The organism is Rhizobacter sp. OV335, from assembly GCF_900142965.1.
Taxonomy (GTDB): Bacteria; Pseudomonadota; Gammaproteobacteria; order Burkholderiales; family Burkholderiaceae_C; genus Rhizobacter.
The window spans coordinates 114,169-168,633 of the sequence record NZ_FRCQ01000014.1 but is presented as its reverse complement, the minus strand read 5'-3'; the positions used below and the strand labels follow the sequence as shown (position 1 = coordinate 168,633).

The 54,465-nt window shown below is 68.3% G+C and carries 50 protein-coding genes (1 of these 50 only partly in view); 18 read left to right on the top strand and 32 right to left on the bottom strand.

Annotation, left to right across the window (positions count from 1 at the left end; all coding sequences use genetic code 11):
• The first annotated feature begins 130 nt into the window (after positions 1 to 130).
• Entirely contained in the window at positions 131 to 2,461 is a 2,331-nt protein-coding gene (locus BUE42_RS16580) for an RHS repeat domain-containing protein (RefSeq protein WP_159445432.1), read from the top strand.
• Between the two features lie 476 nt (positions 2,462 to 2,937).
• Here the strand turns inward: BUE42_RS16580 and BUE42_RS16575 are convergent, their stop codons facing one another.
• Positions 2,938 to 3,633, bottom strand: a complete 696-nt coding sequence (locus BUE42_RS16575; protein ID WP_073466205.1) for a TetR/AcrR family transcriptional regulator — start codon at positions 3,631 to 3,633, stop codon at positions 2,938 to 2,940.
• A 113-nt stretch (positions 3,634 to 3,746) separates the two neighbouring features.
• Between BUE42_RS16575 and BUE42_RS16570 the strand changes: the two genes are divergently transcribed.
• The 7 genes from BUE42_RS16570 to BUE42_RS16540 are packed head-to-tail and all read left to right on the top strand — an operon-like array spanning position 3,747 to position 10,763.
• Positions 3,747 to 4,178, top strand: a complete 432-nt coding sequence (locus BUE42_RS16570) for a DUF2147 domain-containing protein (protein WP_073466204.1) — start codon at positions 3,747 to 3,749, stop codon at positions 4,176 to 4,178.
• Between the two features lie 37 nt (positions 4,179 to 4,215).
• A complete protein-coding gene (locus BUE42_RS16565) occupies positions 4,216 to 5,106 on the top strand; it encodes a TorF family putative porin (protein ID WP_073466203.1) in 891 nt (296 codons plus the stop codon).
• Positions 5,107 to 5,119: 13 nt separating this feature from the next.
• Entirely contained in the window at positions 5,120 to 6,709 is a 1,590-nt protein-coding gene (locus tag BUE42_RS16560) for a xylulokinase (protein ID WP_073466202.1), read from the top strand.
• Entirely contained in the window at positions 6,706 to 7,398 is a 693-nt protein-coding gene (locus BUE42_RS16555; protein WP_073466201.1) for a class II aldolase/adducin family protein, read from the top strand. Before BUE42_RS16560 ends, BUE42_RS16555 begins: the two co-directional genes overlap by 4 nt.
• Positions 7,395 to 8,888, top strand: coding sequence for an aspartate aminotransferase family protein (locus BUE42_RS16550; protein WP_073466200.1), 1,494 nt, complete (start codon positions 7,395 to 7,397; stop codon positions 8,886 to 8,888). The genes BUE42_RS16555 and BUE42_RS16550 overlap by 4 nt, the downstream gene beginning before the upstream one ends.
• Positions 8,889 to 8,903: 15 nt before the next feature.
• The gene (locus BUE42_RS16545) at positions 8,904 to 9,542 is read left to right on the top strand and encodes a class II aldolase/adducin head domain-containing protein (protein ID WP_073466199.1); all 639 of its coding nucleotides are present in this window, start codon (positions 8,904 to 8,906) and stop codon (positions 9,540 to 9,542) included.
• A 39-nt stretch (positions 9,543 to 9,581) separates the two neighbouring features.
• Positions 9,582 to 10,763, top strand: coding sequence for an MFS transporter (locus BUE42_RS16540; protein WP_073466198.1), 1,182 nt, complete (start codon positions 9,582 to 9,584; stop codon positions 10,761 to 10,763).
• On the opposite strand, the gene BUE42_RS31635 is transcribed toward BUE42_RS16540, so the two are convergent.
• Positions 10,717 to 13,017, bottom strand: coding sequence for a carbohydrate-binding protein (locus BUE42_RS31635; RefSeq protein WP_083614196.1), 2,301 nt, complete (start codon positions 13,015 to 13,017; stop codon positions 10,717 to 10,719). The genes BUE42_RS16540 and BUE42_RS31635 overlap by 47 nt on opposite strands.
• A gap of 178 nt (positions 13,018 to 13,195) precedes the next feature.
• Positions 13,196 to 14,785, bottom strand: coding sequence for a beta propeller repeat protein (locus BUE42_RS16515; RefSeq protein ID WP_073466197.1), 1,590 nt, complete (start codon positions 14,783 to 14,785; stop codon positions 13,196 to 13,198).
• 258 nt (positions 14,786 to 15,043) lie between these two features.
• On the opposite strand from BUE42_RS16515, the gene BUE42_RS32250 reads away from it, so the two are divergent.
• Entirely contained in the window at positions 15,044 to 15,433 is a 390-nt protein-coding gene (locus BUE42_RS32250; RefSeq protein ID WP_143171539.1) for a hypothetical protein, read from the top strand.
• Between the two features lie 27 nt (positions 15,434 to 15,460).
• On the top strand, positions 15,461 to 16,243 hold the full coding sequence (locus BUE42_RS16510; RefSeq protein ID WP_143171538.1) for a hypothetical protein: 783 nt from the start codon (positions 15,461 to 15,463) through the stop codon (positions 16,241 to 16,243).
• Between the two features lie 36 nt (positions 16,244 to 16,279).
• On the opposite strand, the gene BUE42_RS16505 is transcribed toward BUE42_RS16510, so the two are convergent.
• Positions 16,280 to 18,196, bottom strand: coding sequence for a B12-binding domain-containing radical SAM protein (locus BUE42_RS16505; protein WP_073466195.1), 1,917 nt, complete (start codon positions 18,194 to 18,196; stop codon positions 16,280 to 16,282).
• Between the two features lie 236 nt (positions 18,197 to 18,432).
• Here BUE42_RS16505 and BUE42_RS16500 point away from each other — a divergent pair, with 236 nt between their 5' ends.
• The gene (locus BUE42_RS16500; RefSeq protein WP_235002394.1) at positions 18,433 to 19,314 is read left to right on the top strand and encodes an amino acid ABC transporter substrate-binding protein; all 882 of its coding nucleotides are present in this window, start codon (positions 18,433 to 18,435) and stop codon (positions 19,312 to 19,314) included.
• A 22-nt stretch (positions 19,315 to 19,336) separates the two neighbouring features.
• Here the strand turns inward: BUE42_RS16500 and BUE42_RS16495 are convergent, their stop codons facing one another.
• The 8 genes from BUE42_RS16495 to BUE42_RS16465 all read right to left on the bottom strand — a co-directional run bounded on the left by BUE42_RS16495 (position 19,337) and on the right by BUE42_RS16465 (position 26,158).
• Positions 19,337 to 20,116, bottom strand: a complete 780-nt coding sequence (locus tag BUE42_RS16495) for a DeoR/GlpR family DNA-binding transcription regulator (RefSeq protein WP_073466193.1) — start codon at positions 20,114 to 20,116, stop codon at positions 19,337 to 19,339.
• 44 nt (positions 20,117 to 20,160) lie between these two features.
• Positions 20,161 to 22,347 carry a phosphocholine-specific phospholipase C gene (locus BUE42_RS16490; RefSeq protein ID WP_073466192.1) on the bottom strand — a complete coding sequence of 729 codons (2,187 nt, stop codon included), beginning with the start codon at positions 22,345 to 22,347 and terminating at the stop codon, positions 20,161 to 20,163.
• A gap of 44 nt (positions 22,348 to 22,391) precedes the next feature.
• Positions 22,392 to 22,607 (bottom strand): hypothetical protein, encoded by a 216-nt coding sequence (locus BUE42_RS16485; RefSeq protein ID WP_073466191.1) that lies wholly within the window; start codon positions 22,605 to 22,607, stop codon positions 22,392 to 22,394.
• 167 nt (positions 22,608 to 22,774) lie between these two features.
• Entirely contained in the window at positions 22,775 to 22,927 is a 153-nt protein-coding gene (locus BUE42_RS32245; RefSeq protein WP_200798970.1) for a hypothetical protein, read from the bottom strand.
• A gap of 19 nt (positions 22,928 to 22,946) precedes the next feature.
• Positions 22,947 to 24,062, bottom strand: a complete 1,116-nt coding sequence (locus BUE42_RS16480) for an ABC transporter substrate-binding protein (protein WP_073466190.1) — start codon at positions 24,060 to 24,062, stop codon at positions 22,947 to 22,949.
• A 90-nt stretch (positions 24,063 to 24,152) separates the two neighbouring features.
• A complete protein-coding gene (locus BUE42_RS16475; RefSeq protein ID WP_073466189.1) occupies positions 24,153 to 24,542 on the bottom strand; it encodes a nuclear transport factor 2 family protein in 390 nt (129 codons plus the stop codon).
• A gap of 4 nt (positions 24,543 to 24,546) precedes the next feature.
• Complete coding sequence (locus BUE42_RS16470) at positions 24,547 to 25,446, bottom strand: MBL fold metallo-hydrolase (RefSeq protein ID WP_073466188.1); 900 nt, start codon at positions 25,444 to 25,446, stop codon at positions 24,547 to 24,549.
• A gap of 73 nt (positions 25,447 to 25,519) precedes the next feature.
• The gene (locus BUE42_RS16465; protein ID WP_073466187.1) at positions 25,520 to 26,158 is read right to left on the bottom strand and encodes a DsbA family protein; all 639 of its coding nucleotides are present in this window, start codon (positions 26,156 to 26,158) and stop codon (positions 25,520 to 25,522) included.
• Positions 26,159 to 26,235: 77 nt separating this feature from the next.
• Here BUE42_RS16465 and BUE42_RS16460 point away from each other — a divergent pair, with 77 nt between their 5' ends.
• Positions 26,236 to 27,204 carry a LysR family transcriptional regulator gene (locus BUE42_RS16460; RefSeq protein WP_073466186.1) on the top strand — a complete coding sequence of 323 codons (969 nt, stop codon included), beginning with the start codon at positions 26,236 to 26,238 and terminating at the stop codon, positions 27,202 to 27,204.
• A 130-nt stretch (positions 27,205 to 27,334) separates the two neighbouring features.
• Here BUE42_RS16460 and BUE42_RS33445 read toward each other — a convergent pair whose 3' ends face one another.
• From BUE42_RS33445 to BUE42_RS16425, 7 genes are read right to left on the bottom strand one after another with little or no spacing between them, the layout of a single operon-like run.
• Positions 27,335 to 27,601 (bottom strand): class I SAM-dependent methyltransferase, encoded by a 267-nt coding sequence (locus BUE42_RS33445; RefSeq protein WP_200798969.1) that lies wholly within the window; start codon positions 27,599 to 27,601, stop codon positions 27,335 to 27,337.
• Entirely contained in the window at positions 27,598 to 28,518 is a 921-nt protein-coding gene (locus BUE42_RS16450) for a TauD/TfdA dioxygenase family protein (protein ID WP_073466184.1), read from the bottom strand. The genes BUE42_RS33445 and BUE42_RS16450 overlap by 4 nt, the downstream gene beginning before the upstream one ends.
• Positions 28,519 to 28,559: 41 nt before the next feature.
• Positions 28,560 to 29,915 carry an LLM class flavin-dependent oxidoreductase gene (locus tag BUE42_RS16445; RefSeq protein ID WP_073466183.1) on the bottom strand — a complete coding sequence of 452 codons (1,356 nt, stop codon included), beginning with the start codon at positions 29,913 to 29,915 and terminating at the stop codon, positions 28,560 to 28,562.
• 14 nt (positions 29,916 to 29,929) lie between these two features.
• Complete coding sequence (locus tag BUE42_RS16440) at positions 29,930 to 30,787, bottom strand: ABC transporter ATP-binding protein (protein ID WP_073466182.1); 858 nt, start codon at positions 30,785 to 30,787, stop codon at positions 29,930 to 29,932.
• Positions 30,788 to 30,820: 33 nt separating this feature from the next.
• A complete protein-coding gene (locus tag BUE42_RS16435; RefSeq protein ID WP_073466181.1) occupies positions 30,821 to 31,612 on the bottom strand; it encodes an ABC transporter permease in 792 nt (263 codons plus the stop codon).
• The gene (locus BUE42_RS16430; protein WP_073466180.1) at positions 31,612 to 32,457 is read right to left on the bottom strand and encodes an ABC transporter permease; all 846 of its coding nucleotides are present in this window, start codon (positions 32,455 to 32,457) and stop codon (positions 31,612 to 31,614) included. Before BUE42_RS16430 ends, BUE42_RS16435 begins: the two co-directional genes overlap by 1 nt.
• A complete protein-coding gene (locus BUE42_RS16425; RefSeq protein WP_073466218.1) occupies positions 32,454 to 33,548 on the bottom strand; it encodes an ABC transporter substrate-binding protein in 1,095 nt (364 codons plus the stop codon). Before BUE42_RS16425 ends, BUE42_RS16430 begins: the two co-directional genes overlap by 4 nt.
• A 466-nt stretch (positions 33,549 to 34,014) precedes the next feature.
• Here BUE42_RS16425 and BUE42_RS16420 point away from each other — a divergent pair, with 466 nt between their 5' ends.
• From BUE42_RS16420 to BUE42_RS16410, 3 genes are read left to right on the top strand one after another with little or no spacing between them, the layout of a single operon-like run.
• A complete protein-coding gene (locus tag BUE42_RS16420; protein WP_073466179.1) occupies positions 34,015 to 36,729 on the top strand; it encodes a glycoside hydrolase family 48 protein in 2,715 nt (904 codons plus the stop codon).
• A gap of 15 nt (positions 36,730 to 36,744) precedes the next feature.
• Positions 36,745 to 37,311, top strand: coding sequence for a LemA family protein (locus BUE42_RS16415; protein WP_073466178.1), 567 nt, complete (start codon positions 36,745 to 36,747; stop codon positions 37,309 to 37,311).
• Between the two features lie 15 nt (positions 37,312 to 37,326).
• Entirely contained in the window at positions 37,327 to 39,981 is a 2,655-nt protein-coding gene (locus BUE42_RS16410; protein WP_073466177.1) for a glycoside hydrolase family 9 protein, read from the top strand.
• A 13-nt stretch (positions 39,982 to 39,994) separates the two neighbouring features.
• Here BUE42_RS16410 and BUE42_RS16405 read toward each other — a convergent pair whose 3' ends face one another.
• The 7 genes from BUE42_RS16405 to BUE42_RS16375 form a co-directional block, all read right to left on the bottom strand.
• Positions 39,995 to 42,148: a phosphocholine-specific phospholipase C gene (locus BUE42_RS16405; protein ID WP_073466176.1), complete on the bottom strand. Its 2,154-nt coding sequence runs from the start codon at positions 42,146 to 42,148 to the stop codon at positions 39,995 to 39,997.
• A gap of 78 nt (positions 42,149 to 42,226) precedes the next feature.
• Positions 42,227 to 43,057 (bottom strand): phosphodiesterase, encoded by an 831-nt coding sequence (locus BUE42_RS16400; RefSeq protein ID WP_073466175.1) that lies wholly within the window; start codon positions 43,055 to 43,057, stop codon positions 42,227 to 42,229.
• A 7-nt stretch (positions 43,058 to 43,064) separates the two neighbouring features.
• Positions 43,065 to 44,114: an ABC transporter ATP-binding protein gene (locus BUE42_RS16395; RefSeq protein WP_073466174.1), complete on the bottom strand. Its 1,050-nt coding sequence runs from the start codon at positions 44,112 to 44,114 to the stop codon at positions 43,065 to 43,067.
• Complete coding sequence (locus BUE42_RS16390; protein ID WP_073466173.1) at positions 44,107 to 44,895, bottom strand: ABC transporter permease; 789 nt, start codon at positions 44,893 to 44,895, stop codon at positions 44,107 to 44,109. The genes BUE42_RS16395 and BUE42_RS16390 overlap by 8 nt, the downstream gene beginning before the upstream one ends.
• The gene (locus BUE42_RS16385; RefSeq protein ID WP_073466172.1) at positions 44,892 to 45,704 is read right to left on the bottom strand and encodes an ABC transporter permease subunit; all 813 of its coding nucleotides are present in this window, start codon (positions 45,702 to 45,704) and stop codon (positions 44,892 to 44,894) included. Before BUE42_RS16385 ends, BUE42_RS16390 begins: the two co-directional genes overlap by 4 nt.
• The gene (locus BUE42_RS16380) at positions 45,701 to 46,708 is read right to left on the bottom strand and encodes an ABC transporter substrate-binding protein (protein WP_073466171.1); all 1,008 of its coding nucleotides are present in this window, start codon (positions 46,706 to 46,708) and stop codon (positions 45,701 to 45,703) included. Before BUE42_RS16380 ends, BUE42_RS16385 begins: the two co-directional genes overlap by 4 nt.
• Positions 46,705 to 47,724, bottom strand: a complete 1,020-nt coding sequence (locus BUE42_RS16375) for a LacI family DNA-binding transcriptional regulator (RefSeq protein WP_073466170.1) — start codon at positions 47,722 to 47,724, stop codon at positions 46,705 to 46,707. The genes BUE42_RS16380 and BUE42_RS16375 overlap by 4 nt, the downstream gene beginning before the upstream one ends.
• Positions 47,725 to 47,892: 168 nt before the next feature.
• Between BUE42_RS16375 and BUE42_RS16370 the strand changes: the two genes are divergently transcribed.
• A complete protein-coding gene (locus BUE42_RS16370) occupies positions 47,893 to 50,034 on the top strand; it encodes a hypothetical protein (protein WP_073466169.1) in 2,142 nt (713 codons plus the stop codon).
• 29 nt (positions 50,035 to 50,063) lie between these two features.
• Here BUE42_RS16370 and BUE42_RS16365 read toward each other — a convergent pair whose 3' ends face one another.
• On the bottom strand, positions 50,064 to 51,203 hold the full coding sequence (locus BUE42_RS16365) for an Ig-like domain-containing protein (RefSeq protein ID WP_073466168.1): 1,140 nt from the start codon (positions 51,201 to 51,203) through the stop codon (positions 50,064 to 50,066).
• A gap of 353 nt (positions 51,204 to 51,556) precedes the next feature.
• On the opposite strand from BUE42_RS16365, the gene BUE42_RS34100 reads away from it, so the two are divergent.
• The gene (locus BUE42_RS34100) at positions 51,557 to 51,685 is read left to right on the top strand and encodes a hypothetical protein (RefSeq protein WP_255376868.1); all 129 of its coding nucleotides are present in this window, start codon (positions 51,557 to 51,559) and stop codon (positions 51,683 to 51,685) included.
• A 72-nt stretch (positions 51,686 to 51,757) separates the two neighbouring features.
• On the top strand, positions 51,758 to 52,144 hold the full coding sequence (locus BUE42_RS16355; RefSeq protein ID WP_073466217.1) for a DUF3597 domain-containing protein: 387 nt from the start codon (positions 51,758 to 51,760) through the stop codon (positions 52,142 to 52,144).
• A gap of 47 nt (positions 52,145 to 52,191) precedes the next feature.
• On the opposite strand, the gene BUE42_RS16350 is transcribed toward BUE42_RS16355, so the two are convergent.
• From BUE42_RS16350 to BUE42_RS16330, 5 genes are all read right to left on the bottom strand, one after another.
• A complete protein-coding gene (locus BUE42_RS16350) occupies positions 52,192 to 52,554 on the bottom strand; it encodes a type II toxin-antitoxin system PemK/MazF family toxin (protein WP_073466167.1) in 363 nt (120 codons plus the stop codon).
• The gene (locus BUE42_RS16345) at positions 52,554 to 52,817 is read right to left on the bottom strand and encodes an AbrB/MazE/SpoVT family DNA-binding domain-containing protein (RefSeq protein ID WP_073466166.1); all 264 of its coding nucleotides are present in this window, start codon (positions 52,815 to 52,817) and stop codon (positions 52,554 to 52,556) included. The genes BUE42_RS16350 and BUE42_RS16345 overlap by 1 nt, the downstream gene beginning before the upstream one ends.
• Positions 52,818 to 52,907: 90 nt before the next feature.
• Positions 52,908 to 53,468 carry a hypothetical protein gene (locus tag BUE42_RS16340; RefSeq protein ID WP_143171537.1) on the bottom strand — a complete coding sequence of 187 codons (561 nt, stop codon included), beginning with the start codon at positions 53,466 to 53,468 and terminating at the stop codon, positions 52,908 to 52,910.
• A gap of 8 nt (positions 53,469 to 53,476) precedes the next feature.
• Positions 53,477 to 54,244, bottom strand: a complete 768-nt coding sequence (locus tag BUE42_RS16335; protein WP_073466164.1) for a hypothetical protein — start codon at positions 54,242 to 54,244, stop codon at positions 53,477 to 53,479.
• A gap of 1 nt (position 54,245) precedes the next feature.
• Positions 54,246 to 54,465, bottom strand: the 3' portion of a protein-coding gene (locus tag BUE42_RS16330; protein WP_073466163.1) for a hypothetical protein. The gene runs 488 nt beyond the window's last position; 220 of the gene's 708 nt are visible here — the last part of the coding sequence; its start codon lies off the right edge, out of view; it ends in the stop codon at positions 54,246 to 54,248.

Sequence of the window (54,465 nt, the reverse complement as noted above, 5' to 3'; positions counted from 1 at the left end):
GTGCTGGACAACGCCGGCAACCAGACCGATCAGCGCGTGAAGGATCCGTCCGGTGCGCTCAAGCGCGGCTTGGCCCGGGCGATGGATGCACTGGGCCGTGCGCAGCAGAGCACGGGCAGGGAGTGAGAACATGAAAAAGACGATGAAGCGCAACCTGATCGCCACGGCTGCGGCGGCGTTGCTGACCCATGCAGCGATGGCCCAAGTGCCGCCCCCGCCCGTGTCTCCGACGCCGGTGACCACCTATGAATACGACGCCGAGGGCAATCCCACCAAGGTGACCAAGGCTCCCGAGAGCCTGAACCTGCAGAACAAGGCGAGCTACGACGCGCAATACCGCGTGAAGGAGCTGACCGACCCGAAGAACGGCAAGACGGCGATCGAGTACGACGGGGGAGGACGCGCGACCAAGGTGACCGACCCGCGCAACCTGATCACGCAATACCCGCGCAACGGCTTCGGCGATGCGACGCAGCTGATCAGCCCGGACACCGGCATCACGAACGTCACCTACGACTCGGCGCGGAACCTGAAGACGCTGACCGACAGCCGGGGCGTGACGCAGACCTACACGTACGATGAGCTGAACCGGGTGACCAGCCTCGTCTACACGCAGAGCGGTCAGCCGAGCCAGACCGTGACGTGGACCTGGGACCTCACCGGCCCGGACTACACGTACAGCATCGGCCGACTCAGCCGCATCGACCATCCGAACGGCTTCGCCCGAGTGAAGTACGACCCGCGGGGCCGAGTCACGGAAGCAGTGCGGTCGGTGAACGCGAGGGCTGGCGCGAACGCTGTTCCGATCCAGACGACAGTGAAGTACGCCTACTCGCATGGCGACCTGATGACCATCACCTATCCATCGGGCCGGGTGCTGGTGATCACGCGCGACACCGGCGAGCTCATCGGCATGGGCTTGGCGAAGGACGCCGGCAGCACGCCCATCCCGCTGATCAGCAACGTGAAATGGGAACCCTTCGGACCGGTGAGCGGCTGGGACTGGCACATGGCCAGCGGCTTGGTGACCCACATGCGGCAGTTCGACCTGAGCGGTCGCATCGTTCGCTACCCGCTGGGCAACGCGCTGCGCGACTTGACCTATGACGCGGCCGACCGCATCAGCGGCTTCACGCACTTCTTGGCAAGCAACGGCACTGCGCAACCCGCACTCGACCAGAGCTTCGGGTACGACGAGAACAGCCGGCTCACCAGCATCACGACGGCCGCATCGAGCTGGTCGATTGCCTACGACTCCAACGGCAACCGCACAAGCGTGAGCTTGAACGGCAACCCGAGCATCTACACGACCGAGGCGACGAGCAACCGACTGACGAGCATCACGAACCCGGCAAGAAGCTTCGGCTACGACAGCGCCGGCAACACGACCAGCGACAGCGCGAACTACACCGCGGCCTATGGACTGAACGGCGCGATCGCGAGCATCACCAAAGCGGGCGTGACCGGCAGCTACGACTATGACGCACAGCGCCGGCGCATCCGCAAGGTGACGACCACCGGTGAGACGGTGATCTTCGTTTACGCCCTCGAAGGGCAACTGCTGGGCGAATACGACCAAACCGGCAAGGCGCTACGCGAATACGTGTGGTTGGACAGCGTTCCGGTGGCGATGTTCACCCCGGATCCGGCGAACACGAGCGGTCCGCCTCTCATCTTTTACATCCATGCCGACCATCTGAATGCACCGCGCGTCGTTGTGGACCAAGGCGGAGCCAAGCGTTGGCGCTGGCTGGCCGAGCCTTTCGGTGCGACGGCGCCGGAAACTGATCCCGACGGGCTAGGTGCCTTCACCCAGAACCTGCGTTTCCCGGGGCAGTATGCGGATGCGGAGTCGGGGCTTTGGTACAACTACTTCCGCAGCTATGACAACTCGAAGGGAGCGTACACGCAGCCGGATCCAATCGGGCTTGCGGGAGGGCTGAACACCTACGCTTATGTGAGTGGAGATCCTTTGAGTCGGACTGACCCGAATGGATTGATGGACACGGTAAATGCGCGCATACTGGCCATGGCTGCGCGCGGGGAATTTGAAGAGGCAATCCTTATTGCGCAGAATGCAGGGGCTGGCGCCGGTGTTCTAGCCCTCGCAACCAAATTGCAGCAACTTCAAGGGGCTGTCCAGACATTGACAACCCGATATCCGTTGGCGACCAATAAATGCGTAGATGTCGCGGATGGCATAGCTAGAGCAGCTAAATCCGTTAATTTGACGCCGGAGTTTATTAGGATAGCGCCTTCGAGAACAAACTTTGTTTATATCGGCGACAAGTACACCGCATTTCAGCATTTTGCCGTCAGATTTGGGGATAAGGTATTCGACTCTTACACTGGCGCTGAGGGGATGTTGTATAGTCAGTATGTAAATATGCTAAATAATTCAAACCTTGGCCCAAATAGTTATATTATTGAGACTCTAAAAAATATATCACAATACAAGTAATATGGAAAATTATCAGAAATGCATCGAGTTTATGAAATGGTTCGAGAATACGGTGAATATAAGGCCCGGAATGCTCGGTTCCGTCTCGGAGATATCCGCGATGTTTTATATTATTGATAATGTTAATAATATAATGCTATTTGGTGAGGTCCTGCCTCGCAAGCTGTCATGGATTGAGTTTTTAATCGATAGAAAACTGGTTCGAGGGTCAAAAATAATTCCGGCTGAAGACAACTGGGAACTTGAGAGATTCTCTGCGTTGAGGCGTGAATATCTGAAATGGGTCGAGGGCCGGCGGGCCGAGGATTTGGGGGCGCATCAAGTCTGACGCCTGACGCGTGAAACTTCCTCCATCCTTGATGGAGGATTGCGCAGAAAAAATCAGCGGTAAAGTGTCGAACAGTTGCTCGGCGTGGGATATTCAGCCGGAGTTCTCTTCACAATTGAAGCGGCCCAGTTTCTCTGCCGCGCCGAATTCAGGAAGCTCGGCGTCCCGCCTTTTTCCTCGCCGGCTTGGGCGCTTCCACCTCCACCGGCCGCACTCGCCCCAGATGACTCGCGATCATCCCCGCCACCGTGCGCGCCACAGCGGTCGCATCGAGCGGTTCATCGAACAGCATCTCCACCGTCGCGTAGACCAGCTCCACGACGATCCGGCTGACCAGCTGCAGCTCGGCCACATCCGCCCCCGGCAGCACGCTCGCCAGCATCTGCGCCTGCTCGCGCGTCACCGCGCCGTGTGACGCGAGCCGCACTTCCTGCAGCGCCGGCACGGCGCGCAGCGCCCGCATGATCCACACGCCTCCTTCGGTCTGCGCAGTCGCTTCATGCGTCGCAAGGATCAGCCCCTCGAGTGCCCGCTCCAGGTCCTCTGCCGTCCCGGCCAGCACCTCGGGCGAGATCCAGTCGCCGATGCGCTCGTTCTGCGCCTGCATCAGCCGCTGTCCCAGCTCGCTCAGCAGCGCGTACTTGTTGGGGAAGTAGCGGTACAGCGCCGGCGGCGTCAGCCCGGCGCGCTCGCACACCAGGTTGGTCGACAGCCGCTCGATGCCCACGTCGGCCAGCGTCTGCGCCGTCACTTCGAGGATGCGCTCGTAGGTGTCGGTCGCGCGCTGCTGCGCCGGCTGCTTCTTGGTCGCCAGCGCGGGCTGGTTCTTCCGGGGTGTCGGCATCGTGGTGGGCAGGTGGCTCAGGGATTGTCCGGTGATCGAAGGTCGATCAAGTGGGTGACAAAACGATAGTCATGACTATAAACTAGCGATGACTACTGACTGAGGGCGGCGACATGAAGTGGATGTCTTGCGTTGAGTGGGTCACGGGCGTGATGTTGAGCTTGCTGGTGCTGTCCGCCATGGCGGCCGGCCCCGACGACGCGAAGGGCCTGTGGCAGACCGCCGAGAAAGACGCCGTGATCGAGTTCAAGCCTTGCGCCGATCGGCCTGCCGCGCTGTGCGGCCGCATCGTCTGGGACAAGGACGCCGGCACCTCGGCCGACACCTGCGGCGTGCTGATCGCGCAGCTCGAGCGCTACGACGCCGACGCCTGGCGCGACGGCTGGGTCTACGACCCGCGCGACAAGAAGAAATACAAGGGCGTGCTGCGCATCAAGTCGGGCGATCTCCACATCCGCGCCTTCGTCGGCGTCGAGGTGCTCGGCCAGACCGAGCAGCTCAAGCGCGTGACGGCACTGCCCGACACGCCGGTCTGCAAACCCTGATCCCGATCCGCTTCAACCCCCACCCCTGGAGACGCCCATGCAACCGACCTTGTTCAGCCGGCCGCCGGTGCCCATCGGCCTGATGCTGCTTGCCATCACCGCGCCGGCCTTCGCGGCCGACAGCCAGACGGCCAGCTACGCCGTCGACACCGAGGTGCGCGTCACCTCCGACCAGCGCACCCGCGGCGTCTCGGATTCGCTCAACAAGCCGGGCATCAAGCTCAGCGTGCAGGCCGCGCACGAGAGCGGCGTGATCGGGCTCATCGAGTTCTCGTCGGTCAGCAAGAAGCAGTTCCTGCAGGGCGACGGCTTCGGCATCACGCTGGGTGCCGGCTACCGCTTCGGTGACCCGGAGGGCTGGCACTTCGGTCTCGGCCTGGCTGCCGAGCTGTTCCCCGGCGCCAGGTTCGATGCGCCGCACGGCTTCGATTTCGAGAACTTCGTGCCGACGGATGTCCGCAGCACCAACTACAACTCGCAGTTCGCGGTGCTCGAAGTCGGCTGGGGCGCGATCGAAGGCCGCGTGCTGAACGTGATCTCGAAGACCTACCGCGGCGCCGACACCGGTGGTGTCTGCGGCACCATGCTCGCGCTGATGCCCGACCCGACCGCCGGCCTCGAGTGCTACGCCCGCGGCGACAACAACTCGCGTGGCAGCTGGCTCTACGACCTCGATTACAAGCACCACCTCGACCCGGCCACCACGCTGAACTTGCACGCCGGCTACCAGAAGATCGAGAACTTCAAGGAAGCGAACTTCTCGGATTACCGCATCGGCATCACGCACAAGCGCTGGGGCTTCGAATGGAGCGCCGACTGGGTCACCACGCACACCCGCGTGCGCGAGCTCTACCTCGCCCAGGACGGCGACGAGCTGAAGGCCACCGACAACAACAAGTTCTTCGTGACGGTCTCGCGCAAGTTCTGAGCACGACCACGAGATGACGATTGACGAACGGCTGGTGCTCGCGGTCGACCTCGGCACCTCCGGCTGCAAATGCGCGCTGGTGGCGATCGACGGCACGGTGCAGGCCTGGGCCTTCCGCGCGGTGCCCTTGCATGTGCAGGGCGCCGCGGCCGAGCAGGATCCGCACGACTGGTGGGCCGCGTTCATCGCGGCGGCCGGCGAGCTGCTGGCCGATGAGCGCCTGCGCCGCCGCGTGGTCGCGGTGTGCTGCTCGGCGCAGACCGAGGGAACGGTGTGCGTCGACAGCGCCGGCCAGCCGATCGGCCGTGCAATGACCTGGCTCGATGCGCGCGGTGCCGATGCCATCGCCCGCCGCGCCCGCGGCCGCGGCCTCAACATCGAAGGCTACGGGCCGCTGAGGCTGTGGCGCTGGCTGCGGCTGAGCGGCGGCGCGCCGTCGCTGTCGGGCCGCGATTCGGCCGGCCACATCGCGTGGCTGCACGACCACGAGCCGGAGCGCTGCGCCCGCACGCACAAGTTCCTCAACGTGCCCGACTACCTGAACCTGCGCCTGACCGGCCGCTTCTGCGCCACGCAGGATTCGGCGCTCACCAGCTGGGTCACCGACAACCGCGACTCGCACCACGTGCGCTACGACGCCGGCCTGCTGCGCCTGCTCGGCGTCGACGCCGACAAGCTGCCCGAGATCGTGCGCTCGACCGAGGTGCTGGGCCCGCTGCTGCCCGGCGTCGCGCTGGCGCTCGGGCTCGATCCGAAGACGGTGGTGGTCGGCGGGGCGATCGACACCTCGGCCGTCGCGGTCGGTGCGGCGGTCGCCGACTACCAGACGCACCTGTACCTCGGCACCTCGTCGTGGCTGGGCGCGCATGTGCCGGCGATGAAGACCGACGTGCGCCACAAGATCGCCGCGGTGCCGTGCGCGGTCGACGGGCGCTACCTCGCGATGGCGCTGCAGTCGACCGCGGGCGCGAACCTGTCCTTCCTGCGCGACCGCATCCTGTACCACCCGGACGAGCTCGCCGGCGACGAAGAACACCCTGCGGTCTACGAGCTGCTGAACCGCATCGCCGCGCGCGTGCCGCCGGGCGCACGCGGCCTGCTGTACACGCCGTGGCTGCACGGCGAGCGCACGCCGGTCGATGACCCGCGGCTGCGCGCCGGGCTGCTGAACCTGTCGCTGGAGCATTCGCGCGAGGACATCTTCCGGGCCTTCCTGGAAGGCGTGGCGCTGAACACGCGCTGGATGCTGGAGCCGTTCGCGCGGCTGCTGGGCCGGGACGTGGCCACCGTCACCGCGGTCGGCGGCGGCGCGCAGTCGGACGTGTGGTGCCAGATCATGGCCGACGTCACCGGCCAGCCGATCCGCCAGCTGGAGAACGCGATCCAGGCCAATGCGATCGGCGCCGCCAGCATCGCGTGGGTCGGCATCGGCGCGCTGCAGTTCGCCGACCTGGCCGCGCTGCGCCGCACGCGCCGCACCTACGAGCCGGCGAGTGCGCTGCGCCGCCTGTACGGCGACAAGTTCGAGACCTTCAAGGAGGTGCACAAGCGCCTCGCGCCGCTCTACCACCGGCTGAACGCACCGCAAGGGGCCGCGGCATGAGCGGCACCGCGCTCGTTCGCCAGACCGTCGTCGACCTGTGCGTCGAGCTGTCGCTGCGCGGCTACCTGGCCGGCACCGGCGGCAACATCGCGTTGCGCATCGATGCCGAGCGCATCGCGGTGACGCCGTCGGCCACCGACTACCTGACGATGACGGCCGCCGATGTGTGCGTGCTGCGCCTGGCCGACCTCGCGCCGCTCGAAGGCACGAAGCCGCCGTCGGTCGAGACCGGCCTGCATGCGCGCGTGCTGCATGCGCGGCCCGACGTGCAGTGCAGCATCCATACGCACCAGCCGATCGCCAGCGCCTGCGCGCTGCTCGGGCAGCCACTTGAGGTGCCCGACGGGCCGTGGCGGCAATCGCTCGGGCGCTCGGTGCCGGTCGTCGGCTATGCGCCCTCGGGCACCTCGTGGCTCGTGGCCCGGCTGGCGCGCAGCCTGCGCCCCGACACCCACGCCTGGCTGATGCTGAACCACGGCGTGCTGTGCTGCGGCCCCAGCCCCGAGGCCGCTGTGCAGGCCGTCGAAGACCTGGAGACGCTGGCCTGCATGCACCTGCGGCAGCGCATCGCGGCGCGCGCCGAGGTCGACGCAACCGCCGATCCGGCCCAGCGCGATGTCTTCGCGTGGCTCGATGCCGAGCTCGCCGATGCCATCCACCTCGCGACTAAGAACAGACCTGCACCATGAGCAATCTCGCACCGATCCACTCCGCCGCTGCGGCACCCCCGACAACCGCCACCAGCGCCATCTCCGCCTGGCCCGACGTCGATTCGCTCTACCGCCGCTTCGACGAACTCGTCAAGCAGCCGATGCGCCCGATCCGCCGCGACGCGATGGCCGGCGTGCTGCGCCACTTCGACGAGCGCTGCGCCGGCTCGCGCCGCCTGGCCGAGCAGGCGCAGGCGGTGATCCCCGGCGGCGTGCAGCACAACCTGGCGTTCAACCACCCGTTCCCGATCGCGGCGGCGAAGGCCCACGGCGCCCACCTGACCGATGTCGACGGCAACCGCTACATCGATTTCCTGCAGGCCGGCGGCCCGACGCTGCTCGGCTCCAACCACCCGGTGGTGCGCGAGGCCGTCAACCGCGTGCTCGACGAGTGCGGGCCGGTCACCGGGCTGCTGCACGAGTACGAGGTGAAGCTCGCCGAGCTGGTGTGCCGTGCGATGCCGGGCGTCGAGATGCTGCGGCTGCTCGGCTCCGGCACCGAGGCGGTGATGGGCGCGGTGCGCCTTGCGCGTGCGTACACGCGGCGCAAGTGGGTCATCAAGATCGGCGGCGCGTACCACGGCTGGAGCGACCAGCTGGTCTACGGCATGCGGCTGCCCGGCACCGGCCGCATGGAGGCCATCGGCATCCCGCGCGGCGCGACGGCCCACACGCAGGAGTGCCACCCGAACGACCTCGACGCGCTGCGCCGCAAGCTGCAGCTGAACCGCCTGCGCGGCGGCACCGCGGCCGTGCTGCTGGAGCCGCTCGGCCCCGAGAGCGGCACCCGCCCGGTCCACCCCGACTACAACCGCCAGGTGCGTGCGCTGTGCGACGAGTTCGGCGCGCTGATGATCTTCGACGAGGTGGTCACCGGGTTCCGCATCGGCATGGGCGGCGCGCAGGGCTACTTCGGCGTGAAGCCCGACCTCACGGTGCTCGGCAAGTGCCTGGCCGGCGGCTACCCGATGGCCGGCGCGATCGGCGGCCGGCGCGACGTGATGATGCTGCTGGTCGGTGGCATCGGCACGACGGCGCGGCGTGCCTTCGTCGGCGGCACGCTGTCGGCGAACCCGCTGTCGTGCGTCGCCGGATTCCATGCGCTGCAAGAGGCCGAGCGCGTCGATGCAGCCGGTGTCGCGGGCCGTGCCGGCGACCGCCTGCGGCGTGGGTTGGAGACGCTGATCACCGCGCGCGGCCTGCCGTACGTGGTCTACAACATGGGCTCGATCGTGCACCTGCAGACCTCGGGCGTGCTGCTGATGGACACCAGCAGCCTCTACAAGCTGTACCGCGCGAAGGACGAGGCCAAGGCCCGCAAGCACATGATGGAAGAGATGGGCGCGGCCTACACCGCGCACGGGCTGATCACGCTGGCCGGCAGCCGCCTCTACACCAGCCTGGCCGACACCGACGAGGTGATCGACGATGCGCTGAATCGCTTCGAAGACGTCTTCAAGCTGGTGTGACGCGAGCCTGATGCGATGAACACCGACGAGATCCTGCGCACGCAATGGCTGCAGTTGCGCGAACGCCTGGAGTTGAAGCACCTGCTGGGCGGCGAGGGCGCGAGCCTGTCGCTGCGCGTGCCGGCCACGGCGGCGATGTGGTTCGGCACGGTGCGTGACGCGGCACCACGCCGGCTGCCGCTGCGGCCTCAAGACAACGAAGGAGGGGAAGAGGGCGCCCATGCCGCGGTCTACCGCGCACGCCCTGACGTGGGGGCCATCGGATGGGGTGGCGGGTCGTTCGGCGTTGCGCTCGCCGACTTCGGCGGCACGATGCCGCAGCTGTTCGACGAACAGGCCCGCCACCTCGGCCCGATGGCTCCCGCCACGTCGCTGGGCACCCTGGCACGCTCACTGCAACGGCGTGGCAACGTGCTGCTGCTGCAAGGCCGGCCGCTGTGCCTGGGCACGACCGCGACGCGCCTCGCGCTGAACGCCGAGCTGTTCGAGAAATGCGCCAAGGCGCATGTGCTCGCGGTGGCCGCCGGTGGCCGCGTGCACGCGTTGCCGTGGTGGGTGCGGTGGATCGCCAACGGCCGCATGCGCAAGGATGCATCGCGGGCCGAAGCCCGCTTCGCGCAAGGCCTGCTGCCCGAAGAGAGCAAGGGATACTGACCGGCCAAAGGCCGCGCAACCACACGAGGAGAGCCCCGCATGCCCGCGAACGACGCCCCGCCGATGCCCACCCGCCAGGTCGCCGCGGCGCTGGCCGTCGGCACCATCGCCGTGCTGATGATCGGCGTGCAGCCGATCCTGCTGGGCGAGCTGGTCGACGCGAAACAGGTGAGCCTGGAGGGCGTCGGCATCGTCGCGATGGCCGAGATCATCATGCTGGGCCTCGGCGTCGCGCTCGGCGATGCGCTGCTGCCGGGTGCGCAGTTGCGGCGCATCACGCTGGTCGCCGCGCTGCTGGCCGCATGCCTCGACCTGCTGACGATGCGCGCCTCGGGCGACGCGGCGATGACGGCGGTGCGCGCCGCCGCCGGCCTGGCCGAGGGCGTGCTGGTCTGGGGCACGACCGGCGTGATCGTGCGCCACGCCAACCCGGCGCGGCTCGGCGGCATCTTCTTCGTCGTGCAGACGATCGCGCAGGCGGCGCTCGGCGCGCTGCTGGCCCATGCGGTGATTCCGCGCGCCGGGTGGCAGGGCGGTTTCGCGGCACTCGCCGTGCTGACGCTGCTGCCCTGCGTGCTGGCCTTCCGTCAGCCGGCGCGGCTCGCGCCGCTGGCGCTGCCGGCGGTGTCGGGCTTTCGCTGGTCGGTGCCGACGCTGCTGCCGCTGGCGGTGGCCTTCCTGCAGCTGGCCACGCTCGGGGCGTTCTGGGCCTACCTCGAGCCGCTGGGCAAGGCGGCGGGTTTCGACGCGAAGGCCGCGCAGACGCTGATCGCCGGCGTGCTGGTGATGCAGGTGATCGGCGGCAGCATCGCCGCGTTCGCGGTCGGGCGGTTGCCGGTGCGGCCGACGCTGGTCGCCTGTTCGGCGCTGCTGGTCGCGGTAATGGTGACGCTGCACGCGCTGCCGCCAGGGCGCACCGTCGATTTCGCGATCGGCTGCGCGGTGTTCGGCTTCGTGTGGATGTTCATGCTGCCGTTCCACATCGGCCTGGCCTTCGGGGCCGACACCAGCGGCCGGCTGGCCGGGCTGGTGCCGGCCGCCCAGCTGCTGGGCAGCGCCTTCGGGCCGCTGATGGCGTCGTTCATCGTCGAGGGCGACGAGGCCGGCGCCGTGCCCTGGCTCAGCGCTGCTTTCGCGGTGACGGCCGCGGCGCTGTTGCTGGCACTGCTGGTGATCAGGGCAGCGGCACGACCGCGCCCTGCAGGTAGCGGTTCGCCTTGACGAGCCACCAGCGGTCATCGGTCAACGGCAGGTTGCCGAGGCCGATGTTGTCGGTGGAGTCACCGACGCCGGCACCGAACATCAGCGACACCACGCCGGCGTTCTTCGCCTCCTGCAGGTGGCTGCCCCAGGTGATCTGCGCGCCGTTGGACGTGACCTTCGGGTCGCCGGCCGCATTGGTCTTGTAGTAGCTCGCGGCGAAGATGCTCGGCGTCGCGGTGAAGGTGTCGCCGAAGAAGTACGTCGGCGCGGTGTCCTCGTAGTGCCGGCTGGTGGTGTTGTTCAGCGTCGCGAACGGCGCGCCGGTGGCAGGGTTGGTGCCGACCGAGCCGTTCACGTGGCCGGCCGGCAACTGCCACAGCACCACCGGCTTCTTCAGCGCGGCGTTCAGCGTCTGCACGTAGTACAGGTAGTTGTTCCAGTGGTCGGCGTTGAACTGCCACTTCGCGTTGCCGGCCGCGCCACCGTCGTAGCCGTACTTGTCGAACGAGATGAAGCTCGCGCCGTAGCTCGTGATGCCGGCCGCGTTGTAGTAGTTCGCGACGCGCTGCGCGCTGGCGGCGATGAACGGCCGGCCGGCGCTCCAGCCCTTCTCGGCGGTGTCGGTGATGTGCATCAGGCCGTTGGTCGAGGCACCACTCTGCGCATCGCTCCAGATATTGATCTGCCAGCCGTACCACGCGTTGCGGCTGCGCTTCTGCACGATGTAGTTGACCGCCTTGACGAGGCCCTCGAGCGTGTTCGGAAACTGCGGGTCGCTCGCGGTGAGCACGCCCGCGGCATAGGCCTGGTCGACGCGCGCGGTGATCTGCGACGGCTGCAGCCCGGAGTTCTGCATCATGTAGCCGATGAAATCCGGCTCGATCACATAGCCCACCGGGTCGTCGCCGGCCTCGGTGTTCGCGATGTCGATGGTCTTGACCCAGTCCTTGAAGTAGGCCGACATGTAGGTCGCGTCCTGGATGTGGGCGAGGTCGGTCGGGTAGCTCTCGCCGCCATCGGCGATGTTGTAGAACACGAAGACCGGCACCATGCCGAGCTTCTTCGACTCGCGGATGAAGTTGGTCGCACGGAAGCACGGCACCGTCGTCCAGGTGCACCAGCTGGTATTGCCGGGCACCGAGGCGCCGCCGTTCAGGTAGATGTAGCGCAGGTCGGCGCGGGTGTTGAGGTCGCCGCTGCCGAAGTTCTGCCAGTTGGCGAGGGCGCTTGCGCCGTCGTCCGACACCGAGCCGATCGACACGTGCGCCGGCAGGCCGGGCAGGCTGCCGTCGGGCTTCTTCACCCGCACGCCGACCCAGCGGCCGTTGCCGTTGTTGTCGAGCACGCGGATGCCGGCACGGCCGGCGCTCAGCGCGTTGACGGTGAGCTTGCTGCCGCTGACCGACACGGTCGCGACCTTCGGGTTGTTGGAGGCGACGGTGAAGGTCGGGTAGGTGACGCCGGCGACGCTGAGGTCGAGCGTGACCGAGCCGGCCGCGAGCGTGCTCTGCAGCGACTGGCCGCCGATGTCCCACTGCTTGATGCCGATCAGCGAGGCATTGCCGACGGTGGTGCTCGCCGCATCGCTCAGCGTGGCGCCGGCGGCGTTGATCAGCTTCAGCTGGTAGGTGTAGAGGCCGAGCTTCTTGCCGGTGATCTGGATGGTCGCCGTCTGCGCTGCATTGCCGACATCGGCCAGCGTGCCGGACTGGACCTTGACGCCGTCTTCATAGAGCTCCCAGGTGGTGCCGCTGATGCCCCACCACTTGTTCCAGACGATCGGGAAGTTGCCGGCGTGGTCGTAGTTCTGGATCTGCAGCGTGGGCTTGGCGGGCGCGCCGACCGGGGCGGGTGCGGGAGCCGGCGCGGGGGCCGGTGCAGGGGCGGGCGCCGGAGCAGGCGAAGGTGCTGGCGCGGGAGCCGGTGCAGGCGTGGGTGCCGGTGCAGGGGCGGGTGCCGGAGGGGGCACAGGGGCGGGTGCGGGCACAGGAGCCGGTGCGGGTGCAGGTGCCGGCGGCGTGCCGCCACTCGGCCCGAGGTCCTGCCACAGGCTCGCCGTCGTCGGGTTCCAGCCGGTGCCGGTGTAGTCGGTCTGCGCGACCCAGGCCTTGTAGTCGTGCCCGGCGTACGACACGATGGTGCCCGCCGGGTAGAAGGTGTCGGCCTTCCATGCGGGATAGGCCGCGTGAACCGCCACGGCGGCCACGGCCAGCGTCAACGCGGCAAGGGTGCGGCGTGCGGTGACGCCCGGCTTTGAAGTGGGATGGACCATCGGAGTTCGCCCTGAAGTTGTAGTCGGGACCCCGGTGGGATCCGCGCTTTTACAGCCCTGGCACGAACATAACCAATTAAGTACCAGTCGATCGGATTGTGCCTCTGATCGACGGGTGCGAGCGCGGTCTCCGGCAACGAGCGAGTAAGCAGGTGTTGAGGAGCCGTTGCGATGCCGCCTACTTCTTCTGCGCCGCCTCGAAGGCCTTCGCGTCGAAGTTGCTGTACTCCGTCTTCCAGGTGGCGCCTTCGTCGGCCGACGACTGGACCGAGAACAGCCCGTGCAGGCCGCGGTCGACCGCAAAGGCCTTGCCCGAGGGCAGCAGCACCAGGCGGCTCTCCAGCGCGAACGGGCTGCGCTTCTTCCAGATCTTGCCGCCGTCGTCGCTCGCGTGGAGTTCGCGGTCGCTGAAGACGCCGCCCGGGTTCAGCAGCGCACCGCCGAGAGTCTCGTAGGGCGGTGCGACCTTCACGTTGAAGTCGGACTTGATCTCCTTCCAGGTCGCGCCCTGGTCCTTCGACAGGTAGAGCGACGCGAACACGCCGGCGAAGCCGCCGCCCGGCGAGGTCAGCAGGCTCAGCGAACCGGTCGGGTTGACCTCGATCATCACGATGCGGCTGCCGTTCGGTGCGGCCTGGCTGCGCCAGCCGCCGCTCGCATAGTCGAGCGCGTGGATCTGCCCGGTGCTCAGCGCGTAGGCCAGGCCTTGCGGCGTGCGCCAGATCCACAACGAGTTCTGCCCGCTCCAGAAGCTGCGCGCGACGCTTTCCTTGCGCACCGGCGTCCAGGTGCCGGCGGCCAGGCGCGGCGACTTGAAGAGCGTCACCTCGGAGCCGCTCTGTTCGGCGATGTACCAGCCGGTGCGGTCGTTGCCGTCGACGAACAGCAGGTTGCCGGGCGGCAGGTCGCCGGTGTCGATCGGCACCAGCCGGTCGCCACCCGGCGGCAGGCGCAGCAGCGTGCTGAACTCGCCTGCCGCGATCAGGCTGGCATCGGGGCGGTCGACCGGGGTCACGTGCAGCAGCGACTCCAGCCCGGTGCTCGGCAGCACGCGCCAGTAGCCCTCGGTCGAGCGGATCAGCAGGCTGCCCAGGCGCGAGGCGGCGACGACCCGGCCATCGGACAGCTCGACCATGTTGTCGGCGCCGACCGGCCGCAGCCGCGCGTACTCCTCGACCCGGTCGTTCGACGTGCGCATGCCGTCCCAGCCGCCGGGCGTGGTGCCGGCGAAGCGCTGCGCCTGTTCTGGAACGAAGCGCTGCATCATCGGCAGGTTCGTCGTGATGGTCGAACTGCGCCCGACGACGACGTTCGTGTTTACCGGCGTCATGATCAGCCGGCCGAGGTCGGTCGGCGTGCCGGGGACGATGGTGAAGTGGCCGACGCGCTGGCGCATCGTCGGCGTCATGTGCAGGAACTGGTTCGTCGCGCTGTTCGACAGCCCCGAGAACTCGTACGCGCCGGCCGGCAGCACGCCGACGAACAGCGAGGTGTCGCGCGCGAGGCCGGGCGCGACCTGGGTCAGGTTGAAGATGCTGTTGCCGGAACTGCCATCGGCATTGAGCCGCGTCACCGAGACGACGTCCATCGCGGTGACCTGGGCGGTGTTGCCGGTGATGCTGACCACGGCCACGCTTTCGTTCGCCTTTGGCGGCGTCTTCAGCGGGTCGGGTGCGGTGCTGATGGTGGTGCAGCCGGCGGCCGCGACGAGGGCACAGGCCAGTAACGCATGCCGCAGGGCGCGGCGCGCAGGATCGATCAGGTTCAAGGGAAACTCCTCCGGTCGGTTGTGTCGGCCTTGGGGGCTCGTTCGGCTCCTCGGGCGAGCGCCAGTCTAGCCGCCTGTCAAGGGCACACAAGGGGGTGTTGACGTCGACCGGCAAGCCTCCCTACCATCCGCCCCTTCTTGCGGGTTCACCGACCCGCGTCGGCAGTGAGGGCGGTCGACTGACCAGCCTGCGTTCAACAAGCAGCGCGGTTTCTGGTCGATTGTTCGGGAGTCAACGGATGTTCAGTGGTGCAGCGGGTGGATCAAGAATTCAGGCTTGAGCTTCGCCTCGTGATTGTCCCGATCGAGAGCGGTGACGATGAACGCGTGCTTGCCTTGACCCAGCAGTCAACTTCTGCCGTTGGATCGATTGTTGATGTCGATATCAAGCCCTATGCCAAGCCCCCGGGTTCATGCATCGTGCGAGTGGAGGCCAATTGCACTGGAAGTCATCAAAGTGTTGTTGAGCGAGTTGTCGGGCTGGTCGGTGGCAGTGGGTGGGATTTTTCCGGGTCTGGTGAAGAGTTCGAGGCCATCTGGTTTCCTCAAAGTGGAGCAATCCCCCCGGTCAGCGTGCTGACCACCTGGATGCAAGTTCAGACAATTCCAATGAGGGCTTTGCCGCCGTCACGGCGTCTGCGTGGCTGAAAAGGATTTACAAGAAGGAGTGCCTTGATGGCAGCGAAGATGAGTGGTTCTGTATTTCGTGGATGGCTCGGCGCACTGCTGCTGGCAGCGGGCGTCGGGGCCTGGGCGGCCGAGGCGCCGCGTGCCGGCTATGCGGTGGTTTCGCTGATCGGCGACAAGCTCTCGGTGGTGACGCACGAGGCGAGCACCGGCACGACGATCGAGCGCAATCGCACGCAGACGCTGCCGGTGGGCGGCGGCGTGTTCGATGCCGAAGCCATGACGCAGGCTGAAGTGTCGCTGAAGCGCCTCGACGCCGGCGCACGCGTGACGCTGTACGACCTCTCGTCGCCGGCGATGTTCGAGGAGCAGGATCGGTTCTTCGACGGAGGGCGGCTGAAGTTCTCGCCGGCGGTCGTCGAGGCCATGCGCAAGGATGGCGCCACGCACCTGGTGCTGATCACCAAGCAACTGTCGACCGCGCGGCTGCAGGCGGGCGAGAACGACAGCCTGGGCAGCGGCTACCTGCAGGGCCTGGGTTTCTACATCGACCGTGCCGTCGGCATGATCAGGCCCACCACCGGCGAAACCGGCCGCGGGTTCTTTGCGCCGTACGTCTTCGCGAAGCTCTCGTTGATCGACCTCGCATCGCTGGAGGTGGTGAGCGAGTCCCGCATCAAGGCGAACTACTCGTCTGCGTCGGTCGGTGTCGCGCAATCTCCGGATGCCTGGGATGCGCTGACGCCGAAAGGCAAGATCGATGCGCTGAAGGAACTCATCGACGAACACGTGCCGAAGGCGGTCGAGGCTCTCATCGCTCCGCGTCCTTGAGTTCCGATGGCGAGGGGTGGTCGGCCTCGGGCGCCCTCAAGCCACCTGCTGCAGTGCCTTCGCAATGCGGTGCCGCGCCACCGTCGGCTTCGGCATGCGGATGTCGAACCAGCTGCGCACGTCGGCGTCCAGCCCGATGCCGTGCATGTAGTTGTAGATGGCCTTCTTCAGCGCGCGGCCCATCGCGTCGTGGTCGGCGCCGGTCGGGTCGACGAAGCCGACGTCGTTCTTCGCGAAGCGGCCCGGCGGCAGCGGCAGCAGCGTGATGCCGTAGTCCTCGGGCTGCTTGCCCACCGGCGAATGCACGGTGCAGGCGAAGCGGTGGAAGAAGCCGCTGCTGATGCAGCCTTCCTCGAACAGCTGGCGCACGTACTCCAGCGCATCCACCGTGTCCTGCTCGTTCTGCGTCGGGAAGCCGTACATCAGGTAGGCGTGCACCAGGATGCCGGCCTCGGAGAAGGCCTGCGTCACGCGCGCCACCTGCTCGACCGAGACGCCTTTCTTCATCAGCTTCAGCAGGCGGTCGGAGGCCACCTCGAGCCCGCCCGAGATCGCGATGCAGCCGCTCGCGGCCAGCTCCTGGCACAGCTCGCGGTCGAAGGTCTTCTCGAAGCGCACGTTGCCCCACCACGAGATCTCGACCTTGCGGCGCTGCAGCTCGGCGGCCAGCGCGCGCAGCGCCTTCGGCGGCGCCGCTTCGTCGACGAAGTGGAAGCCGGTCTGCCCGGTCTCCTGCACGATGGCCTCGATGCGGTCGACCAGCGTCGCTGACGAGGCCTGCTCGAAGCGCGCGATGTAATCGAGGCTCACGTCGCAGAAGCTGCACTTCTTCCAGTAGCAGCCGTGCGCCACCGTCAGCTTGTTCCAGCGGCCGTCGCTCCACAGCCGGTTCATCGGGTTCAGCATGTCGAGCAGCGACAGGTAGCGGTCGAGCGGCAGGCCGTCCCAGGTGGGCGTGCCGGTCTGGTCGAACGGCACGTCGGGCTCGGCGAAGCTGTTCATGTAGCGGACCGCGCCGGATTCGGCATCGCGCACGAAGCTGCGCACCAGCCGCTGCTGCGAGCGTTTGCCTTGCAGGTGATCGATCAGCGCCAGCAGCGGGCGTTCGCCGGCGTCCAGCGTCACCACGTCGACGAAGTCGAACACCCGCGGCTCCGACAGCTCGCGCAGCTCGGTGTTGACGAAGCCGCCGCCGAGCGCGATGGTGATCTGCGGGTGCTGCGCCTTCACCGCCTGTGCGATGCGCAGTGCCGCGTACATCGAGCCGGGAAAGGGCACCGACAGCAGCAGCAACTGGGGGCGGTGGCGCTCGATCGCGGCGAGCGCGAGCGCGGCCAGTCGCTCGTCGACCAGGTTGGGTGTGGCTGACAACGCGGCGGCGAGCGGATCGAAATCGGGCTGGCTCGCGGCCAGCTGCTCGGCGTAGCGCACGAACTCGAAGCGGCCGTCGATGGCGTCGCGCAGCACGTCGGCGAGGTCGTTGAGGTAGAGCGTGGCGAGGTGGCGGGCGCGGTCCTGCAGGCCGAGCGCGCCGAAGGCCCAGGCGAGCGGGTCGCCGCCCTCGTCGTCGACGTAGACGTCGAGCGAGCGGAAGCGCGCGCCCTCGGGCAGCCAGTCGCGGCCGACGATGCGGTGCGCCAGCGTGGCGTCGCGCCCCTGCAAGAAGCGGATGGTGGGGCCGATGGTCGTGCGGTAGCGGTCGAAGGCGGCGAGGAAATGGGTCACCGGCTCGCTGCGGTCCGGGGCGGCGATCGCCTCGGCGCGCTCTCGGATCTGGTCGAGGCCTTGCGATGACAACAGATCGAGCACGAGCGCGAGCGCCAGGTCCTCCTGCACGGCGGGGATGCCACGCGAGCGCAGGAAGCCCGTGAGGTACGCCGTCGACGGGTACGGCGTGTTGAGTTGCGTCATCGGCGGGATCACGGCCAGGACGCGGAAATCTTCGGTGGACATCGAGGGGGCGGGCAGAGGGAGGCGAGCAGGCCGCATTGTCGGCGATGCACCCGTGGCGCCACCGAGTTGCCGGCAGAGCGAAAAATCCCCCCGAACAAGGGGGTAGAGGGATCGGTCCAGTGCGACCTACATCACGGAAATACGAATAGGGTAAACCCTATAATTCCGCCCTTTTGGTCGGAGCTTCCAAGATGTTCTCCCCTTTTCACGGCGTGATGCGCCACGTCGTGCGTCACATGCCGGCTCTGCTCCTGCTTGCCGGCGCAAGCAGCGCGGCACTGGCCCAGGCCCCCACCGACACGATGGCCCGCATCCGCGAGACCAAGGTGATCGTGCTCGGCGTGCGCGAAGCCGCGCGGCCGTTCTCGTTCCTCAATGAACAGAAGCAGCCGGTCGGCTATTCGGTCGACCTGTGCCTGAACGCCGTCGAAGGCATCAAGCGCGAACTGAAGCTGCCCGACCTGAAGGTTCAGTACAAGGTCGTCAGCGGGCCGGAGCGGATCCCGAAGCTGCTGAGCGGCGAGATCGACATGGAGTGCGGTTCCACCACCAACACCCGCGCGCGCCAGGCGCAGGTCGATTTCAGCTACACCTTCTTCGTCGCCGCGATGCGCCTGCTCACGCCGAAGAACGTGCAGGTCGAGTCGGTGAAAGACCTGAACGGCCTCGCGGTGGCGCTCAGCAAGGGCACGACCTCCGAAAAGCTCTTCAACCAGCTGGCCAACGGCGAGCTGCACGCGCAGCTGCAGACCTTCGCGAGCAACGGCGAGGCCTACAAGGCACTGAAAGAAGGCCGCGTGCGCGCCTTCCCGCAGGACGATTCGCTGCTGCTCGGCCTGGCCTCCAACGACAAGGCGCTCGACACCTTCCAGGTGAGCAACCTGGCGCTGTCGGTCGAGCCCTATGCGGTGATGCTGCGCAAGGGCGACACCGCGTTGCTCGCGTCGGTGGACCGCAGCCTGTCGCAGCTCTACACCAGCGGCGAGATCAACGCGCTCTACACCAAGTGGTTCCTGACCGACGCGCTGACGATCAAGATGAGCCGCCTGACGCGCGACAGCTTCGTGCGTCCGAACAAGGAAGCCGGCGTCGCGATGCTGCTGGGCTTCTCGATCTGATTCGCGCCGCCCGGCGTGTCGATCAGACCAGGGTCAGCGCGCAGCCTGCGTTCGCCAGCGCGTCGAGCGCGGCCGAATCCCTGGCCTTCTTGTTGGTGATCAGTTGATGAACCTGCTCGATGCCGCAGAACGCGACCCGGGCACACACGCCGATCTTGCTGTGGTCGGCCAGCAGCACGGTGCGGCGGGCCTGCCGCACCATCGCGCGCGCCAGCTCCGCCTCGGACGGATCGAAGCTGCTGGCGCCCATGTGGGCCTCCACGCCGACGGGCGAGAGCAGGGCCCAGTCCACCCGCCAGCGCATCACCTCGGCCACGGTGGCGTCGCCGTAGTTCGCGGCAAGCTCCGGCCGGGGCCGTCCGCCGAGCACATGCACCTGGTGCCGGGGTGAGCCGCCGTCCAGCGTCGGGCCGGCCAGCTTCAGCGCCACGTCGAACGAGTTGGTGATCACCGTGAAGTCGCGCAGCGAGGCCAGCTCCTGCGCCAGCATCGACACGGTACTGCCGGCATCGATGAACAAGGACTGGCCCGGCTGCGGCAGGCGTGCTGCAGCTCGCACGATCGCGCGCTTGTCCAGCGCGTTGGTCCTGGTGCGCTGCGCGAGCGGCGGCTCGGCCGCGGTCTCGCAGGCCATGACGCCACCGAACACGCGGCGCAGCTGCCCGGCCGCTTCCAGCGCCAGCACGTCGCGCCGCACCGTCTCGCGCGACACGCCCAGTTCATTGGCGATGCGCTCCGTGGTGGCCAGCCCGTCGCCTGCAAGCAGGGCCTGGATGCGCTGATGACGATCTTGCTGAAGCATGCCGCGATGATGCCGCAAGCCGCCCGCGGGGCGGCTTGCGGCGTTCAGCGGGTGATGGCCGGCTGGTCGCCGACGGCGGGGCCGAACATCGCCGGATCGCTGACCAGGTGCGCGCCGGTTTCCAGGCGCCCGGCGAAGCGGCGGCTGTAGCCCGGCAGTGTCGGCACGCCGACGCTGAAGTCGTACCAGTTGCCGCTTTCCTTGAGCGCCCACGCCAGCGACTGTTCGCCGCCCGGGGCCACCGTCACCGACTGCAGGGTGGCGTCGAAATACGCATTGGCCCGCACGCTGAAGGTGCAGCTTGTCGCGCCGGTGTTGTGCAGCTTCAGCACCAGGTCGCTGTTGGCGACGTCGTAGCAGACCTGGATCTCCGGGTTCGGCTGGCCCGCGGTGGCGAGCGTCCTCGCGTTGCCGGTGAAATGGCGGTGCAGGCCGGCGGGCCCGAGCACCCAGAGGTCGTAGACGCCCTGGTCCGCTGCCAGCGCCCAACTGCCCCGCAACTGCTTGCCGGCCTCGACGGTATAGCGGCGAGGGACGGCGTCCAGGTGCAGGCGGTCGTAGACATGGAAGACCGCAGCCGCACGGCCCGTATTGGAGAAGATCAGCGTGATCTGCTGCGAAGCCGGGGCGCAGACCGCACTGACATGCAGTTCGTACGGCAGCGCGCGCGACGGGCGCGTGCCCTTGGCCTGCACCGGCATCTCGGCCTGGCCGGGCAACGCGGGCACGGTCCGCTTGGGCAGGGCGCGGGCTCGGTCCGCCAGCGCGGTGGTTGCGGGCAGGTTCTTGAAGAACTCGGCGTTGTTCGGGTCGGCGAAGTTGAAGGCCGAGGTCATGTCGCCGCACACCGCGCGGCGCCATGGCGAGATGTTCGGCTCCTTCACGCCGAAGCGCTGCTCGATGAATTGCAGCGGCGACGTGTGGTCGAACACCTGCGAGTTGACCCAGCCGCCCTTGCTCCACGGCGAGATCACGTACATCGGCACGCGCGGCCCGAGGCCGTACGGCCTGTGCAGCAGCAAGGGTTCGTAGGCCGCCGTGTGGTAGGCCTTCAGGTGCTCGTGGTACTCGGCCGCGGTGTCCACCGTGCTCGCGCCGGCCAGCACCGCCTTGGCCGGATCCGCATCCCAGTTGGTGAACGAGGGCGGCGCGGGCGGCGGCACGTGGTCGAAGAATCCGTCGTTCTCGTCGAAGTTGAGGAACAGCACGGTCTTGCTCCAGACCCCGGGGTTGGCGGTCAGCGCATCCAGCACCTTGGCGGTGTAGTCGGCGCCCTGGGCCGGGCTCGACGGCCCGGGGTGTTCCGAGCCTTCGGCCGTTGCCACGATGAAGGTGACCTGCGGGAGCGTACCGGCGAGCACGTCTTCCTTCAGCTTGTCCAGGTCGCGCGTGCCGACCCCGCGCTGCCGCAGTGCTTCCGAGTAGCCGGGGCGCTGGTAGTACGCGTCGCGGAAGGCGTGGAACCCCGCCAGGCAGTTGTCGGTGAAGTTGTCGTCCATGTTCTCGTAGACCTGCCAGGTGATGCCGGCGCGCTCGAGACGTTCGGGATAGGTCGTCCAGGTGTAGCCGCCGTCATTGCCGGGATTGGCATCGAACCAGTCGTAGTCGTTGTACGTGGCCGGTCCGTTGCCGAGCGCCAGGCCGTCGTTGGTGCCGGTCCACGCGAACAGGCGGTTGGTGTTGGTGCCGGTCTGCGAGCTGCAGTGGTAGGCATCGCACAGCGTGAACGCATTGGCCAGTGCGTACTGGAAGGGCAAGTCGTCCTGCGTGTAGTAGCCCATCGCATGGTTCTTCTTGTAGGTGGTCCAGGTGCTCATGCGCCCCTGGTCCCACGCGTACTGCGCGTCGCCCCACGAGTGCGGCGTGCCCTCCACCCGCATCACGTCGAAGTTCTGCACGGTGTTCAGGTGGAAGGGCGCGACCACGGCCGGCACGGCACCGGCCACGGCATTGGGCTGGGACCAGATCGTGCGGCGCTGGATGGCGCCGGCGTCGGCGACCGGGATTGCGAACGGGTCGGCGAAGCCGCGCACGCCGTTGAGCGCGCCGAAGTAGTGGTCGAAGGAGCGGTTCTCCTGCATCAGCAGCACGATGTGCTCGACATCCTTCAGCGTGCCGGTCGTGTTGTTGGCCTGGATCGCCAGGGCCTTCTGGATGGCGGGTGGGAACAGGCCCAGTGCGAGGGTGGAACCTGTGGCGGTGCGGAGGAAAGTACGGCGATTGAGCGTCATGGCGTCGGTGTTTCGGTTGGCGTGGCGAGGCTGCGCAGCGGCGCTCAGGGCGCGCAGTGCAGGTCGCGGGTGTTGCCCGCCGAGCCGCAATCCTTGTTGTCGTTGCTGCCGCCGCAGGCGGTCAGCGCAACGGTCATCGCGAGGGCCACGCCCCACGCGAAGCGCCGGGCCGATGAGCTCGCGGTCGGCGCGGACGATGTGTCGGGCAACGGTGTGCCGCGGGCCGGGTCGGCCGGCCGGCTGGTGCGAATGACGTGCATGGGAGGAGCTCCGGCGGGTGTGGATCGATCCACCCATGCTATGTGGCAATTATTGTGTTTGTGTGACTCTGTGCGTTTGTGTTTGGCGGGCCGGCACAGGTCCACGCCGCGACCCGCCTCCGTTCACGGACGCGTCGTCACATAGAAAGGACGGGCCGCGTGTGGGCTCAGGCCTTGTGGGTGCTCTTGACGAACGCCGCGATGTGCGCGGCGGCCAACTCGGGCTGCCGGTGATGCGGGGCATGGCCGGCGCGGGGGAAGGTGAGCAGGTTCAGCGTCAGCAACTGGCCGCCCAGGGCATACCAGTTCTCGACCGGCACCTGCGGGCTGCGCCCGCTGTCAATCCTTCAGCGGCGAGATGCCCTGTACCGGCCCGATCAGGCGCTCGAACAGCGTCTTGAGCCGCTCGACGCGTGCCCGGTCGCGCATGAACGCGAGAAAGTCCGCCGGGCTGGTGTTGTACTGGTCCAGCGGCTTCAAGCCGGCCGGCAGCGCAACGTCCTTGCGCAGCGGGAACTGGCGTGGCGACGACTGCACCGGCAAAGACAGTTGCCAGCTCATGTAGAGCCGCGCGGCTGCCGGATGCTTCGCGTCCTTGAAGATCGCACCGGTCTGCGCCCAGGTGAGGAACGGGTCGCTCTTGGGCAGCACGAAACGGGTGTTGGCCGATTCCGCCGGCGCGAAGCTGCCTGACGTACCGGTAGCGACCGCGTATTTGCCGGCCTCGACCGCATCGCGCGGCGTCTGCGTGCCGCGCACCCACTGCACGCCGTTGGCCTGCAGCTTCTCCACAAAGCCGATGCCGTACTTCTGAATGATCTTGTCGAACACGTACAGCACCGCATCGTCGTCATGGGGGTACGCGATGACGATGCGGTTCTTGAACTCGGGCTTCAGAAAGTCGGTGTAGTCGCGCGGCGCGTTCTCCGCCGTCACCATGTTTTTGTTGTAGCTGTTCGCGAAAGTCAGCATGAACAGCGCCGTGAAGCGGCCCTGCGGATCCTTGTATCCGTCGGGCACTTGGTCCCAGCCGATCGGCTTGTACGGCAGCAGAACGCCGGCTGAGGCCCAGTGGTCGAAGTCGTGCAGCGTCTGCAGATGCGCGACGTCGACCTTCAGAGTCTTGCGCAGCAGTTCCTCTTCGATGCGCCCGTCGTGGTACTTGCTCAGATCGACGACGATCTCGACCTTCATGCCGGGAAACTGGCGCTCGAATCCTGCCTTGATGCCGAAACCCTGCGTGACCTCGTCCCCGCCGGCATACACGGTCAACGTGCCGCCTTCCTTCAGCGCCGCCTGGTAGAGATCCTGCAGCGTACGGCCTTCGCCATCGCGCTCAACGGCAGCTACCGATGCAGAAGAGTCAGGCTGCGCATGAGCCGGCAGAGCGAATGTCGCGGCTGCAAGCATCAGGCTGGCGAGCACGGCTCGAATGGAAAAGGTGGTCAGGTGCATGGGATGCCTTTGTTGTCGATGAATCGGTGGCCGGTGCTCGCGGCAACTGATTGAGCTGGCGGCGGGATCTCGTTCGTTGACGTGCGACCGTCAGCTCATGGCTTGATGCACGAGCAGCGTGTCCGTGAACTGCTCAAAGGCCACGATCTGCCCGCCTTGCAACTTCCAGACGTGGGCCACGCGAGCCTGCATTGCCTTCCCCGTGGCCCGGTTCGTGCCGTGGTAGGTCCCCACCCCGATGACCTGGTCCCCACCGTCGATGAGGTTGTGCAGTTCGAATCGGTAGTCGATCCAATCCCTGCCCAGAACGGCAAAGACGTTGTCGGCCACCGCCTGCGGACCGACCCAGGTGCCAGCGCAGGGAAAGCCCGCCATCTCGGTCCAGCGCACCTGCGGCGACACATCGAGCATCATCTCGGCGATGTTTCCCCGCGCCGACGCTGCGTAGTGGGCACGGACGATGTCGATGTTGGTCGTCATCGCCTCAACCCCACTTCATCTCGCCCTTGGCGACCTTGGCACCGATCTGCAGCGCCACGCCCATGCCGGCATTCGGATAACGCTTGGTCATGGCCGCGATCAGGGCGGCGCTGTCAGCGGCCTTGGCCAGCTCTTCCTCGAACGCCACGAGGTAGTCTCGGGTGTAGCGGATTGCCGTTGCGTCGGTTGCGGCACTGGGCGCCATGTGGCCCGGCACCACCACAGCCGGCTTGCGGGCTGCCATGGCGTCGAGCGTCTTCACCCAAGCCGCGCGGGCTTCGGCGCCCTGTGTGTCCGCCGTCCACACGTGAACGCCCGAGAACAGCAGCACGCCGCCGAAGATGGCTTTGAGCGAAGGCGCCCAGACGTAGCGGCGGTTGGCCAGGCCAGCTGCATCGGCGATCTCGAGAGTCTGCCCTTCCAGGGCAAGCGTCCGGCCGTCAAAGGCTTCGGGCATCACGATGTCTGCCAGAGCCTGCGGACCGTTTTCCTTGAGCTGCGGTCCCCAGGTCGCCAGCTTCTTCTCCACGTTGCCCTTGATGGCCGCGATCGTGGCGGACGCAGCGATCACCTTGGCTTCGGGAAACGCCGCCTTGATGGGCGCGAGGCTGAAGTAGTAGTCAGGGTCGCTTTGGCTGATGTAGAGGGTCGTGAGCTTCTTGCCACTGGCCTTGATGGCCTCGGCGAGCGCCTTGCCGTCGGCAAGCGTGAAGCCGCCGTCGATCAGGACTGCTTCGTTCGCGCCGGAGATCAGCACCGGGGCACGGAAGAATCCGTTCTCGCCGGCGGGGAAATGCTTCCAGGTCAATGGGGTATTGGCAGCCATAACGTCTTTCACTCCTAGGATGGCCGTCGCGACACCCGCGACGGCTACAGTTTTGATGGCGTCTCTTCGTGTTGTCATGGGCTCGTTCCTTTTACCAAGTTGAATGGGTGGCGAGTTGCCGGGACGAGCCCGACGATGGCTCAGGCACCGCTCAAACCGCCTCCAGCTGACCGATCAGTGCCTGTGGGTCGGAATAGGCAGCCGCGTGATCCAGCACCCGGCGCTTCGTACCGGATTCGGCAATCAAGGTCGGCACGCCGCGAGCGCCGAACTCCTGCATCAACGCCTGGGCGCGGCCCACGCGGGCAAGGGTGGCGTCGAGCAGATTCGCATCGGCGTTCGCAACCCTCGCGGCAGCCTCCCCGAGATCGAGCAGCTCCAGAAGAGCGGCCAGCGTCACCAACGACGTCACGTCGCTGCCATCCACGTAGCGCGCACGTTGGATGGCCTTGAGGGCTTCCAACTCTCTGGCGGGCGCCGTCAACGACACGGCAGTCAGCGCCACCGTGGCGGGGCCGCTGTCGAAGAGCCGCTGGCGATCACCGAGAACCCGACGACGATAAAGCTCGGTGAAGCGCTGCCCCGTCAGGCGTTCGATGCGCTGGTCGTTGGACCAGGCGAAGGCCGCGAACGCATCGTCCATGGGCGGCGCGCCCTCGCCGGAAAACAGGCCCGTCGGCAGCAGTTCGATGCTGACGCGTGGGATTTCCAGCAACCCGGCAACAGCCGGCGTGGCGCCATAGCACCAGCCACACAGCGGGTCGAACAGGTAGTGCAGGGTCTTGTCCATGGGGTTCTTGGTTGGCTTGCGATGGATCGTAGGCACTCTCGATTGACTCTTAAATACATACCTGATAAACACAACGTATGCTAAAAACATACAGCCAAGGCGAGAATGGTCTGGGCGGTCTTGGGAATCTGCGCCGGCTTGCCTACTTCGTGTCCGTCGTGGAGACCGGTTCGTTCACTGCGGCAGCGGAGCGCCTGGGCATCACCAAGGCCGTGGTCAGCCAGCAGGTTGCCCGGTTGGAGCGCGAGTTCCGCACCTCGCTCCTGGTTCGCACCACGCGCAAGGCGCAGGCCACCGAAGCCGGCCAGGCGTTCTACCTGCGCTGCGCCCTGATCCTGCGCGAGGCAGAGGATGCCTTCGACGAATTGGGCGAGTCGTCGACCGAGCCGTCCGGCGTGCTGCGGCTGACTGCTCCTTTGGACTACGGTGTCGGGGTCGTCGTACCCGTCATCGCCACTTTCATGCAGCGCTATCCCGCCTGCAAGGTCGACGCCATCCTGAGCGACCAGACGCTGAACATCATGGGCGGCAACATCGAGCTGGCGATTCGTGTGGGTTGGCTGGCCGAGACTGGGCTGCAGGCGCGAAAAATCGGATCCTTCCGGCAATTGCTGGTGGCATCTGCGTCCATGGCGCCGCAGGTGGCGCGGCTCGGTCGGCCGCAAGACATTGCGAACTTGCCGTTTGTCGCCAACACCGCCCTGCGTGACCATCTGAGGTGGGATTTCTCGCTCAACCAGGACGAGCGCGAGATCGAACGCGAGACCGTGAACGTGCAAGCCTCGATATTTCTGGATGCCACGCTCGCCGTGCGCGAAGCCGTGTGCTACGGCGCGGGGCTCTCGGTGCTCCCGGACTATGCGGTCGCAGGCGATCTTGCGGCCGGGCGCCTCATCCATGTGCTGCCTCACTGGCAGCTGCCCTCCGGCGGCATCCACACGGTCTTTCCGGCGGCCCGCTTTCGGCCCGCCAAGGTCCGCGCCTTCGTCGATCTGCTGGCGGACAACGAGGCGCAACGGCAAGGCTTGCTGCAGCCAGCCACATAGCGTCTGCGCTCCGGCAACGCCGCCCGGCACACCGCCTCCATCGGAAGCTCGCCTGCCGGCAAAGCCTCGAGCAAGGCGCTGCGCACGCGCTCGGTGCTGCTCGCTTGCCGCTCCGGCGCCGGAAAAATGATCAGGTCGCGGGTCGGCGTGCGCTCGCGAAAACGAGGTGGCGCTGCAGCGGAATCGTCACGCTTCGCTCGGCCACCCAGGCGCCGAGCAGCCCGGTGCCGCAACCGACGTCGAGCACCCGCTGGCCGGGCTGCAGGCCGAGCAGCGCGATCAGCTGCTTGCCGTGCTCGAACTGCCGGAACCCGACGCGGTCGCAGGTGGCAGCCAGCTCGGAGGTGTCGTGGTCCAGCCGCACCTTGGGCGCCGCCGTGGCCACCACGGCCGTCATGCCGTGCTCCGCGCCGGGTTCGGCCGCGCCCGGCTGCGTTGCCCGTCGACCGCCACCGGCGCATCGCCGCTCACGGTGATGCGCCGCATCACGCGGTGGGCATCGCCGTAGTCGTTGATCGCGTAGTGCTGCGTCGCGCGGTTGTCCCAGATCGCGACATCGCCCTCGGCCCAGCGCCAGCGCACCGTGTTCTCGAGCCGCGTGATGTGGTTCTGGAAGATCGCGAACAGGTGGTCGCTGTCCTGCGTGTTGTAGCCGATGAAGTTCTTGATGAAGTGGCCCGACACCAGCGTGCGTTCGCCGGTCTCCGGGTGCACGCGCACCAGCGGGTGCTCGGCCTGGATCAGGCGCCGGGTGAAGACTTCCTGGTAGCGCTTCGCGCCGTGCGCATCGGGCGTCACGCGGGTCGCCGCGTAGTCGTAGTCGTTGCCGTGCAGCGCCCACAGGTTCTCGGCCAGCGCCTTCAGCGCCGGTGTCAGCTCGTCGTACGCCGCCGCGGTGTTGGCCCACACGGTGTCGCCGCCGTACGGCGGCAGCGTCACCGCGCGCAGGATCGAGACCTGCGGGTACGCGACCTCGAAGGTCACGTCGGTGTGCCACGAGTTCGCGCGCCCGCCGTGGTTCGAGTCGAGCTCGAGGATCTGCGTGCCGTCCTTCGACGGCACCGTCGGGTGGTCGACCAGCTCGCCGAACAGCCGCCCGAAGGCCTGCTGCCCGGCATCGTCCAGCTGCTGCTGGCCGCGGAAGAACAGCAGCTTGTGGCGGTACAGCGCCTGCTTGATCGCGGTGAAGGTGGCCGCGGGCAACGCGCCCGACAGGCGCAGCCCGCGCACTTCGGCGCCGATGCGGCCGGACACCGGAGCGATGTCGAGTCCGGTGGTGGTGGCAGTGGTCGACGGGGTCAGGACAGCACTCATGGGAATCCTCCTGGTGGGTCGTTGGAAAAATGGCGTAGGGATCAAGCAGCCTGCGCTGCAGCGACCTGCGCATAACGGCTGGCCGGTCGCTCCAGCCCGAGGTTCTCGCGCAGCGTGCGGCCTTCGTACGCGGTGCGGAACAGCCCGCGGCGCTGCAGCTCCGGCACGACCAGCTCGACGAACTCGTCGAGCGATTGCGGCAGCACCGGCGGCATCACGTTGAAGCCATCGGCCGCGCCGTTCTCGAACCACGATTGCATCTGGTCGGCGATGGTCTGCGGCGTGCCGACCACCACCCAGTGGCCGCGCGCGCCGGCCAGGTAGTCGTACAGCTGGCGCACCGTGAACTTCTCGCGGCGCGCGAGTTCGATCACCACGTGGGCGCGGCTGTTGATGCCCTTCGGCGGCTCGGGGTACCAGGGCGGCGGCGCGTCCAGGTCCCAGCGGCGCAGGTCGTCGTTCGGCCAGAACTGCACCAGCGTGTTCAGCCCGACCGACGGGTGGATCAACTTCTGCAGCTCGGCCCACTTGGCCTTCGCCTCGGCCTCGGTGCGGCCGATCACCGGCGAGATGCCCGGCAGCACCAGCAACTGCCCGGGGTGGCGGCCGTGCTTCGCCATGCGGCCCTTCACGTCCTGGTAGAAAGCGCGTGCCTCGGCCTCGCTGGTCCATGCGGTGAAGATGGCCTCGGCGGTCGCGGCCGCGAGCTCCTTGCCGTCTTCCGACGAGCCGGCCTGCACGATCACCGGGTGGCCCTGCGGCGAGCGCTCGATGTTCAGCGGGCCTTTCACCTTGAAGTACTTGCCGACGTGGTTCAGCGCATGCAGCTTCTTCGGGTCGAAGTACACACCCGACGCCGCATCGCGCACGAAGGCGTCGTCGTCGTAGCTGTCCCACAGGCCCTTCACCACGTCGACGAACTCGTGCGCGCGCTCGTAGCGCACGGCAGGGTCGGGGTGGGCGTCGAGCCCGAAGTTGCCGAACACGTTCTCGGCGGCGGTCGTCACGACGTTCCACGCCGCGCGGCCCTTGCTGAGGTGGTCGAGAGACGCGAACTTGCGCGCCAGCAGGAACGGGTCTTCGTAGGTGGTCGACGCGGTCGCGACGAAGCCGATGTGCTTCGTCACTGCCGACAGCGCGGCCCACAGCGTGACCGGCTCGAAGTACGAGACGCGGCCCTGGCGGCTCAGCGACTCCTCGTCGCCGCGGTGCTGCAGGCCGGGGCTGTCGGCCACGAAGACCTGGTCGAACAGCCCGCGCTCGGCGGTCTGTGCGACCTGGATGTAGTGGTCGATGTTGACGCCCGAGTCGATCTGCGAGCCCGGGTGGCGCCAGGCGGCGACGTGGTGGCCGGTGGCCATGATGAAGGCGCCGAGGCGCATTTTCCGGTCGGACATGGGACTCCTCCTTGTCAAAGCGCGAAGCGCAGTCCGGCCGGCAGCGCGGAACGGGTGCCGGTGCGCTCGTCGTCGGCATCCTGGCGGCCGGCATGGCGGGCCCGCATCGCCTGCTCGGCCTCGCCGGCGAACTCGGCGAGCACGTCTTCCTTGACGCGCGAGAACGCGAGGCCGACGCGGTCGCGCGGATGGTCGAGCGCCACCGGCACGATGCGGCGGATGCGGCCCGGCCGTGGCTCCATCACCACCACCTTGTCGCCGAGGTACACCGCCTCCTCGACGTCGTGCGTCACGAGGATCATCGTGATGCCCTCGGTCTGCCAGATGCGGTGCAGCTCCTGCTGCAGATGGGCGCGGGTCAGTGCGTCGAGCGCGCCGAAGGGTTCGTCGAGCAGCAGCACCTCGGGTCGGTTGACGAGCGCGCGTGCGATCGCCACGCGCTGCGACATGCCGCCCGACAGCTGGTGCGGCCAGGCCGTCTCGAAGCCCTCCAGCCCGACCAGCGCGATGTGCTCGCGCACCGTGTCGGCCTTCTGTTTCTCGTTGAGCTGGCCGTTCAGCAGCCCGAGCCCGATGTTCTGCTCCACCGTCAGCCACGGGAACAGCCGGTGCTCCTGGAACACGATGCCGCGGTCGAGGCTGGTGCCGACGATGCGCTCGCCGTCCAGCAGCACCTCGCCCTGGTAGTCGTCCTCCAGCCCGACGATCAGCCGCAGCAGCGTCGACTTGCCGCAGCCGCTGCTGCCGACGATGCTGACGAACTCGCCCGGGTTGACGGTCAGCGTGATGTCCTGCAGCACGGGCAGCGGGTCGCCCTGGACCTCGTACTGCTTGCTCAGGTGCTGGATCTGCAGGGTGCCGGTGTGTGCCATGGTGGGTGTCCTCGTGGGGTGTTCAGCGGGATTTCAGAACTGCGCGACCGAGCGGCCGCGCCAGGCGAGCGCGCGGGCCTCGATGCGGCCGGCGATCCAGTTGAGCGTGAAGCCGACCAGGCCGACCACGATCACGCCGAACAGCACCAGGTCCATCAGGAAGTGCTCGCGGCCGTCGATCATCGTGTTGCCGATGCCTTCGCCGGAGATCAGCAGGTACTCGGCGCCGAGCGTGGCCAGCCACGCGTAGATCAGCCCCAGGTGGATGCCCGCGAAGATCGACGGCGAGGCCGCCGGCAAGATCACGCGCGCCCAGGTCTGCAGCCGGGTGAACCTCAGCGTGCGGGCCACTTCCAGCAGGTCGGCCGGCACGCTGCGGATGCCCTCGAAGGTGTTCAGCACCACCGGGAAGAAGGCCGCCAGCGACAGGAAGGCCACCTTGGCGGCGTCGCCCAGCCCGAACCACACCGACAGCAACGGGATCCACGCGAACAGCGAGATCTGCTTCAGCGTGTGGAAGCTCGGGCCGGCCAGCTTCTCGAACAGCCGCGAGGCACCGAGCGCCGCACCGAACGCGAGGCCGCCGAACGCGCCGATCGCGAAGCCGATCAGGTCGCGCCGCAGGCTGGCCGCCAGCGCCGAGAACACCTGGCCGGACGTGACCTGCTCGACGGCGGTCTGCCACACCTTGCCGGGCGACACCAGCAGCGGCGAGGTCGACCAGCCGAAGCGCACCGCGGCCCACCACGCGAGCAGCAGCAGGGCGGGCAGCACGAAGCCGCGCAGGGGTTTGGGAACGCGCTGGGGAATTCTTGCGGCCGACATCAGAAGGCCTCCCGACGCCAGGCGAGCAGCCGGCGCTCGACCAGCGCGAGCAGCTTGTCGAGCGCATAGCCGACCGCGCCGACCACCGCCACTGCGGCCAGCACCACGTCGAGCTGGAACAGCTGGCGGCCGTAGACGATCATGAAGCCCAGCCCCTCGCTCGACGCGAGCAGTTCCACGACGACGAGCGCGAGCCACGCATGCGTCAGCCCGTAGCGCACGCCGTTCCAGATCGGCGCGAGCGCGGCCGGGAACACCACCCTCGACAGCATCTGCCAGCGCGTGAACTTCAGCACCCGCGCGACCTCGATGTGGCGCGTCGGCACGCCGTGGATGCCCTTGCAGGTGTTGAGGGCGATCGGCACCAGCGCGGCCTTGCTGATCAGGATGACCTTCAGCGCCTCGTCGATGCCGACCAGCAGCATCAGCAGCGGCAGCCAGCCCAGCACCGGCACTTGCGCGAAGACGTTGAAGCTCGGGTAGACGTAGTCCTTGACCGTCGGCGACAGGCCCATCGCGACGCCGAGCGCCAGCCCGCCGGCCAGGCCGATGGCGAAGCCGGCCAGCACGCGCAGCAGGCTGATCTGCAGGTTGGCCCACAGCTCGCCGCTGAGCAGCGATTCCTTGAGGGTGACCAGCACCGCCTCGGGCGCCGGCAGCACCTGCGGCGCCACCCACTCGAAGTGCGCCGCCAGTGCCCACGCGGCCAGCAACACGAGCGGCAGCGGCCAAGCCAGCAGCCAGTCGCGCAGCGGTCCCTTCGGCCAGGGAAAAGCGCGTGCCGGCCGCGGCACGGCAGACTCCCCGGGTACCGTCGCAATGGGGATCATCAGGTCGCTGCTCATCGTGTCGCCGCCAGGCTGCTGCCGACCAGCTGGCCATCGGCCGCGTACTCGGGCCACCAGCCTTCGAGCTTCTGCGATTTCAGCGCGGCGTTCAGGAAGCGCCGGTCGAACCAGGTGTCGATCTCGGGCTTGCTGCGGATCAGCTTCAGCCTGAAGGCCTCGTCGGTCGCGTCCTTGTAGCGGGCGACGAGGAAGGGGTCGAGCAGTGGCGACAGGCGCACCCGCAGCGGCTGGCCGGTGAAGTCCTCGCGCCAGAACTTTTCCGGGTACTCGGCCTTGCCCCATTGCGTGAACAGCTCACCGCGCTGCGCTTCATCGGAATAGAGGCGCGCGGTTTTCACCACCGTGTCGACCACGCGCTGCACGATCTGCGGCTGCCTGGTCGCGAACTCGTCGCTGACCAGCAGCACCGTCTGGCGCGTGTAGCGGAACGAGTCCTGTGCGGCCGACCAGACGACCTTGGCCGTTCCCTTGTCGCGCAGCACGAACAGCTCGACGTAGCCGAAGGCCGCGTCGATGTCCTTGGTGGTGAGGGCGGCCTGGGCGGCGGCGGTGTCGAGGTTGATCAGCTTGAGGTCGCTCTCCTTGATGCCCTTGGCCGCCAGCGCGCGCACCGCGGCCAGGTGCAGGTTGGTGCCCTTGAAGACGGCGACGCGCTTGCCCTTCAGGTCTTCGAGCTTCGTGATGGTGGAGTCGGGCGGCACGCCGAGGTAGAGGCCGTTGCGAACGCCGCTGCCGACGATGATGCGTGTCTTGACGCCGCCGGCGCGGTGCACGATCGACGGCAGGTCGCCCTGCCATGCGAAGTCGAGCTGCCTGTTGACGAGGGCCTCGTTGACGGCCGGGCCGGCGCCCTTGAAGAAGATCCACTCGACCTGGATGCCGTCCTTCGCGAACTCCTGCTCGAGCAGGCCTTGTGAATTGACGAGCCCGACGGTGGAGCTGCCGGTGCGCGGCGGCGTGCCGACCCCGCCGGTCGCGACACCGATGCGGATCGTCGTGGCCGTCGTGGGCGTTTGCGCGAACGAGAGCGTGGCCGCGGTGAGCGTCACGAGCAGGGCGGCGAGGCGATGCCGGAGTGTCGGGTTCATGGTGTCCACCAGAGAAGCAGCGATTGGTGCGAGACCTTAGGAGCGCGGGCCGGCGCTGTGAACTGCGCATTTCGCGCTTGCATATCTGCCCCCGCCGCGGAGCGGCGACACGACGCGTTGCATCTGATGGGGCTAACCCGGATGCCGCGAGCGCGCGACCGGCGGCACACTGGTTGCGTTGAAATCGATTTCAACCGCAGTTGTAGACAAACCGTCCAGAACATGACGGCGCGCCGTCGCAAGACCGCCGCGCCGAGGGAAAGGAGACACGGAATGATGCAGTTGCAGTCCTCCCGCAGGCCATTGGCCACCCCTGAGCGCACGGGCATCCCCAGCCCGTCCTGACCGCGCTCGAACACTCCGCGAATCGTTGTACCCACCGCTGCGCCCTGGCGCCGCGGTGGCGCTGTGCGCTTGATCGCAGTTTCATTGCAGTGAAAACGTTTTCACAACAGGAGACATTTCGATGAAGACCCGATTCCACATGCTTTCGGCCGTTGCCGCGGCCGTGCTCGCCCTGTCGCTCGCCGCACCGGCGCGCGCCGCTGACGCCGAGTACACGCAGCGCTTCCTGACGCAGTACAACAAGATCAAGGATCCGGCGAACGGCTACTTCAGCAGCGACGGCGTGCCGTACCACTCGATCGAGACGCTGATGGTCGAGGCGCCGGACTACGGCCATGAGACCACCTCCGAGGCCTACAGCTTCTGGCTCTGGATGGAGGCGCAGTACGGCCGCGTCACCGGCGACTGGGCACCGTTGAAGGCCGCCTGGGCGACGATGGAGAGGACCATCATCCCGCCCACCGCCGACCAGCCCACCAACAGCTTCTACAACCCCACCGCCGACCAGCCCACCAACAGCTTCTACAACCCCGCCAAACCGGCCACCTACGCCGGCGAGTTCGCGCTGCCGAAGAACTACCCCGCGCCGCTGGACAACTCGGTGACGGCGGGGCAGGACCCGATCGCCACCGAGCTGGCGACGGCCTACGGCACGCGCGACATCTACGGCATGCACTGGCTGACCGACGTCGACAACTGGTACGGCTACGGCCGCTGCGGCGACGGCACCACCAAGCCGGCCTACATCAACACTTTCCAGCGCGGCCCGCAGGAATCGGTGTGGGAGACGATTCCCCATCCGTCGTGCGAGACCTTTCGCTGGGGCCGCAGCGGCGGCACGCAGGGCTTCCTGAGCCTGTTCATCGGCGACCAGAGCTACGCGAAGCAGTGGCGCTACACCAATGCGCCGGATGCGGATGCGCGCGCGATCCAGGCCGTCTACTGGGCCTCGGTGTGGGCGAAGGCGCAGGGCAAGGGCGCGGACGTGGCCGACCTCGTCAAGAAGGCGGCCCGCATGGGCGACTACCTGCGCTACGCGATGTTCGACAAGTACTTCAAGAAGATCGGCAACTGCGTCGGCGCGCAGGCCTGCGCGCCCGGCACCGGCCTGCCGGACGCGAACGGCTTTCGCGACAACCAGACCTACCTGATGAGCTGGTACTACGCCTGGGGCGGCGCGACCGACACGAGCGCCGGCTGGGCCTGGCGCATCGGCTCCAGCCACAACCACTTCGGCTACCAGAACCCGCTCGCGGCCTGGGCGCTGTCGACGCAGGCCGACTTCAAGCCGGGCTCGCCGACGGCGGCCGGCGACTGGGCCAGGAGCCTCGCGCGCCAGCTCGAGTTCTACCGCTGGCTGCAGTCGGCCGACGGCGCGATCGCCGGCGGCGCCACCAACAGCTGGGAGGGCAACTATGGCGCACCGCCTGCCGGCACGGCCACCTTCTATGGCATGGCCTACGACGAGAACCCGGTCTACCACGACCCGGGTTCGAACGAGTGGTTCGGCATGCAGGTGTGGTCGATGCAGCGGGTGGCCGAGTACTACCGCGCGAGCGGCGACGCGAAGGCGAAGGCGCTGCTCGACAAGTGGGTGGCCTGGGCCTCGGCCCAGACGGTGTTGAACGCCGACGGCAGCTACGCCATCCCGAGCACGCTGAAGTGGAGCGGCCAGCCCGACACCTGGAACCCCGCCGCGCCGGGCGCGAACGCGAACCTGCGCGTCACGGTGGCCGATCGCACGACCGACATCGGCACCACCGCCGCCTTCGCGCGCACGCTGATCCACTACGCCGCGAAATCCGGCAACGCGGCCGCCAGGACCCTCGCGAAGGAACTGCTGGACCGCGCCTGGACCCGCTACCAGGACAGCAAGGGCATCGCCATCGCCGAGAAGCGCACCGACTACCTGCGCTTCGACGACGCCTACGACCCCGCGACCGGCTCGGGTGTCTACGTGCCCTCGGGCTGGACCGGCACCAACGCGCAGGGCGCGACCATCGATTCGAACGCGACCTTCCTGAGCCTGCGGCCGAAGTACCAGCAGGATCCGCAGTGGCCGAAGCTGCAGGCCTACCTGGCCGGCGGTGCCTCGCCCGACTGGGTCTACCACCGCTTCTGGGCGCAGGCCGACATCGCGATGGCCTTCAACGACTACGCGAACATCGACGGCGACGGCAGCGGCGGCACGCCGGCCATCGTGCTGAGCGCGGGCACGCTGAGCGTGGCCGAGGGCGCCAGCGCGAGCGTCGGCGTCAGCCTGTCGCAGGCGCCGGCGGGGACGGTCACGGTGACGGTGAGCAAGGCCGCCGGCGGCGACGCCGACCTGGGCACGGCCACCACCACGCTGAGCTTCACGCCGGCCAACTACAACGTGCCGCAGAACCTGGTGATCGCCGCCGCCGAGGATGCCGACCAGGCCAACGGCAGCGCGAGCTTCACCCTGGCGGCTGCCGGCCACACCGGCGCCAGCCTCGCCGCCACCGAGGTCGACAACGACGTGGTGGTGGCCGACTGCACGATCAGCTTCGACACGAGCAACGACTGGGGGGCCGGCCAGGTGCCTGCGATCAAGCTGGGCAACACGGGCACGGCGCCGATCACCGGCTGGTCGCTGAGCTGGACCGAATCGAACGACTTCACGCTGTCCAATTCGTGGAGCGCCACGGTGACGAAGAACGGCCGCGGCGTGGTGGCCACCCCGGCCGGCTGGAACGGCACGCTGTCGCCCAGCGGCAGCGTCGAGTTCGGCATGCAGATCGGCTACAGCGGCGCCAAGCCCGTGCCCACCGGGCTGGCGCTGGCAGGGCACAGCTGCACGGTCACCATCAAGTGACGACAGGGGGATGCGATGAACCACCCACATGACGCGCGACTCGCTTCACTGGCCCTCGGGCTGGTGCTGGCGGCCGGCGCTGCGGCCTGGGGCTCGCGCATGGTGATCCGGCTCGGTGAGGCGCGCACGGCCAGCACGGCCGAGTGGCGCCAGGTCGCGCAGGTCTATGCCGAGCGCAACCGGCTCGCCGTGCCGGCCTTGCAGGCGGCCGGCGCGGTGCCCGGTGTCGATCCGCAGCTGGTCGAGGCCGCGCGCGGCGCGCTGGCGCGTGCGGCGGCGCTGCCCGGCACGCCGGGCCTGCTCGACGACCCGCGCGCGCTCGATGCCTTCAAGCGCAACCAGGGCGAGCTGACCGGCATGCTGTTCCGGCTCGTGGCCGCGGCGCAGCGGCAACCCACGCTGCGCGATGACGCCGCACTGCAAGGCCTGCACCGGCAGCTGCTGCAGTCGGAAGCGCAGCTGGCCGAGGCCCGCGCGCGCTACAGCCGCTTCGCCGGCAGCTACAACGCGCTGACCCAGTCGTTCCCGGATGCGATCGCCGCCCGCCTGGCCGGCTACGCCTCCGTGCCCACAAACCTCTGATCCAGGGAGATCACCATGAACGAGAACCTCATCCATCGCCTGCGGCGCGGGGCGTTGGCCTGCACCGTCGCCGCATTGAGTGCGTGTGGCGGCGGGGACAGCCCCGCGCCCGACGACACCGCGGCGCGCGACAGCGCGCGCGCCCGCGCGATGGCCGCCCCCTTGGCCGCGCCACGCTTCAACTACGCCGAGGCGCTGCAGAAATCGGTGCTGTTCTACGAGGCACAACAGTCCGGCAAGCTGCCGGCCTGGAACCGCGTCACCAGCTGGCGCGGCGATTCGCGCCTGTCCGATGGAAGCGACATCGGCCGTGACCTCACCGGCGGCTGGTACGACGCCGGCGACCATGTGAAGTTCGGCTTCCCGATGGCCTTCAGCGCAACCCAGCTCGCCTGGGGCGGGCTGCGCTTCAAGGCCGGCTACCAGGCCGCCGGCCAGTACGACGCGCTGCTCGCGAACCTGCGCTTCGTCAACGACTACTTCATGCGCGCGCACACCGCGCCGAACGAGCTGGTGGTGCAGGTGGGCAACGGCGGCACCGACCACAGCTGGTGGGGCCCGGTCGAGGTCTACCCACTCGCGGCGCCGAGCTACAAGATCACCGCCAGCTGCGGCGGATCGGACGTGGCGGCCGAGACCGCGGCGGCCATGGCGGCCGCCTCGATGCTGTTCTCGCCCAGCGATCCCGCCTATGCGGCGCAACTGCTGACGCATGCGCGGCAGCTCTACACCTTCGCCGACACGGTGCGCGCGAAGTACTCCGATTGCGTCACCGACGCGGCCAACTACTACAACTCCTGGTCGGGCTACTACGACGAGCTGGCCTGGGGCGCCGCCTGGCTGTACCGCGCCACCGGCGAGGCGGCCTACCTGCAGAAGGCCGAGTCGTTCGTGGGCAGCTTCGGCACCGAAGGGCAGACCGCCTACCTGCCGTACAAGTGGACGCTGGGCTGGGACAGCAAGCTCGTCGGCGTCTACCTGATGCTGGCCGAAAGCACCGGCAAGGCGCTCTACAAGGACGCGCTGGAGCGCAACCTCGACTACTGGACCACCGGCACCTCGGACGGCCAGCGCGTGACCTACACGCCGGGCGGCCTGGCCTGGCTGGACCAATGGGGCTCGCTGCGCTATGCGATGAACGAGGCCTTCATCGCGCTCGCCTATGCCGACGTGGTGGGCGATGCGGCGAAGCAGCAGCGCTACCGCGACTTCGCGACGCGCCAGGTCAACTACGTGCTGGGCGACAACCCGCGCCAGGGCAGCTACCTGATCGGCTTCGGCGTCAACCCGCCGCAGCACCCGCACCACCGCACCGCGCACGGCTCGTGGCTGGACAGCCAGGCGACGCCGGCGCAGCACCGCCACCTGCTGTATGGCGCGATGGTGGGCGGGCCGGGCGCGAACGATTCGTACAGCGATGACATCGGCAACTACGTGTCGAACGAGGTCGCGACCGACTACAACGCGGCCTTCACCGGCGTGCTGGCGAAGATGAACGAGCTCGCACCCGGCGGCGCGCCGCTCGCGAACTTCCCGCCGCGCGAGGTGGCCACCGAGGACGAGTTCTTCGTCGAGGCCGGCATCAACAGCTCGGGCGGCACCTACACCGAGATCAAGGCGCTGTTGAACAACCGCTCGGGCTGGCCGGCGCGCCATGGCGACAAGCTCTCGCTGCGCTACTACGTCGACCTGGGCGAGGTGATCGCGGCCGGCGTGCCGGCCTCGGCGATCACGCTGAGCACGAACTACTCGCAGGGTGGCACGGCGAGCGGTCTGTTCCGCTGCGGCACGAGCAGCATCTACTACGCCGTCGCGGACTTCACCGGCACCGACATCTACCCGGGCGGCCAGTCGGCGCACCGCAAGGAGATCCAGTTCCGCTTTGCGGCGCCCTCGGGCACGGCGTACTGGAACCCGGCGAACGACCCGTCGTATGCCGGGCTCGCAGCCGGCAGCACGGTCAAGTCGCTGGCGATCCCGGTCTACTCGAACGGTGTGAAGGTGTTCGGCCATGAGCCACCGGCGTGTGGCGGCAGCCCGGTCATCCCGCCGGCCGCGCCGCAGGGTCTCACGGCCACCGGCGGGGCCGGGTCGGTGACGCTCGCGTGGACCGCTGCGGCGAATGCGACGAGCTACTCGGTGAAGCGCTCGGCCAGCGGGGCGGCGGGCAGCTTCAGTGCCATCGCATCGCCGACTGCGACGAACTACCTCGACAGCGGGTTGGCGGCGAACACCACCTGGTGGTACCAGGTGACGGCCGCGAACGCGGGCGGGGAGGGCGCCGCCAGTGCCACGGTGTCGGCCACCACGCAACAGGGGACGACGCCACCGCCCGGCTCGTGCGCGGTCACGCTGGACATCGGCAACGATTGGGGCACGGGCCAGGTGATGGCGATCCGCCTGGCCAACACCGGCACGCAGGCCTTGAGCAACTGGCAGCTGTCATGGACCGAATCGAACGACTTCACGGTGACCAACTACTGGAGCAGCGCGGTGACGTCCAGTGCGCGCACCATCACCGTCCGGCCGGTCGACTGGAACGCGACGGTGGCGGCAGGCAGTGCGGTCGACCTCGGGATGCAGCTCGCGTACAGCGGCGCCCGGCCGATTCCATCGAACGTGCAGGTCCAGGGACGCGACTGCAGCATCGCCGTGGTGACGGCGCACTGAGGCGGGCCGATGTTCACGGACGCGAACCCAGCCGCAGCCGCCCCATCAGCGGATCGCTGATGCTGTCGTCGCCGTTCTCGATGTGCCCGGCGAAGCGCGCCGCGAACGCCGCATCGCCGTCGACGGTGATCTCCAACTCGTACCAGCCGCGGCTGCGTTCGAGCGGCCAGTACTTCGCGGTCGACTGGCCGGGCCTGAGCCGGTCGGCCCAGCGATCGTCGAACTGCCCGTCGTTGCGTCCATCACCTCGCCCGTCGTTGCGCCCGTCCCCATACCCGTCGCGCACCCGCACGCCGACCGCCTGCAGCCCGACGTTCGTGATCGACAGCGTGATGCCGAGCCGCCCCTCGTCGTAGCTCGCGCGGATCAGCAGCTTGCTGCTGTCGGCGCGGACCTTGCCCTTGAACGCCCGCAGGAAGCCGTTCGGGCCGCTCACCGAGAGGTCATAGGACGCGTCGACCGCGGCCGCCCACGAGGCGGACAGCAGGCGCTGCGGCTCGACGGTGAAGTTCCGCGGCGCCTGCGCCGCCTGTCCCGAGCGCACATGGAAGACGGCCGCGGCCTTGCCGGTGTTGCCGAAGCTGAGCTGGAACGATTCCGTCGCGCTGTTCGCCGCGCCTTCGGCATGCAGCACATAGGGCAGCGCGCGCGCCGGCCGCACGCCCGGCTCCTGCACCGGCAGCACCGGCGAGGTCGGCGGCACGATCGTGTAGTCCGGGTGCCGCACCAGGTCGGCCGGCATCAGCCCGGCGGTGCTCGGCAGCCGCACGCGGTCCCGATCAGGGCGCGAGAAATCGAGCGTCGACGTCAGGTCGCCGGCCACCGCGCGCCGCCACGGCGTGATGTTGGTCTCGACGAGTTGCGGATGCGCCTTCGCGTGGCGCGCCTCGATGAAGCGGATCAGCGAGGTGTGGTCGAACACCTGCGAGTTGACCCAGCCGCCCTTGCTCCACGGCGACACCACGATCATCGGCACCCGCATGCCGAGCCCGTACGGCGCGCTCGGGTGGCCGGCATCGCCGGCCGGGTAGATCTCGTTGACGGTGTCCACCGTCGACGCGCCTTGCCCGGCGAACGGCGGCGTGGGCGGCACCATGTGGTCGAAGAAGCCGCCTTCCTCGTCGTAGTTGATGAACAGCACCGTCTTGCCGAAGACGTCCGGGTTCGAGGCCAGGATGTCGATCACCTGCGAGCTGTACCACGCACCGAAATCGGCCGTGTGGTTCGGGTGCTCGCTGAACGCCTCGGGCGCGACGATCCACGACACCGCCGGCAGGCGGCCGTTGCGCACGTCCTCGCGCAGCGTGTCGAACAGGCGCGCCGGATCGCGGTTCAGCGCGTTGATCTGCGTGCCCGTGCGCGCCGCGACGGCCAGCGGCGAACCTTCCGGCGCGTTCTGGTACTGGTGGAAATACAGCAGCGCGTTGTCGCCGTAGTTGCCGATGTACGGGTCCGAGGTCCAGCCCCAGAAGCCCGCGGCATTCAGGCCGGTGCCCACGTCCTGGTAGACCTTCCAGCCGATGCCGGCCTGCGTCAGCCGCTCCGGGAACGTCGTCCAGTCGTAGCCGGCTTCCGCATTGGTGATGACCGGTCCGCCTTGCCGGCCGTCGTTGCCGAGCCAGCCGCTCCACAGGTGGTACCGGTTCGGGTCGGTCGGCCCGAGCACCGAGCAGTGGTACGCGTCGCAGACGGTGAATGCATCGGCCAGCGCGTAGTGGAAGGGGATGTCGCGGCGCGTGTGGTAGGTCATCGTCACCGCGCCCTTGTTGGGCACCCACTGGTCGCAGCGGCCGCCGTTCCACGCGGCATGGGTGTCGTTCCAGCCGTGCGGCGGATCCGGCAGGAAGGTCTGCCCGACGTCGGTCACCGGCGGGCGGAACGGCAGCAGCGTGCCGGTCGGGGTCGGCTGGTACCAGACCGGCTTGCCCGACGGCAGCGTCACGGCCCGCGGGTCGGAGAAACCGCGCACGCCGCGCAGCGTGCCGAACAGGTGGTCGAACGAGCGGTTTTCCTGCATCAGGATGACGATGTGCTCGACGTCCTCGATCGTGCCGGTGCGGTGATGGGCCGGCACCGCCAGCGCATTCGCGATGCTGCCGGGCAGGGCGCCCCCGAGGCCGCTGGCGCCGATGAGTTTGAGGACCTGGCGTCGATCGAAGGCTGTCATGCAGTGGGCTCCTTGAAGGGATGCCCACCGTAAGTGGCCCGCATGTCAGCACGGTGTCGTGCCGCACAGCCGACTGGATCAGTCGATCAATTGGCCGTCATCTTCGTGAAACGGAAAAGGTCCCTCGAACGGGCCGACCGAGGCGACATGGCTGACGAGCTCGCCGGTGTCCGACCAGGCGTGCACCAGGAAGCCCGGTGGCTCCATCGAGAAGGCCGACGGTGCGTCGGGCGCGAGGTCCAGGGTGACCTGGTGAGCGGTCGATGGCGCGGTCATCGCGAGGGTGCCGGCCCACGGCGCGTAGATCGCGCGATGCAGGTGGCCGCAGATCACGCGCCGCACCTGCGGGTGTCGGGCCACCAGCGCGGCCAGCGCACCGCCGGGGTCGCGCAGCCCGATCTCGTCCATGTGGCCGATCATCGTGCGGAACGGCGGGTGGTGCATCGCGATGACGGTGGGGGTCACGGTGTCCTGCGCCAGCAACTGCGCCAGCTGGTCGACGCGCGCCGCGCACACCTCGCCATGCGACTCACGCGGCACGACGGTGTCGACCGCGACCAGCCGCAGCCCGCCGAGGTCGATCGCGTACTGGATGAACGGCGATCCGTGGCGCAGGTAGCCGTGCGCCGGAAAGCTGTCGCGCAGCGCCTCGCGGTCATCGTGGTTGCCGGGCATCAGGTACAGCGGGCAGTCGATCGGCTGCAGCAGCTCGCGCAGGTGCGCGTACTCGTCGGGCCGGCCGAAGTCGGTCAGGTCGCCGGTGACGACCACCGCGGTCGGTGCCTGCTGGAGCCGCCGCACCGCTTGCACCGCCTGGCGAAGAAACCGTGCGGTGTCGACGCGGCCATAGGCTCGCGCGCCGGGCAGCTTGATGTGCGGGTCGCTGAGTTGGACAAGCGTCTTGATCATCGGTGCATCACTCCACGCAGGCCGGCATCAGGTGCCGGGGGGTCAGGGTCAGGCTGACGAAATCGCCGGCCACGAAGGGCGATTCCTTGCCGGCTTCGCACAGGATCTCGCCTTGATCGGGCGTTTGCAACTGCAGTTGCACGCGCTCGCCGAGGAACACGCGGCGCGTGACCTGCACCGGGCCGCCGGGCTGCAGCGCGATGTCTTCGGGCCGCAGCAGCAGCTCGGCCGGTGCGGTGCAATCGGGCGGGCAGGGCAGCGCCTGGCCGGCGATGCGAACGATGCCGTCCGCCACGTCTTGCGCGCAGCGCCGAAGGCGGTTGACGCGCCCGAGGAACTCGGCGACGAACGGGTGCGCCGGCCGCCGGTACAGCGACTCGGCATCGCCCACCTGCACGATGCGCCCGGCGCACATCACGGCCAGCCGGTCGGCCAGCGCCATCGCCTCGTGCTGGTCGTGCGTCACGTGCACGGCGGTGATGCGCAGCCGGCGCAACAGCTCGGCGAGCTCGCTGCGCACCGATTCCTTCAGCTTCGCGTCGAGCGCCGTCAGCGGTTCGTCGAGCAGCAGCACGCGCGGCTGCACTGCCACCGCGCGCGCCAGTGCGACGCGCTGGCGCTGACCGCCCGACAGCTCGGCCGGCCGGCGCTGCTCCAGCCCGTTCAGCCGCACCAGGTCGACCAGTTCGCCAACGCGCCGGCGCACCTGCTCGCGCGGCAGGCGGCGGATCGCGAGGCCATAGCCGATGTTGGCTTCGACGCTCATCTGCGGAAACAGCGCGTAGTGCTGGAACACCATGCCGACGCCGCGCGTCTCGATCGGGCGCTGCGTCACGTCTTCGTCGTTGAAGCGGATGCGGCCGCCGGCGTCCGGTGCGACCAGTCCGGCGATCACGCGCAGCAGCGTGGTCTTGCCGCAGCCGGACGGGCCGAGCAAGGCCAGCACCTCGCCCGGCTCGACCTGCAGCGAGGTAGGGTGCAGCGCGGGGTCGGCGCGGCCGTAGGTCTTGGCGCAGTCGAGCACCGAGATGCGGGTGGGGGGAGTGTCGTCAGCCATGTTTTCTCTCGATTCGATGCGCCACCGTCTGCATGCCCCACAGCACCGGCAGGATCACGATGAAGAAGATCAGCGTGTAGGCCGAGCCGATCTCGATGCGCATCGACGCATAGCTGTCGGCCAGCCCGACCGGCAGCGTGCGCGTCAGCGGCGTGTGCAGCATCCAGGTCAGGTTGAACTCGCCCATCGACAGCGTGAACACCATCAGGCAGCCGGCGACGATGGAGGGCGCCACGGCCGGCACCAGCACGCCGAGGAAGCGCTGCACGAAGCTCGCGCCGAGCGAGCGCGCCGCCTCGTCGAGCGACACCAGCTCGTCGCGCCGGAACGCCGCGGCGACGGTGCGCACCATGAAGGGCAGCGTGAACACCACGTGGCCGACCAGCACGAACGCGAAGCTGCGGCGAAAGCCCTGCACGCTGCCGTAGGTGAGGATCAGCGCCAGCGCCGTGGCCAGCCCCGGCACTGCGACCGGCAGCGTGATCAGCTCCTCGAACGCCCGGGCCGCCCGCGAGCGGCTGCCGGCGAGCGCCCAGGCGCAGGGCACGCCGACGAGCAGGGTGCAGGCCACGCAGGCCAGCGCGAGCGCGAGCGAACTCCAGGCCGTCGAGCCGTACACCGCCCAGACCTCCTGCAGCCAACGCGTCGTGAAGCCGCTCGCCAGGCCGGTGCTGAAGTTGTCGACCAGGCCGGCGCTGACGGACAGCAGCATCGGCAGCACGGTGAAGGCGGTCACCAGCACGGTGGTGGCGAGCAGCCACGGCGAATCGATGCGCTTCATGCGACGCCCGCGACCGGCCGCGCCGCGAGCCGCGCGGCGATGAACAGAACCGCCCAGGTCATCACGCCGAGCGCCAGCGACAGGCTCGCGGCGGTCGCGAAGTTCGCGTAGTTGGTGAACTCGTTGTAGATCGTGATCGGCAGCACCTCGAAGCGGCTGGCGAGCGTGAAGGCGGTGCCGAAGGCGCCCATCGCGGTCGCGAAGATCATCGCGCCGGTCGCCATCGCGGTCGGCGCGAGCGCCGGCAGCCACACGTCGACCAGCACCCGCCGGCGCGACGCGCCGAGCGAGCGCGCCGCTTCTTCGAGCTGCGGCTCCAGCGTCTCGGCCGCGGCGGTGAACGCCGCGATCGCGCGCGGCATCGAGAAATACAGGTACGCGAGGAACAGCCCGATGAAGCCGTACGCGAACGTGATGCGCTCGCCGAACAGCGATTCGGTGAGCGACGCGACCGGCCCTTGCCGCCCGCCGATCAGGATCACGAAGAACGCGACGACCACGCCCGGGAACGACAGCGGCAGGCTTAGCACCGACAGCAGCAGCCGCCGCCCGGCGAAGCGCCGGCGCCCGAGGTACAGCCCGACGCCGGCGGCCAGCGCCAGCGCCGCGGCGGTGACCGCGAGCGAGAGCCCGGTGGTCTGCAGCAGGCTGCGCAGGTAGCGCGGCTCGGTCAGTACCGCGGCGTAGGCCGACCAGCCGCCGGCCGTACCTGTGGCAAGAGCCGGCAGCGCGGCCAGCCGCGCCATCGGCAGCAACCAGAAGGCCGCGAACAGCGCCGCCGCCGGCGCCAGGCAAGCCGCTGCGATCACTGGGCTTCGCGCAGGTAGCGTTCGGAGAAGGCCTTCTGCACCTCGGCCATCTTCACGTAGTCGACGGTCTTGGCGCGGGCGTACTCGGTGGCCGGCAGGAAGCGCGACTGGGCGTCCTTCGACATCGCCGATGCACGCACCGGGCGCAGGTAGGCATTGGCCCAGATCGCCTGGCCTTCGTTCGACAGCACGAAGTCGAGCATCTTGCGGCCGTTGTCGCCGTTCGGGTTGCGGGCCGCGAGGCTCATCACGTAGGGCACGACCACGCTGCCTTCGGCCGGGATCACGAACTCGACGTTGGCCTTGTCCTTGTACTTCGCGCGGTAGGCGTTGAAGTCGTAGTCGAGCAGGATCGCGATCTCGCCCGACAGCACGCGCGCGTACGAGGTCTGCTTCGGCACGATCGGCTCGTTCTTCTGCAGCGCCTTGAAGTACTCGATGCCGGGCGTGAAGTTGTCGAGCGTGCCGCCGCGCGCCTGGTTCACCGCGACCGCGCCGACATAGCCGACGAAGGCCGAGGCCGGGTCGAGGTAGCCGACCAGGCCCTTGTACTGCGGCTTCAGCAGGTCGGCCCAGCTGCGCGGCACCGGCTTGCCCTTCAGCGCGTCGACGTTGACCATGAAGCCGAGCGTGCCGGAGTGGATCGCGAACCAGTGGCCTTCGGGGTCCTTCAGGCCGTCGGGGATCTCGGCCCACGCGGCAGGCTTGTACGCGGCGGTCACGCCTTCCTTCTTGGCCTGGATGCCGAAGGTCACGCCGTAGTAGGCGACGTCGGCGACCGGGCTGGCCTTCTCGGCGACCATCTGCGAGAGCGCCTGGCCGGAGTTCTTGTTGTCGGGCGGCACCGAGATGCCGGTCTTGTCTTTCAGCGCGCGCAGCTCGCTGGCCCAGTCGGCCCATTCGGGCGGGCAGTTGTAGCAGATGGCGGTCTGCGCAAACGCGCCGGCGCTGGCCAGCAGCGCGGCGGCGGCAACGCCGCGAAGGATCAGGCGAAGGGGTTTCATCGGGGTACTCCAGGGGTGGGTTTGCGGAAAACGGGGCCGAGCGATTCGAGGGCGCGCAGCTCGTGCGCCAGCGTCAGGCTGTCGGCGGCGCAGGGCCGCTCGCTGCGTTCGATGGCATCGACCAGCAGCCGCACGCACTCGTGGCCGATGCGTTCGTTGGGCTGCGCGATCGATGCGAGCGACGGGCTGAGGTCGGCGCCGATGCCGATGCCGTCGAAGCCGACCACGCTGAGGTCGCGCGGCACCGCGAGCCCGGCCAGCGCGGCGGCCCGCAGGCAGCGCACCGCCAGCAGGTCGTTCGAGCAGACGACCGCGGTCGGGCGCTGCGGGGCGCGCAGGCGCTCGACCAGCGTGTCGACGGCCGACACGACGAAGGGCACCTCGATCAGCTCGCGCTCGCAGCCGCTCGCCTGCATCGCCTGCTCGTAGCCTTCGAAGCGCTGGCGCGCGCGGTCGGAGGCGGCCAGCGTGCCGCTGAACATCGCGATGCGGCGGTGGCCGTCGCGCAGCAGCCGTTCGACCAGCTCGCGCATCGCGGCGCGGCCGTCGACCGACACGCAGGGGTGGTCCGCATGCCGGTTGTAGGCCAGCACGTAGGGCACGCCGGCGCGCTTGAAGTGATCGAGCGTCGCCGAATCGGCGGCGTTCGCCACCGTCAGGATCACGCCGTCGACCGCGCGCGCCAGCAGGGCACGCGCGCCCTGTTGCTCGCGCCGCTCGTCGTAGTCGGTCGTGGCAGGCAGGATCGAGAAGCCGGTGCCGGCCGCTGCCGCGGCGATGCCCGCGAGGCACTCGGCGAACACCGGGTTGTAGAGGGTCGGAAGCAGCACGCCGAGCGTGTGGCTGCGGCTGGTGCGCAGCGTTCGCGCGCTCAGGTTGGGCACGTAGCCCAAGGCATCCGCCGCGGCTTCGATGGCATGGCGCGTGGCCGGCATCACGAGGTCGGGCGAGTTGAAGGCACGCGACACGGTGGCGATGGACACACCCGCACGTTGGGCGACGGCAATGATGCTCACTCGGGGGTCAGGGGTTCGATGTAAAGGTTTTCATTGGAGCCGCACTGCGTGACGGGCGCATGACGCTTCGCATGGATGGCATGCCTTTCGGTGCGCGCCGAAATATGACAACGGCGCACGAAGACAGTGCAGCTCCTCTGAACTCTCCTCGCGACACGCAGCGTCACCATGTCGAGCCCCGCACTCCCGAAACCGCCGCAGTCCCGCTTCGGCGTCACGCAGCACCGCGCGTCGTCCCTCTCCACACCGTCTGTCGTCACACCGACCCGCTCTTCGCGAACGCGTGAAGACGGCGGGCCCCCGATCTCTCGCACGCCGTCCGCCGATGGCCGACAGCGACCGCGCCTCGGCAACGACATCGCGCTGCAGGACCTGAGCCGCGCGACGACGCATGAGGCGACGACAGCGCCGCCGATCGACCTGCCGCATCCCGACGAGATCCACCTCGCGCGCAACCTGCCGGACTTCGAGCGCAAGCTCGGCGCGCAGCGTGCGCGCGTGCCGGGTGCGGCGCAGCGCGCTGCCGCGGCCGACATCCTCAACCAGGTGCGCCACAACCCGCTGGCAGCGAATGCCGGCACGACGCCCACGCATGCCGAACTCGCGCAGCGGCTGACCGACGAGCGGCTCGAGCAGTTCCTGACCGGTGCGCTGCAGATGACGCCGCAGAAGCTGCACGCGATGGAATCGATGGCCGCCAAGGGAGGGCGCTACATCCCGAGCAGCGGTTCGCTGTTCCAGGCGCTGCTCTACGGCGTGATCCCGTTCGCGGGGCTGGCGAGTACGCCGACGAAGGTGCTGATCGGCAGCGGCGCGGCGCTGGCGGCCCAGCCCTTCGTGACGGCGGCGCTGCAGACGCCGATCGTTTCGGCCATCACCGTGATGCGGCAGAAGGGCGCGCCGATGGGCAAGATGCCCGGCAACCTCAAGGCGAACACGAGCTTGCCGCAGATCGAGGCGAAGCTCGAGAGGCTGAACGCGGCGGCACAGGCGGATGCCGAGGCGATGCAGACGCTGATGGCATCGCTCGCACAGTCGCATCCTGGGCAGGCCTTGCCGGCCGACCAGCCGCCGACCGAACAGCGGATGTCGGCCTTTTTCGCATCACTGTCGCAGGACGAGCACGACGCGCTGGCGGATATCCAGCAGCGCCAGACGGTGCGTGCAATCGAGGCGGCCGCGCTCGTCGTCGACGGCCTGCGGCTGGAAGGCATGCAGGCGCGGCAGAAGAACTCCACGCGGGCCCAGGTGTGGCTGCGCACGGCGCGGGGCGCGAGCAGCATCCTGGCGCCGGCGCTGCAGGCGGCGAAGTGGTCGACGCCGGCCATCACCGGCGTGTCGGTCGTGCTGGCGCTGGCCGCGCTGCTCGGGCAGCACATCGCGGCGGGCAAGGACGAGAAGACGGCGCGGACCGACGAACTGAAGCTGAGCATCCTGTATGGCGACCTGTTCAACGCCATCGGCCAGGCCGACTGGGAGGCGGGCCGGCCGATCACCGGCGACGGCATCGACGAGAAGAAGCTGCAGGCCCTGCTGACCGAGCCCGAGACGACGATCGCCGGCCGCGTCAAATCGATGGTGGAGGGCCGGCAGAAGGAGCTCGAGGCGCGGCTGCAGGCGCTGCCACCGGCCGAAGGCCCGGCGCTGGAGGCCGGCAACGAGGTGGCCACGCAGCTCGCGGCGCGGATCCAGGGCTGCAAGGACGAGGTCGCGCTGATCGACAGCGGCAAGCTGACCGACCTGCCGCAGGACTCTTTCGCGCGCCAGTTGTTCAACCAGTCGATGGAGAGCACCGCCGTGGCCTTTGCAGCAACCGAAGGCTGGAACAAGCTGCGTGCGCCGCTGGAGTATTCGGCGCAGGTCGGGCAGCGGCTGTCGCAGCAGTTCACCTACGGCCTGCTGGGCGGCGCCGGTGCGCTGGCGCTGGGGCGTGGCGTGAACGCGGTGGTGTACGAGGTGAACAAGCACCACGCCGGGCAGCACCCCGATCCGGCCCACGCGGGCAAGCCGATCCCCGGCATGAGCGGCGAGGCGGCCTGGGCCCAGGTGCTGCTGACGCTCGGCGCGGCGGCCATCGCCTTCTACTCGGCGATCTCGCAGTACAGCGCGGTGAACGTGAAGAACGCGCGCCGCGACGGCGCGGGCGGCGACCCCGGCCTGGCCGATCAGTTGAAGAACGGCGTCATGAGCCCGGGTTGGCAGAGCCAGGCCAACCGGGCCGCTGCGGGGGCGCGCACGGTCGGCGATGCCGTGCTGCAGGCCAGCTGGCGCAGCACCGCGGCGATGCGCTCGGCGCTGGACAACGGGTGATCAGCCGGTGCTGGCCCGCCGGGCCTGCATCACTGCAGGCTCAGCGACAGCGTGTACTGGTTGCGCGTCTTGAAGTCGTACGGGATGCTCGACAAGCGGATCCACACGTCGCGGGCGGCCGCGCCATTCGTGTAGGTCACGCTGACCACGCCCGAGCTGGGGAAGGCGGCGTCGCCGGACAGCTTGTCGCCGTTCGCATCGACGACGGACAGGAAGAAGCCCTGGTGCTGCGGGGTCAGCATGCGCACCGTCAGCGTCTGCCCGGCCGGGACGGCCAGCTTGTAGTAGTCGCTGTCGGGGTGCAGGAAGGTGTTGACCGTCTCGGTCTTCAGCGTGCCGGAGATCTGCAGCTGCCCGGGCGCCACCACGTTGGCCGCGGCCAGCTCGTTGTTCGGCTCGGTCTCGGCGAGGCCGGCGCTGGGGTCGACGTTCAGCACGATCTCGTCCGACAGCGTCGTGTGGTCGCCGAAATCACGTGCCCGCGCGACGACCGTGTGCGGCCCGGGCGACAGCGTCGCGGTGTCGAACAGCAGGTAGTACTGGTCGGCCGGGTCGCTGCTGGTGTAGTGCAGCGAGGCCGAGGTGCCGGTCTGCTTGCCGTCGACCAGGAAGTCGACGCCGAACAGCTTTTTCTCGTCCTTCGCGATCGCGGTCAGCTTGACCAGCCCGAAATTGCCTTCGACCGCGGCGGTGATGGTGGGCGGCACGGTGTCGGCGCCGCCGTTCGGGTTGCCGATCACGAAGCTGGCTTCGGCCGACGTGGTGCTGTTGCCGGCGGCGTCGACCGCCACTGCGACGAAGCTGTGCGTGCCGCTCGTGATCAGGCCGATCGGCAGCGATGAGGTGTACGAGCCGTCGCTCGGCGATTTCTGCACCGTCACCTGGATGGAGCTGCCATCGACCAGGAAGGTGATCGAGGCGATGCCGACGTTGTCGGTAGCGAGCGCGATGAGGGTCACGGCATCGCTGGTCACCGTGGCCGAGGCCGAGACGACAGGAGCCTGCGTGTCTGTCGGCGCCGGGCCCGAGGCGGGCGTGTCGGGCGTGGCCGGCGTGTTCGGCTTCTGGGTCACGTCGCTCGGGCTGTCGCTGCCGCCGCCACAGGCAACGAGCAGCAGCGTGAGCAGCAAGGCGGGCAAGGTGCGGGTGACGCTGACGGTTCGGGTCATGGTGGGGGGCATGTTTTGCGACCGGCGATTCTGTCACCTTGGCGACAGCCTGTCTGACACGCTGACGGGCCGTTACGCTTCGGCATGGACAACTCAGGGGAATGGCCATGGACTGCATGCCGCGTCGCAGTTTTCTGGTAAACGCAGTGGCTGCGCTGGGATCAGGGCGGGCGCTGGCACAGACCGCGGCGCCGACGCCGCTGCCGCCTGCGTCGGCACCGGAGGGTGCGCGCGCGGGCGCCTGCACCTGATCGGCGGTGCGTCGGAGCCGGCCGCTGAACGTGCGAGCGTCGGCTGGCACGAGGTGTACGACCCGAAGGCGGACCGGTGGACGGCGCTGAAGCCGCTGCCCGGTGCGCGACCATGTGAGTTGCGTCGCGTACGGCGGGCTGATCCACGTGATCGGCGGGCGCTTCAACACCTTCGAATACAACACCACGCTGCACCGCGTCTACGGTCACGCTGGCCTGATTCCGTCTTGACCGGCGGGCTGCAAGGCCTAGACTGGACTTTCGTTGCCGACGCAGCGCCATCAACCGAACCAGGAGACCACGATGAGCATCTTCAGCAAGATCAAGGACGCGATCTTTGGCAAGAAGGACGAGGCGCCCGCGGTGGCGCAGGCGCCGACGCAGGCTGCACCGGCCGCGGTGCCGGCGACAGCGGCACCCGTCGCACTGAGCGAGGTGGACGTGGAGGCGGTGCTGACCAAGCTGGCCGCGGCCTCGTCGCAAAAGCTGAACTGGCGCACCTCGATCGTCGACCTGATGAAGCTGGTCGGCATGGAATCGAGCCTGGCCGAACGCCGCCAACTGGCCGGCGAGCTGGGCTACACCGGCGACACCAACGACACCGCGACGATGAACATCTGGCTGCACAAGCAGGTGATGGTCAAGCTGGCGGAGAACGGCGGGAAGGTGCCGGCGAGTTTGTTGGGGTGAAGTAAAGCGAACGCCGGCGCATCGAGTGGCCGTGCTCGTGAAAGAACTCAACCGATGTTGATGATGGAGTTGAGGCCTTCACATGCCTCAGCGAACACCGCTGGCGAAACCTGTTTCCAAGGATGAGGCCGGGCGCCTCGTGCTCGCCAATCGAAAGACTTCGGTTGATGTGTCAGCACGTAGCCGGCCTCGCCTTTCGGCCCGACGTACTTCAGCGCGAAAGGATTGGTCTCGTTCGACTGCGCGTGCGTCATCGGCAAGCCGATCACGATGCCGGTGCGTTCGTTGAAAGACTTCGTCGACAAGACCACCATCGGATGCTCGTCGCGCATCTCGTGGCCCACCTGCGGACTGAAGCCTATCCAGATCATGTCCCCGCGATCGGGAACCCATAGCGCGCGAGCAACCATCAGAATCGTTCCTCTCCAACGCGACCGTCGGGCATCGACTCGCCGCCATGCACCGCCGGATCGAAGGCCTTGAGCTTCTGTGCGAGCGTCAGCTTGGGTTTCGTCGCCGCCGGACGCACCAGAATGCCTTCGTCAACGACTTCAACCGTCACTGGAAGACCTCGAGAGAACTTCGCCGCCTTGGCCACGGCAGAAGTGATGCGCACGCCGAGACCATTGCCCCACTCCTGCACCGTCTGCTCAACCTTCACACCTGTCGACATCACGAACTCCTTTGGATGTTTATACAAGTATAAACATGATCGACCGCGTGATCAAGCTTGAGCGATGAGGGCTTCTTGGGGTTCGATCTCTCAATTCGCCTTCCGCCACCAAGGCACGTCGTAATTCACCCTCTCCTTCGGAACCACCATGATCTGCGGCCGGACGAAGTACTCGAAGAACCGCTTGCGATCCTCGGCGTTGTAGATCTCGAAGGCGCCGGCTTTCTCCTGCTCCTCCAGAAAGCGCCGCATCGCGCCGACCGGTTCCATCGGGTTGGCCTGCTGGAAGATCACCTCGCCGCCGTAGCGCTGGTACAGCGCCTTGCTGATCTTCCACTGCAGCACCATCTCGCGCGGCAGCTGTCGCAGCATCGCCTTGTCGGACTCCGACAGGCCGGGGGGAGACGGTGGCAGCTTCAGTGCCGTTTCGAGTTCCGCCACCTCGGCGTCGGTGACCGACAAGCGCTCCTGCTCGGCGAACCGCTGCAGCAGCGGCCCGAGGATCTGGCCATCCAGATCGCGAGCCGGCTTTGTCGTGTCGTCGCGGTAGATCGTCTGCCCCAGCACCTTGGCCACCGGCTTCCTGGCCGACGCGATCGCAGGCAGGAGTGAGACGGCTGCGGTCGCGATCAGCAGAAGTCGTCGTTGCATCACGTCCGTCAGGCGTTCTTCGCCTGGGGGTATGAGTTGGGTGGGTCGAGCCTGTAGGGCGTACCGACGAAGCCCGCGTCCTTCAGGTCGCCGGGGTTCGCGAGGAACGGGTTGCCCGACGCCTGCGCATCCGCCAGCACGCCAGCCAGGAACGCGGCATCGGCGCGGGCCGACGGCTCGTGATGCGGATCGAAAATGCCGCGGCCGACCAGCGGGCCGAGTCGGGTGCCGATGCGGCGGCCGAACGGATCGTCGAACGGGTCATCCTCATGCGGGGGGTGCCGCGCCACCAGCCGCTCCAGGGCGCCCTCCAGCCAGGCTCCCCAGGCCTCGGGCTGCGGCGCCACGTGCTGGGCGAGGCAACCCAGGTAGCCGATCGCGTCGTACAGCTCGGCCGGGAACTGGTGGCCGATGCGTACCGCCGGCTCGAGCCAGGCCATCGCGCACCACAAGGGCCCTTCGACCGGACCGACCCAGTCGGTGCGCGTCAGCTCGTAGAAGCGCAGGTAGCGCGGATCGACCGTCGCGCACCACGCGGCTTCGGCCACCTGCAGCGCTTCGTCGCGATGGTGCAGGCCTTCGAAGCGCCAGACGATGCTCTCGTACAGCCCGACGCACAGCGTCAGCTGCGCTCGCACCGACAGGCGCACCGCGGCCTCGAGCACCCAGCCGACGTTGCCGGTGACGTCCTGCGAGGCCCGGGTGTCGTCCCAGATGTAGCGCAGGCGACGCCGCTCGTCCGCGCTCAGCGCGATCCAGTCGGGGCGGGGCAGCATGTCAGGCCGGGTAGCGGTAGGGCGTGCCGGTGAAGCCCTTGTCGAGCATGCCTGCGGGCGCGCGCAGGTAGGGGTTGCGCGAGGGGTCGAGCGCTTCGATGGTGCGCTTGAGTTCGTCCTCGACGCGCGCATCGTCCCAGACGAAGGCCGGATCGAAGAAAGAACGCGGGATCGGGCGGCCCGCGCTGCCGTCATCGTTCTGCGGGAACTGCGTCGCCAGC

Excerpts from the sequence above, each read along its gene's own strand:
- BUE42_RS16475 (WP_073466189.1), bottom strand. The coding sequence starts at position 24,542 with ATGACGACCAACATCGACATCGTCCGTGCCCACTACGCAGCGTCGGCG.
- BUE42_RS16395 (WP_073466174.1), bottom strand. The coding sequence starts at position 44,114 with ATGGCTGACGACACTCCCCCCACCCGCATCTCGGTGCTCGACTGCGCC.
- BUE42_RS16495 (WP_073466193.1), bottom strand. The coding sequence starts at position 20,116 with ATGCTTCAGCAAGATCGTCATCAGCGCATCCAGGCCCTGCTTGCAGGC.
- BUE42_RS16465 (WP_073466187.1), bottom strand. The coding sequence starts at position 26,158 with ATGGACAAGACCCTGCACTACCTGTTCGACCCGCTGTGTGGCTGGTGC.
- BUE42_RS16560 (WP_073466202.1), top strand. The coding sequence starts at position 5,120 with ATGACGATTGACGAACGGCTGGTGCTCGCGGTCGACCTCGGCACCTCC.
- BUE42_RS16350 (WP_073466167.1), bottom strand. The coding sequence starts at position 52,554 with ATGGTTGCTCGCGCGCTATGGGTTCCCGATCGCGGGGACATGATCTGG.
- BUE42_RS16500 (WP_235002394.1), top strand. The coding sequence starts at position 18,433 with ATGCCGGCTCTGCTCCTGCTTGCCGGCGCAAGCAGCGCGGCACTGGCC.
- BUE42_RS16380 (WP_073466171.1), bottom strand. The coding sequence starts at position 46,708 with ATGAAACCCCTTCGCCTGATCCTTCGCGGCGTTGCCGCCGCCGCGCTG.
- BUE42_RS16480 (WP_073466190.1), bottom strand. The coding sequence starts at position 24,062 with ATGCACCTGACCACCTTTTCCATTCGAGCCGTGCTCGCCAGCCTGATG.
- BUE42_RS16565 (WP_073466203.1), top strand. The coding sequence starts at position 4,216 with ATGCAACCGACCTTGTTCAGCCGGCCGCCGGTGCCCATCGGCCTGATG.
- BUE42_RS16440 (WP_073466182.1), bottom strand. The coding sequence starts at position 30,787 with ATGGCACACACCGGCACCCTGCAGATCCAGCACCTGAGCAAGCAGTAC.
- BUE42_RS31635 (WP_083614196.1), bottom strand. The coding sequence starts at position 13,017 with ATGGTCCATCCCACTTCAAAGCCGGGCGTCACCGCACGCCGCACCCTT.
- BUE42_RS16340 (WP_143171537.1), bottom strand. The coding sequence starts at position 53,468 with ATGCAACGACGACTTCTGCTGATCGCGACCGCAGCCGTCTCACTCCTG.
- BUE42_RS16400 (WP_073466175.1), bottom strand. The coding sequence starts at position 43,057 with ATGATCAAGACGCTTGTCCAACTCAGCGACCCGCACATCAAGCTGCCC.
- BUE42_RS16545 (WP_073466199.1), top strand. The coding sequence starts at position 8,904 with ATGAACACCGACGAGATCCTGCGCACGCAATGGCTGCAGTTGCGCGAA.
- BUE42_RS16405 (WP_073466176.1), bottom strand. The coding sequence starts at position 42,148 with ATGACAGCCTTCGATCGACGCCAGGTCCTCAAACTCATCGGCGCCAGC.
- BUE42_RS16540 (WP_073466198.1), top strand. The coding sequence starts at position 9,582 with ATGCCCGCGAACGACGCCCCGCCGATGCCCACCCGCCAGGTCGCCGCG.
- BUE42_RS16555 (WP_073466201.1), top strand. The coding sequence starts at position 6,706 with ATGAGCGGCACCGCGCTCGTTCGCCAGACCGTCGTCGACCTGTGCGTC.
- BUE42_RS16450 (WP_073466184.1), bottom strand. The coding sequence starts at position 28,518 with ATGAGTGCTGTCCTGACCCCGTCGACCACTGCCACCACCACCGGACTC.
- BUE42_RS16355 (WP_073466217.1), top strand. The coding sequence starts at position 51,758 with ATGAGCATCTTCAGCAAGATCAAGGACGCGATCTTTGGCAAGAAGGAC.
- BUE42_RS16485 (WP_073466191.1), bottom strand. The coding sequence starts at position 22,607 with ATGCACGTCATTCGCACCAGCCGGCCGGCCGACCCGGCCCGCGGCACA.
- BUE42_RS16470 (WP_073466188.1), bottom strand. The coding sequence starts at position 25,446 with ATGACAACACGAAGAGACGCCATCAAAACTGTAGCCGTCGCGGGTGTC.
- BUE42_RS16490 (WP_073466192.1), bottom strand. The coding sequence starts at position 22,347 with ATGACGCTCAATCGCCGTACTTTCCTCCGCACCGCCACAGGTTCCACC.
- BUE42_RS16580 (WP_159445432.1), top strand. The coding sequence starts at position 131 with ATGAAAAAGACGATGAAGCGCAACCTGATCGCCACGGCTGCGGCGGCG.
- BUE42_RS16510 (WP_143171538.1), top strand. The coding sequence starts at position 15,461 with ATGGCAGCGAAGATGAGTGGTTCTGTATTTCGTGGATGGCTCGGCGCA.
- BUE42_RS16390 (WP_073466173.1), bottom strand. The coding sequence starts at position 44,895 with ATGAAGCGCATCGATTCGCCGTGGCTGCTCGCCACCACCGTGCTGGTG.
- BUE42_RS16410 (WP_073466177.1), top strand. The coding sequence starts at position 37,327 with ATGAACGAGAACCTCATCCATCGCCTGCGGCGCGGGGCGTTGGCCTGC.
- BUE42_RS16430 (WP_073466180.1), bottom strand. The coding sequence starts at position 32,457 with ATGAGCAGCGACCTGATGATCCCCATTGCGACGGTACCCGGGGAGTCT.
- BUE42_RS16505 (WP_073466195.1), bottom strand. The coding sequence starts at position 18,196 with ATGTCCACCGAAGATTTCCGCGTCCTGGCCGTGATCCCGCCGATGACG.
- BUE42_RS33445 (WP_200798969.1), bottom strand. The coding sequence starts at position 27,601 with ATGACGGCCGTGGTGGCCACGGCGGCGCCCAAGGTGCGGCTGGACCAC.
- BUE42_RS16575 (WP_073466205.1), bottom strand. The coding sequence starts at position 3,633 with ATGCCGACACCCCGGAAGAACCAGCCCGCGCTGGCGACCAAGAAGCAG.
- BUE42_RS16425 (WP_073466218.1), bottom strand. The coding sequence starts at position 33,548 with ATGAACCCGACACTCCGGCATCGCCTCGCCGCCCTGCTCGTGACGCTC.
- BUE42_RS16370 (WP_073466169.1), top strand. The coding sequence starts at position 47,893 with ATGTCGAGCCCCGCACTCCCGAAACCGCCGCAGTCCCGCTTCGGCGTC.
- BUE42_RS16445 (WP_073466183.1), bottom strand. The coding sequence starts at position 29,915 with ATGTCCGACCGGAAAATGCGCCTCGGCGCCTTCATCATGGCCACCGGC.
- BUE42_RS16415 (WP_073466178.1), top strand. The coding sequence starts at position 36,745 with ATGAACCACCCACATGACGCGCGACTCGCTTCACTGGCCCTCGGGCTG.
- BUE42_RS16460 (WP_073466186.1), top strand. The coding sequence starts at position 26,236 with ATGCTAAAAACATACAGCCAAGGCGAGAATGGTCTGGGCGGTCTTGGG.
- BUE42_RS16345 (WP_073466166.1), bottom strand. The coding sequence starts at position 52,817 with ATGTCGACAGGTGTGAAGGTTGAGCAGACGGTGCAGGAGTGGGGCAAT.
- BUE42_RS16420 (WP_073466179.1), top strand. The coding sequence starts at position 34,015 with ATGAAGACCCGATTCCACATGCTTTCGGCCGTTGCCGCGGCCGTGCTC.
- BUE42_RS16570 (WP_073466204.1), top strand. The coding sequence starts at position 3,747 with ATGAAGTGGATGTCTTGCGTTGAGTGGGTCACGGGCGTGATGTTGAGC.
- BUE42_RS16365 (WP_073466168.1), bottom strand. The coding sequence starts at position 51,203 with ATGACCCGAACCGTCAGCGTCACCCGCACCTTGCCCGCCTTGCTGCTC.
- BUE42_RS16335 (WP_073466164.1), bottom strand. The coding sequence starts at position 54,244 with ATGCTGCCCCGCCCCGACTGGATCGCGCTGAGCGCGGACGAGCGGCGT.
- BUE42_RS16435 (WP_073466181.1), bottom strand. The coding sequence starts at position 31,612 with ATGTCGGCCGCAAGAATTCCCCAGCGCGTTCCCAAACCCCTGCGCGGC.
- BUE42_RS16550 (WP_073466200.1), top strand. The coding sequence starts at position 7,395 with ATGAGCAATCTCGCACCGATCCACTCCGCCGCTGCGGCACCCCCGACA.